Origin of the sequence: Oharaeibacter diazotrophicus (assembly GCF_004362745.1) — a bacterium.
GTDB classification, from domain to species: Bacteria; Pseudomonadota; Alphaproteobacteria; order Rhizobiales; family Pleomorphomonadaceae; genus Oharaeibacter; species Oharaeibacter diazotrophicus.
Genome location: NZ_SNXY01000009.1, coordinates 505,365 through 559,828, shown reverse-complemented (window position 1 = coordinate 559,828; position 54,464 = coordinate 505,365). Strand labels below are relative to the sequence as shown.

The 54,464-nt window shown below is 72.1% G+C and carries 58 protein-coding genes (2 of these 58 cut by a window edge); 40 read left to right on the top strand and 18 right to left on the bottom strand.

What is annotated here, in order from left to right:
* On the bottom strand, positions 1-678 hold the 5' portion of the coding sequence (locus tag EDD54_RS17650) for an N-formylglutamate amidohydrolase (RefSeq protein WP_126538658.1). It extends 75 nt beyond the left edge of the window; the window shows 678 of its 753 coding nt (coding positions 1-678); its start codon is at positions 676-678; its stop codon lies beyond the left edge, outside the window.
* A gap of 179 nt (positions 679-857) precedes the next feature.
* On the opposite strand from EDD54_RS17650, the gene EDD54_RS17645 reads away from it, so the two are divergent.
* The 9 genes from EDD54_RS17645 to EDD54_RS17605 all read left to right on the top strand — a co-directional run bounded on the left by EDD54_RS17645 (position 858) and on the right by EDD54_RS17605 (position 6,491).
* Positions 858-1,730 carry a MurR/RpiR family transcriptional regulator gene (locus EDD54_RS17645; RefSeq protein ID WP_126538656.1) on the top strand — a complete coding sequence of 291 codons (873 nt, stop codon included), beginning with the start codon at positions 858-860 and terminating at the stop codon, positions 1,728-1,730.
* Positions 1,727-2,251, top strand: coding sequence for a bifunctional adenosylcobinamide kinase/adenosylcobinamide-phosphate guanylyltransferase (gene cobU, locus EDD54_RS17640; RefSeq protein ID WP_126538654.1), 525 nt, complete (start codon positions 1,727-1,729; stop codon positions 2,249-2,251). Before EDD54_RS17645 ends, cobU begins: the two co-directional genes overlap by 4 nt.
* Positions 2,252-2,411: 160 nt before the next feature.
* Positions 2,412-3,548 carry an amine dehydrogenase large subunit gene (locus EDD54_RS17635; RefSeq protein ID WP_245515814.1) on the top strand — a complete coding sequence of 379 codons (1,137 nt, stop codon included), beginning with the start codon at positions 2,412-2,414 and terminating at the stop codon, positions 3,546-3,548.
* Positions 3,545-4,078 carry a MauE/DoxX family redox-associated membrane protein gene (locus tag EDD54_RS17630; RefSeq protein WP_126538650.1) on the top strand — a complete coding sequence of 178 codons (534 nt, stop codon included), beginning with the start codon at positions 3,545-3,547 and terminating at the stop codon, positions 4,076-4,078. The genes EDD54_RS17635 and EDD54_RS17630 overlap by 4 nt, the downstream gene beginning before the upstream one ends.
* Before the next feature lie 66 nt (positions 4,079-4,144).
* Positions 4,145-4,762, top strand: a complete 618-nt coding sequence (gene mauD / locus EDD54_RS17625; protein WP_126538648.1) for a methylamine dehydrogenase accessory protein MauD — start codon at positions 4,145-4,147, stop codon at positions 4,760-4,762.
* Between the two features lie 5 nt (positions 4,763-4,767).
* On the top strand, positions 4,768-5,301 hold the full coding sequence (locus EDD54_RS17620) for a methylamine dehydrogenase light chain (protein ID WP_208112226.1): 534 nt from the start codon (positions 4,768-4,770) through the stop codon (positions 5,299-5,301).
* The gene (locus tag EDD54_RS17615; protein ID WP_126538647.1) at positions 5,298-5,735 is read left to right on the top strand and encodes a c-type cytochrome; all 438 of its coding nucleotides are present in this window, start codon (positions 5,298-5,300) and stop codon (positions 5,733-5,735) included. Before EDD54_RS17620 ends, EDD54_RS17615 begins: the two co-directional genes overlap by 4 nt.
* Entirely contained in the window at positions 5,732-6,181 is a 450-nt protein-coding gene (locus tag EDD54_RS17610; RefSeq protein WP_126538645.1) for a c-type cytochrome, read from the top strand. The genes EDD54_RS17615 and EDD54_RS17610 overlap by 4 nt, the downstream gene beginning before the upstream one ends.
* Positions 6,182-6,311: 130 nt before the next feature.
* On the top strand, positions 6,312-6,491 hold the full coding sequence (locus EDD54_RS17605; protein ID WP_126538643.1) for a DUF1328 domain-containing protein: 180 nt from the start codon (positions 6,312-6,314) through the stop codon (positions 6,489-6,491).
* A gap of 102 nt (positions 6,492-6,593) precedes the next feature.
* On the opposite strand, the gene EDD54_RS17600 is transcribed toward EDD54_RS17605, so the two are convergent.
* Genes EDD54_RS17600 through EDD54_RS17590 form a run of 3 tightly spaced genes read right to left on the bottom strand, consistent with a single transcriptional unit; the run spans position 6,594 to position 9,193 of the window.
* A complete protein-coding gene (locus tag EDD54_RS17600; RefSeq protein WP_126538641.1) occupies positions 6,594-8,246 on the bottom strand; it encodes a sensor histidine kinase in 1,653 nt (550 codons plus the stop codon).
* A gap of 45 nt (positions 8,247-8,291) precedes the next feature.
* Entirely contained in the window at positions 8,292-8,879 is a 588-nt protein-coding gene (locus EDD54_RS17595) for a sigma-70 family RNA polymerase sigma factor (protein ID WP_126538639.1), read from the bottom strand.
* Entirely contained in the window at positions 8,876-9,193 is a 318-nt protein-coding gene (locus EDD54_RS17590; protein WP_126538637.1) for a NepR family anti-sigma factor, read from the bottom strand. The genes EDD54_RS17595 and EDD54_RS17590 overlap by 4 nt, the downstream gene beginning before the upstream one ends.
* A 414-nt stretch (positions 9,194-9,607) precedes the next feature.
* Here EDD54_RS17590 and EDD54_RS17585 point away from each other — a divergent pair, with 414 nt between their 5' ends.
* From EDD54_RS17585 to EDD54_RS17570, 4 genes are all read left to right on the top strand, one after another.
* Positions 9,608-10,408 carry a response regulator gene (locus EDD54_RS17585; RefSeq protein ID WP_126538635.1) on the top strand — a complete coding sequence of 267 codons (801 nt, stop codon included), beginning with the start codon at positions 9,608-9,610 and terminating at the stop codon, positions 10,406-10,408.
* Between the two features lie 69 nt (positions 10,409-10,477).
* Positions 10,478-11,461, top strand: a complete 984-nt coding sequence (locus tag EDD54_RS17580) for a diacylglycerol/lipid kinase family protein (protein WP_126538633.1) — start codon at positions 10,478-10,480, stop codon at positions 11,459-11,461.
* 181 nt (positions 11,462-11,642) lie between these two features.
* Positions 11,643-12,539, top strand: a complete 897-nt coding sequence (locus EDD54_RS17575) for an ROK family protein (RefSeq protein WP_126538631.1) — start codon at positions 11,643-11,645, stop codon at positions 12,537-12,539.
* Complete coding sequence (locus tag EDD54_RS17570; protein WP_245515804.1) at positions 12,527-12,841, top strand: Ada metal-binding domain-containing protein; 315 nt, start codon at positions 12,527-12,529, stop codon at positions 12,839-12,841. Before EDD54_RS17575 ends, EDD54_RS17570 begins: the two co-directional genes overlap by 13 nt.
* Here EDD54_RS17570 and EDD54_RS17565 read toward each other — a convergent pair.
* Both EDD54_RS17565 and EDD54_RS17560 read right to left on the bottom strand, forming a co-directional pair.
* Positions 12,828-13,256 (bottom strand): RbsD/FucU family protein, encoded by a 429-nt coding sequence (locus EDD54_RS17565; RefSeq protein WP_126538629.1) that lies wholly within the window; start codon positions 13,254-13,256, stop codon positions 12,828-12,830. The genes EDD54_RS17570 and EDD54_RS17565 overlap by 14 nt on opposite strands.
* Positions 13,256-14,479, bottom strand: a complete 1,224-nt coding sequence (locus EDD54_RS17560; RefSeq protein ID WP_126538628.1) for an ROK family transcriptional regulator — start codon at positions 14,477-14,479, stop codon at positions 13,256-13,258. The genes EDD54_RS17565 and EDD54_RS17560 overlap by 1 nt, the downstream gene beginning before the upstream one ends.
* Before the next feature lie 294 nt (positions 14,480-14,773).
* Between EDD54_RS17560 and EDD54_RS17555 the strand changes: the two genes are divergently transcribed.
* From EDD54_RS17555 to EDD54_RS17530, 6 genes are all read left to right on the top strand, one after another.
* Complete coding sequence (locus tag EDD54_RS17555; RefSeq protein WP_126538626.1) at positions 14,774-15,802, top strand: sugar ABC transporter substrate-binding protein; 1,029 nt, start codon at positions 14,774-14,776, stop codon at positions 15,800-15,802.
* Positions 15,803-15,958: 156 nt separating this feature from the next.
* A complete protein-coding gene (locus EDD54_RS17550) occupies positions 15,959-17,017 on the top strand; it encodes an ABC transporter permease (RefSeq protein WP_126538624.1) in 1,059 nt (352 codons plus the stop codon).
* Positions 17,017-17,799: an ATP-binding cassette domain-containing protein gene (locus EDD54_RS17545; protein WP_126538622.1), complete on the top strand. Its 783-nt coding sequence runs from the start codon at positions 17,017-17,019 to the stop codon at positions 17,797-17,799. Before EDD54_RS17550 ends, EDD54_RS17545 begins: the two co-directional genes overlap by 1 nt.
* 165 nt (positions 17,800-17,964) lie before the next feature.
* Positions 17,965-18,984: a Gfo/Idh/MocA family protein gene (locus tag EDD54_RS17540; RefSeq protein WP_126538620.1), complete on the top strand. Its 1,020-nt coding sequence runs from the start codon at positions 17,965-17,967 to the stop codon at positions 18,982-18,984.
* A 243-nt stretch (positions 18,985-19,227) separates the two neighbouring features.
* Positions 19,228-19,995 (top strand): FadR/GntR family transcriptional regulator, encoded by a 768-nt coding sequence (locus EDD54_RS17535; protein ID WP_165645090.1) that lies wholly within the window; start codon positions 19,228-19,230, stop codon positions 19,993-19,995.
* Positions 19,996-20,164: 169 nt separating this feature from the next.
* The gene (locus tag EDD54_RS17530) at positions 20,165-20,815 is read left to right on the top strand and encodes a hypothetical protein (protein WP_126538616.1); all 651 of its coding nucleotides are present in this window, start codon (positions 20,165-20,167) and stop codon (positions 20,813-20,815) included.
* Here EDD54_RS17530 and EDD54_RS17525 read toward each other — a convergent pair.
* Positions 20,785-21,729 (bottom strand): metallophosphoesterase family protein, encoded by a 945-nt coding sequence (locus tag EDD54_RS17525; protein WP_126538614.1) that lies wholly within the window; start codon positions 21,727-21,729, stop codon positions 20,785-20,787. The genes EDD54_RS17530 and EDD54_RS17525 overlap by 31 nt on opposite strands.
* A 419-nt stretch (positions 21,730-22,148) precedes the next feature.
* Here EDD54_RS17525 and EDD54_RS17520 point away from each other — a divergent pair, with 419 nt between their 5' ends.
* From EDD54_RS17520 to EDD54_RS17510, 3 genes are all read left to right on the top strand, one after another.
* On the top strand, positions 22,149-22,622 hold the full coding sequence (locus tag EDD54_RS17520) for an NUDIX domain-containing protein (protein ID WP_126538612.1): 474 nt from the start codon (positions 22,149-22,151) through the stop codon (positions 22,620-22,622).
* Between the two features lie 220 nt (positions 22,623-22,842).
* On the top strand, positions 22,843-23,409 hold the full coding sequence (locus tag EDD54_RS17515; protein WP_245515803.1) for a GNAT family N-acetyltransferase: 567 nt from the start codon (positions 22,843-22,845) through the stop codon (positions 23,407-23,409).
* Position 23,410: 1 nt separating this feature from the next.
* On the top strand, positions 23,411-23,848 hold the full coding sequence (locus EDD54_RS17510; RefSeq protein ID WP_126538610.1) for a hypothetical protein: 438 nt from the start codon (positions 23,411-23,413) through the stop codon (positions 23,846-23,848).
* A gap of 17 nt (positions 23,849-23,865) precedes the next feature.
* Here EDD54_RS17510 and EDD54_RS17505 read toward each other — a convergent pair whose 3' ends face one another.
* Genes EDD54_RS17505 through EDD54_RS17490 form a run of 4 tightly spaced genes read right to left on the bottom strand, consistent with a single transcriptional unit; the run spans position 23,866 to position 30,728 of the window.
* Positions 23,866-25,941, bottom strand: a complete 2,076-nt coding sequence (locus EDD54_RS17505) for a hypothetical protein (protein WP_126538608.1) — start codon at positions 25,939-25,941, stop codon at positions 23,866-23,868.
* 10 nt (positions 25,942-25,951) lie between these two features.
* Positions 25,952-28,795 carry a DUF4159 domain-containing protein gene (locus EDD54_RS17500; protein WP_126538606.1) on the bottom strand — a complete coding sequence of 948 codons (2,844 nt, stop codon included), beginning with the start codon at positions 28,793-28,795 and terminating at the stop codon, positions 25,952-25,954.
* Positions 28,792-29,718: a DUF58 domain-containing protein gene (locus tag EDD54_RS17495; RefSeq protein WP_126538604.1), complete on the bottom strand. Its 927-nt coding sequence runs from the start codon at positions 29,716-29,718 to the stop codon at positions 28,792-28,794. The genes EDD54_RS17500 and EDD54_RS17495 overlap by 4 nt, the downstream gene beginning before the upstream one ends.
* 2 nt (positions 29,719-29,720) lie before the next feature.
* A complete protein-coding gene (locus tag EDD54_RS17490) occupies positions 29,721-30,728 on the bottom strand; it encodes an AAA family ATPase (RefSeq protein ID WP_126538602.1) in 1,008 nt (335 codons plus the stop codon).
* A 194-nt stretch (positions 30,729-30,922) separates the two neighbouring features.
* Here EDD54_RS17490 and EDD54_RS17485 point away from each other — a divergent pair, with 194 nt between their 5' ends.
* Genes EDD54_RS17485 through EDD54_RS17475 form a run of 3 tightly spaced genes read left to right on the top strand, consistent with a single transcriptional unit; the run spans position 30,923 to position 33,338 of the window.
* Positions 30,923-31,501 (top strand): DUF1285 domain-containing protein, encoded by a 579-nt coding sequence (locus EDD54_RS17485; RefSeq protein WP_126538600.1) that lies wholly within the window; start codon positions 30,923-30,925, stop codon positions 31,499-31,501.
* Complete coding sequence (locus EDD54_RS17480; RefSeq protein WP_245515802.1) at positions 31,498-32,142, top strand: CoA pyrophosphatase; 645 nt, start codon at positions 31,498-31,500, stop codon at positions 32,140-32,142. Before EDD54_RS17485 ends, EDD54_RS17480 begins: the two co-directional genes overlap by 4 nt.
* Positions 32,139-33,338: a CCA tRNA nucleotidyltransferase gene (locus EDD54_RS17475; protein WP_126538598.1), complete on the top strand. Its 1,200-nt coding sequence runs from the start codon at positions 32,139-32,141 to the stop codon at positions 33,336-33,338. The genes EDD54_RS17480 and EDD54_RS17475 overlap by 4 nt, the downstream gene beginning before the upstream one ends.
* A gap of 18 nt (positions 33,339-33,356) precedes the next feature.
* On the opposite strand, the gene EDD54_RS17470 is transcribed toward EDD54_RS17475, so the two are convergent.
* The 5 genes from EDD54_RS17470 to EDD54_RS17450 all read right to left on the bottom strand — a co-directional run bounded on the left by EDD54_RS17470 (position 33,357) and on the right by EDD54_RS17450 (position 37,060).
* The gene (locus EDD54_RS17470; RefSeq protein ID WP_126538596.1) at positions 33,357-33,734 is read right to left on the bottom strand and encodes a hypothetical protein; all 378 of its coding nucleotides are present in this window, start codon (positions 33,732-33,734) and stop codon (positions 33,357-33,359) included.
* 80 nt (positions 33,735-33,814) lie between these two features.
* Positions 33,815-34,726 (bottom strand): oxygen-dependent coproporphyrinogen oxidase, encoded by a 912-nt coding sequence (gene hemF, locus EDD54_RS17465; protein ID WP_126538594.1) that lies wholly within the window; start codon positions 34,724-34,726, stop codon positions 33,815-33,817.
* A 26-nt stretch (positions 34,727-34,752) separates the two neighbouring features.
* Complete coding sequence (locus EDD54_RS17460) at positions 34,753-35,241, bottom strand: tRNA (cytidine(34)-2'-O)-methyltransferase (protein ID WP_126538592.1); 489 nt, start codon at positions 35,239-35,241, stop codon at positions 34,753-34,755.
* A gap of 11 nt (positions 35,242-35,252) precedes the next feature.
* Positions 35,253-36,119 carry a DUF4760 domain-containing protein gene (locus tag EDD54_RS17455; protein ID WP_126538590.1) on the bottom strand — a complete coding sequence of 289 codons (867 nt, stop codon included), beginning with the start codon at positions 36,117-36,119 and terminating at the stop codon, positions 35,253-35,255.
* A 92-nt stretch (positions 36,120-36,211) separates the two neighbouring features.
* Entirely contained in the window at positions 36,212-37,060 is an 849-nt protein-coding gene (locus EDD54_RS17450; protein ID WP_165644626.1) for an FkbM family methyltransferase, read from the bottom strand.
* Between the two features lie 381 nt (positions 37,061-37,441).
* Between EDD54_RS17450 and EDD54_RS17445 the strand changes: the two genes are divergently transcribed.
* The 10 genes from EDD54_RS17445 to EDD54_RS17400 all read left to right on the top strand — a co-directional run bounded on the left by EDD54_RS17445 (position 37,442) and on the right by EDD54_RS17400 (position 48,330).
* Entirely contained in the window at positions 37,442-39,334 is a 1,893-nt protein-coding gene (locus EDD54_RS17445) for an ABC transporter ATP-binding protein (RefSeq protein ID WP_126538586.1), read from the top strand.
* 103 nt (positions 39,335-39,437) lie between these two features.
* Complete coding sequence (locus tag EDD54_RS17440; protein ID WP_126538584.1) at positions 39,438-39,857, top strand: OsmC family protein; 420 nt, start codon at positions 39,438-39,440, stop codon at positions 39,855-39,857.
* Positions 39,858-39,870: 13 nt separating this feature from the next.
* Positions 39,871-40,377, top strand: coding sequence for a GNAT family N-acetyltransferase (locus EDD54_RS17435; RefSeq protein WP_126538582.1), 507 nt, complete (start codon positions 39,871-39,873; stop codon positions 40,375-40,377).
* Positions 40,378-40,495: 118 nt separating this feature from the next.
* Entirely contained in the window at positions 40,496-40,945 is a 450-nt protein-coding gene (locus EDD54_RS23090; protein ID WP_165644625.1) for a hypothetical protein, read from the top strand.
* A gap of 303 nt (positions 40,946-41,248) precedes the next feature.
* Positions 41,249-42,247, top strand: a complete 999-nt coding sequence (locus tag EDD54_RS17425) for an HlyD family secretion protein (RefSeq protein ID WP_126538580.1) — start codon at positions 41,249-41,251, stop codon at positions 42,245-42,247.
* Positions 42,234-44,978 carry a ribosome-associated ATPase/putative transporter RbbA gene (gene rbbA, locus EDD54_RS17420; protein WP_126538578.1) on the top strand — a complete coding sequence of 915 codons (2,745 nt, stop codon included), beginning with the start codon at positions 42,234-42,236 and terminating at the stop codon, positions 44,976-44,978. Before EDD54_RS17425 ends, rbbA begins: the two co-directional genes overlap by 14 nt.
* A gap of 5 nt (positions 44,979-44,983) precedes the next feature.
* Positions 44,984-46,108, top strand: a complete 1,125-nt coding sequence (locus EDD54_RS17415; protein WP_126538576.1) for an ABC transporter permease — start codon at positions 44,984-44,986, stop codon at positions 46,106-46,108.
* Positions 46,109-46,168: 60 nt separating this feature from the next.
* Entirely contained in the window at positions 46,169-46,966 is a 798-nt protein-coding gene (locus EDD54_RS17410; RefSeq protein ID WP_126538574.1) for an ABC transporter permease, read from the top strand.
* 171 nt (positions 46,967-47,137) lie between these two features.
* On the top strand, positions 47,138-47,581 hold the full coding sequence (locus EDD54_RS17405; protein ID WP_126538572.1) for an NUDIX hydrolase: 444 nt from the start codon (positions 47,138-47,140) through the stop codon (positions 47,579-47,581).
* A 77-nt stretch (positions 47,582-47,658) separates the two neighbouring features.
* Entirely contained in the window at positions 47,659-48,330 is a 672-nt protein-coding gene (locus EDD54_RS17400; RefSeq protein WP_245515813.1) for a DUF2161 domain-containing phosphodiesterase, read from the top strand.
* Here the strand turns inward: EDD54_RS17400 and EDD54_RS17395 are convergent.
* Positions 48,327-48,680 (bottom strand): DUF1428 domain-containing protein, encoded by a 354-nt coding sequence (locus tag EDD54_RS17395; protein WP_126538568.1) that lies wholly within the window; start codon positions 48,678-48,680, stop codon positions 48,327-48,329. The genes EDD54_RS17400 and EDD54_RS17395 overlap by 4 nt on opposite strands.
* 180 nt (positions 48,681-48,860) lie before the next feature.
* On the opposite strand from EDD54_RS17395, the gene EDD54_RS17390 reads away from it, so the two are divergent.
* Positions 48,861-50,081 carry an MFS transporter gene (locus EDD54_RS17390; protein WP_126538566.1) on the top strand — a complete coding sequence of 407 codons (1,221 nt, stop codon included), beginning with the start codon at positions 48,861-48,863 and terminating at the stop codon, positions 50,079-50,081.
* A gap of 113 nt (positions 50,082-50,194) precedes the next feature.
* Here EDD54_RS17390 and EDD54_RS17385 read toward each other — a convergent pair whose 3' ends face one another.
* Entirely contained in the window at positions 50,195-50,392 is a 198-nt protein-coding gene (locus EDD54_RS17385) for a hypothetical protein (protein WP_126538564.1), read from the bottom strand.
* A 579-nt stretch (positions 50,393-50,971) separates the two neighbouring features.
* Between EDD54_RS17385 and EDD54_RS17380 the strand changes: the two genes are divergently transcribed.
* The 4 genes from EDD54_RS17380 to EDD54_RS17365 form a co-directional block, all read left to right on the top strand.
* The gene (locus EDD54_RS17380) at positions 50,972-51,598 is read left to right on the top strand and encodes a 2-hydroxychromene-2-carboxylate isomerase (protein WP_126538562.1); all 627 of its coding nucleotides are present in this window, start codon (positions 50,972-50,974) and stop codon (positions 51,596-51,598) included.
* 198 nt (positions 51,599-51,796) lie between these two features.
* On the top strand, positions 51,797-52,759 hold the full coding sequence (gene tal / locus EDD54_RS17375) for a transaldolase (RefSeq protein WP_126538560.1): 963 nt from the start codon (positions 51,797-51,799) through the stop codon (positions 52,757-52,759).
* A gap of 77 nt (positions 52,760-52,836) precedes the next feature.
* Complete coding sequence (locus tag EDD54_RS17370) at positions 52,837-53,784, top strand: sugar-binding transcriptional regulator (RefSeq protein ID WP_126538558.1); 948 nt, start codon at positions 52,837-52,839, stop codon at positions 53,782-53,784.
* 335 nt (positions 53,785-54,119) lie between these two features.
* Positions 54,120-54,464 carry the start of a methyl-accepting chemotaxis protein gene (locus tag EDD54_RS17365; protein ID WP_133674029.1) on the top strand. 1,350 nt of this gene lie beyond the right edge of the window, so the window shows 345 of its 1,695 coding nt (coding positions 1-345); the start codon lies at positions 54,120-54,122; its stop codon lies off the right edge, out of view.

The following is a 54,464-nucleotide window of genomic DNA, read 5'->3' as shown; positions in this document are numbered from 1 at the left end:
CAACTCGTCATTGCGGATCTCGATCATCACGTTCATCAGCCCCCGCGACACCGCGTGCCGGTCGAGCGTCCAGTAGACCTCGTCGGACGGGCTGTAGGGCTGGTTGGCCTCGATCACGAGGCCGGCCTCCTTGCGCAGTTCGTCGACGACCCCGCGGCCGAGCCGCTCGTCGCGATCGAACAGGATGCCGGCGTGCAAGGCGCGCGCCACGCCCTTGTAGACGGGCGTGAAGGTGTGCACCGCGACCACCGCGAGGCGGTGACCGTGGACCGCCGCGCTGGCCTCGACGAAGGCCTCGAGCGCGGCGTGGTAGGGCCGGTAGACCTCGGCGAGACGGCGCTCGCGGTCGGCGTCGGAGAGGTTCGCGTTGCCCGGGATCGCCGTCGTCTCGCTCACCGCCGGGATCAGCGTCGACGAGCCGGTCGGGCGGTTGAGGTCGAGCACGAGGCGCGACACCGTGGCGGCGAACAGGGGCGCGTCGAGGATCCGCGCCATGGCGCGCGCCACCGGCAGCGCACCGGGATCCCAGGCGATGTGGGCCTCGCGCTCGGCCGGGCCGAGGCCGAGGTCGCCCCAGGGCGGCGGGATGTGGTTCGAGGCGTGGTCGACCACGATCACGACCGGCGCACGGCCGGTCTCGTTCTCGACCGCGAACGGTTGACAAGTTGGCTCGGACACGACGTTCCCTGACGATGCGGGATGCCCTCGGCGGCGGGGCCGTGGCAATCTCTCGGTCGCGACGGCCGGTAGCCGCCCTCCTTTTGTAACATGGTGGTCAGGTTTTGGATCGCTGTCAATTGCTGTAACGTGAGTTACAAGCCGGGCGCCGAGGCCGGCGCGGCGGACGGAGAAGGCCGATGAACGCGGCGGGGAACGGGGATCTCACCATCGGCGAGCGCATCCGCGAGGAGATGCACCGCTTCACGCCGACCGAGCGCAAGGCGGCCCACGTGCTGCTCGCCAACTACCCGGTCGCCGGCCTCGAGACGGTGGCCGAGTTCGCCCGCCGGGCGGCGGTCAGCGCGCCGACGGTGCTGCGCTTCGTCGGCCGGCTCGGCTTCTCGAGCTATCCCGACTTCCAGCGGGCCCTGCGCGACGAACTCGACAAGCAGAGCCAGTCGCCGTTGATGAAGGCCCGCTTCGCCGCGCCGGAGGCGGCGGTCGGCGGCTCCTACGAATTGTTCGCCGGGGCGTTGGCGCAGAATCTCGCCGAGACCTTCCGCCACCTGCCGGTCGCCGAGTTCGAGGCGGTGGTCGACGCGCTCGCCGACCGCAAGCGCAGCGTCACCACGGTCGGCGGCCGCTTCACCGATTCCCTCGCCCGCCACCTCGCCGTCCACCTCAAGGTGGTCCGTGCCGGCGTCACCCACCTCGACGGCCAGATCGCCAACTGGCGCGACCATCTGGTCGACCTCGGACCGAAGGACCTCCTGGTGCTGTTCGACATCCGCCGATACCAGGACGACCTGCTGGTTTTCGCCGAGGCGGCGGCACGGCGCGGCGTGACGGTGATCCTGTTCACCGACCAGTGGCTGTCGCCGGTGACGCGGCACGCCCGCCACATCGTCTCGGCGCGGGTCGCGGTGCCTTCGCGCTGGGATTCGCTCACCGCCATGCTCGGCCTCGTCGAGGCGCTGCTCGCCGCCGTCACCGAGAAGACCTGGGAGGAGGCGAGCCGGCGCATCGCCGCCATCGACGCCATCGCCGGCCGCGCCAAGGCGGCGCCGTGACGTCACCGCCCGATCGCCTCACCCTGGTCCTCGGCGGCGCCCGCTCCGGCAAGAGCCGACAGGGCGAGGCGCTGGTGCGCGCTGCCGGCCCGGCCCCGTGGACCTACGTCGCCACCGCCGAGGCCTTCGACGCGGAGATGGCCGAGCGCATCGCCCGCCACCGCGAGGACCGCGGCGCCGGCTGGGTCACGATCGAGGCGCCGCACGACCTCGTCGGCGCGCTGCGGACCGCCGATGCGGCCGGGCGGCCGGTGCTGGTCGACTGCCTCACCCTCTGGCTCACCAACCGCATGCTCGCCGACGCCGACCTCGCCGCCGAGGGCGACGCGCTGGTCGCGGCGCTCGCCGGGCTGGCGGTGCCGGTGGTGGCGGTCTCGAACGAGGTCGGCCTCGGCATCGTGCCGGACAACGCGCTCGCCCGCGCCTTCCGCGACGCCCAGGGTCGACTCAACCAGGCGGTGGCGGCGCGGGCCGACCGGGTGCTGTTCATGGCGGCCGGGCTCGCGCTGCGCATGAAGTAGGCGAGGGCGCCTCGGCGCATCCGGATCCGCCATTGCGAACGCCCATCGAACGGGCAGACGTCGAAACTTTGGACAGGCGTTGCCCGGTTCTTCGCGTTGCCGTTCGGCCGTCCCGCCCCATAGCCTCTTGGGGATCGTGAACGGAGGCGGTGCCGTGGTGATGAAGCGCGTGGCGGTCCTGGCGGCGGCGATGGCCGTCGCGGTTCCGGCTCTGGCCGAGGACGCGGAGTTCAAGCCCGAGACGGTCGGGCTGAAGGAGACGATCGACCCCGGTCCGAACGTCTTCGTCTATCAGCAGGAATGGAAGGGTGCCGGCTCGATCGCCGTCTACGGCAAGGACGATCTCGCCTTCAAGGGCCTGATGACGTCCGGCAGCATGGGCACCATGCTGCTCGCGCCGGGCGGCAAGACCGCCTACACCCAGTCCACCTACATGAAGCGCATCACCTGGGGCGACATCGAGCAGGTGCTCCAGGTCTTCGACGTGGCGACGCTGACGCCCGTCAAGGAGATCGCGCTGCCGCCGAAGGCGGCGATGACGCTCGGCTACGCGCCGATGCTGCAGCAGAGCGCCGACGGCAAGTACGTCTACGTCCAGAACGCCACGCCCGCCGCCTCGGTGACCGTGGTCGACCCGGTCGCCGGCACGGTGCTCCAGGAGATCCCGACCCCCGGCTGCTGGGGCGTCTATCCCACCGGCGAGGGCTACGCCTTCTCGATGCTGTGCGGCGACGGCTCGGTGAGCCGTTTCGCGCTCGGCGCCGACGGCAAGACCGCCGAGAAGACCGGCTCCGAGAAGGTGTTCGACCCGGATGCCGACGCGCTGTTCGTCAGCGGCGTCAAGGTGTCCGACGGCTGGCTGTTCCCGTCCTTCGGCGGCAACCTCTACCATGTCGCCGACGGCGCCGCGGTGCCGAAGCTCGTCGAGAAGTTCCCGGTCGCCGAGGGCGTCGAGGGCGGCTGGGCCCCCGGCAGCTACGGCCTCGCGGCGCTCGACGCCAAGAACGGCGTGCTGTTCCTGTCGATGCACCCGGAGGCGAAGGAGGGCAGCCACAAGGACCTCGCCAAGGAGGTCTGGGCGATCGACCTCGCGACCAGGAAGGTGCTGAGCCGCTCGCCGGTCGAGGAACTCGCCACCATCGCGGTCGACGGCGCCGACGCCTCGGTGCTGGTCGGCCTCACCGAGGACTACCGGGTGATCCGCTACACCGTCGATCCCAAGGCCGGCTACGCGCTGACCAAGACGGTCGAGAACAAGACCACCGGCTTCTCCATGCTCGCCACGGTGACGCCGTGACGACCGAGCCCTGGTTCGCCCTGGTCGCGGCCACCGCGGTGGCCATGACCGCGCTGGTGTTCGCGCGGGCGGCCCTGCACAAGCTGTGGGACTTCACGTCCTTCACCGGCTTCGTCGCCGACTACGGCCTCTTGGCCGAACCGCTGGTGAAGCCGGTGTCGGCGGCGCTCGTCGCCGCCGAGCTGGCGGTGGTCGCCTCGACGCTGGTGCCGTCGGCGCACGGGGTCGCGGCCGGTCTCGCCTTGGTCCTGTTCGCGGTCTACGCCGGTGCCATGGCGGCGGCGATGCGGGCGGGGCGCGACCGGGTCGAGTGCGGCTGCGGCGGCGCTCCGCAGCCGCTGTCGTGGACGCTGGTCGCCCGCAACGGCGCGCTCGCCGCGGTGGCGGCGCTCGGGCTGTTCTCGGCGCCGGCGGCCCTCGACGCGGCCGAGGCCGCGGCGGTGCTCGCCTGCGGCTTCGCGCTCTGGGTCGCCTTCCTGCTCGCCGACCAGATCCTCGCCAACGCGGCCTTCATCCGCCTCAGGCCCTGACACCGGCCGCGGACCGGCTCCACCGGCCCGTGGCGCGTCCCCGAGTTTTCCCGAGGGTTCCTCGACATGACCGTGTTGGTGTTCGTGATCGCCGTTCTCTGGCTGGTGGTGATCGGCCTGATCGTGGCGCTGTTCGCCCTGGCCCGCCAGGTCGGCGTGCTGTTCGAGCGCATCTCGCCGATGGGCGCGCTCGTCAACGACTCCGGTCCGCGCGTCGGCGAGGCGACCCCGCTGTTCCAGCTGAAGAGCCTGACCGGCGGCGAGGTCTCGATCGGGCCGCGCGCCGGACGCTCGACGCTGGTGTTCTTCCTGTCGCCCACCTGCCCGGTCTGCAAGAAGCTGCTGCCGGTGCTGCGCTCGGTGCGCGAGGCCGAGAAGGGTTGGCTCGACGTCGTGCTCGCCAGCGACGGCGAGGCCGACAAGCACCGCCGCTTCGTCGAGACCGCGGACCTCTCGTCCTTCCCCTACGTGCTCTCGACCGAGCTCGGCCTCGCCTACCGCGTCGCCCGGCTGCCCTTCGCCGTGGTCATCGACCACACCGGCGTCGTGCGCGCCAAGGGCCTCGTCAACAGCCGCGAGCAACTCGACAGCCTGTTCAACGCCATCGATATGGGCGTCGATTCCATCCAGACCTACATCGACGGCCGCGCCGCCGTCCGTCCCGCGACCCTCGAAGGAGTGTGAAGCCCGTGTTCAATCTCTTCGAAAGCATCGTCGAACGGATCGACCGCCTCGCCGAACGCTCGATGCGCCGCGTCGCCCAGAACGCCGGCCGCCGCAGCTTCCTCGCCAAGGCCGGTGCCGTGATGCTCGGTGGCGCGCTCGCCCCGATGCTGCCGTTCGACCGCACCTTCGGTCAGGCCGCCGCGGCCGTGACCGACGGCGACGCGACGTCCTGCGAATACTGGCGCTACTGCGCCCTCGACGGCAACCTCTGCAGCGCCTGCGGCGGCACGCTGACCCAGTGCCCGCCGGGCTCGTCGGTGTCGAAGGTGTCGTGGGTCGGCACCTGCCGCAACCCGTCCGACGGCAAGGACTACCTCGTCTCCTACAACGACTGCTGCGGCAAGGCCGAGTGCGACACCGCGCCGTTCTGCCTGAAGTCGGAGGGCGAGCGCCCGGGCTACCGCATGGGCCTGCACAACGACATCAACTGGTGCATGGCCAACGCCTCCAAGGGCTACCACTGCACCGTCGCGGTGCTCGTGGGCCTCGCCGAATGACGGGCGCGGTCCGTTCGGTCCTGGCGGGTGCCGCGCTGGCGGCGCTCGTCGCGCCGGCCCTCGCCGCCGACGGCAAGGCGGTGTTCGAGACGGTCTGCGTTGCCTGCCACCAGGAGGGCGGCGTCGGCGCCCCGGGCCTCGCGCCGCCGCTGGTCGACCCGGAGCTGTGGTCGCGGCTCGGCGACAAGGCCGGCGCCTATGTCACGGGCGTGCTGGTCGCGGGTCTCTCCGGCAAGATCGAGGCGGTCGGCCAGACCTACGTCGGCGTCGCCATGCCCTCGCAGGAGGCGCTCTCCGACGAGGAACTGGTCGCGGTGGCGACCTACGTCCTCCACGACCTCAACCACCTCGACGTCGCGATCCCGGCGCCGCCGCGCGCCGACCCGCCGTCGCACAAGGCGCTGAGGGCCATGCGCAAGGGAGACGCGCCGTGAGGGCGGGCGGGCTCCTGGTCGCCGCGGCGCTCGCCGCGGTCGCGGTTCCGGCCGTGGCCGGGGAGCGGCTGCCGCGTACCAACTACATCCTGCGCTGCAGCGGCTGCCACGGCATGGACGGCGCCGGCAGCGACATCGGCGGCATCCCGGACTTCCGCGGCTACGTCGGCGGCTTCGCCCGCCATGACGAGGGCCGCACCTACGTCATGCACGTGCCCGGCGTCGTCAACGCCAGCCTGACCGACAGCGAGATCGCCGGCGTCGTCAACTACGTCATGACCACCTACGGTGCCGACAGCCTGCCGGCCGCGTTCGTGCCCTTCACCGCCGAGGAGGTGACGCGGCGCCGGGCGCTGACGGTGATGGACGTGGTCGGTCTGCGCCGCGGCGTCGCCGCCCGCCTCTATGCCGAGGGCGTGCCAACCGCCGGCTATCCCTGGCCCTGACACCGGACGTCCGCCGCATCCGCCGCGCGAAGGGCTGGAACCCGCGCGGCGGTCCGCTCGTTGTTCCCGCATCCCGATCGACGCCGAGATGGCTCTCGGTCGGCCCCGCAGCCAACGGAGGGACAACGTCATGCTCGGCTGGGCTCTCACCTTTCTCGTCATCGCGCTCATCGCGGCCGCTCTCGGCTTCGGCGGCATCGCCGGCACGGCGATCGGCATCGCCAAGCTGATCTTCTTCGTCGCCATCATCCTGTTCGTGGTGTCGCTGATCTACGGCCTCGTGGCCGGTCGCCGCCCGCCCGCGCTCTGATCCCCCTCGGGGGATCCGAAGTCGCAACGCCATCTTCGCGCCGGCGCCCGGGTCTCCGGGCGCCGGCGTCGTCGTGTCGGGGGAGATGCCGTGGAGGTCGCGTCAGGGATCGGGCGGCAGCAGGATCTCGATCAGCCCCGGCGTGCGCCGGACCGTCGTGGCGAGCTGACCGGCGTAGGCACGGGCGAGCCGCTCGGACAGCGGCCGCGCCGACGGCTCCACCGGGAGCGTGGTGCGGATCTCGACCAGGATGGGATTCGCCGGTCCACCGGCCGCCGCGTCGGCGCGGGCGAGCCGGATCACGATGCTCTCGTCCTCGACGCCGGGACGGTCGAACAGCGGCACCAGGATCTCGGTCATCAGCAGCGCGAAGGGGATGGCGCGGTCGAGATGGGCGGTCAGCCGGGTGTCGAGGCCGTCGAGCAGCACCGCCCGCGAGGACAGCCGCGCGCTCTCACGCAGCCGTTCGACGAGGTCGGACAGGAGATCGGACAGCGGCACCGAGCCGGTCTCGCCGTCGGCATAGGAGGCGCGGTAGGCGCTCGCCAGCGCCTGGACCCGATCGTGCGCCTCGCGGATGGCCGCCTCGACCGACGGATCGGCCTCGCGCCTTTGCAGCGTCAACAGGCTGGCGATCATCTGGAAATTGTTCTTCACCCGGTGGTGCAGTTCGCGGACGAAGTGGTTCTTCTCGGCGAGCGCCTTCTCGAGCTCGCCCGAGCGCGCCTCGACGCGCGCGGCCATTTCGTCGAAGCTGCGGCCGACCGCGCGGATCTCCTCCGGCGCGGTCGGCACCGGACCGACGCGGGCGGCGAGGTCGCCGTCGCCGTAGCGGCGCGCCACGCGTCCGAAGCGGCGCAGCCAGCGCGCGACGAGGCGGTCGACGCCGAGCCAGGCGATGCCGACCGCGGCCACCAGGAACAGCAGCGGCATCCCGGCGGCGAGCGCGATCCGGGCGACGGTGCCGATCTCGACCCCGCCGGCCCGGCTGGTCACCGCGACGTGGAGCGAGGTCGCGCCGACCCGGGCGACCGCGACGTAGCTGCCGCCGGTGACGTCGGTGCGCACCACGGGCACGCCGTCCTGCCGCGCGGTCGCGACGGCGGCCACTACCGCCGAGATCGCCGCGGTGTCGACGGCGCCGGAGGGATCGGCGATGACACCGCCCGAACGGGTCAGGATGAAGACGTGGGCGTCGTCGAGCCCGGCGACCGAGGCGGCGGCCCGCTGCCAGATCGGCCCAAGGCCGACGTGCGCGACGGCGAGGCTGCCGGCCTCGCCGGACGGCGCCCGGGCGAGGCGGATCGCGGGCCGGCCGCCGGCACCCCCGAGGTCGAGCACGGCGTCGGTGCGCGCCTCGACCACCGGGGTGCCGCCCCCCATGGCGGCGACGATGCCCTCGGGACCGTGTGCGAGCGCGCAGACGCGGCGCCCGCCGGCGACGACGTCGACGTCGGTCACGGTCTCGACGAGGCGGAGCAGGCGGCGGCCGGCGGCGTCGCAGCGCACGGGATCGCCGGCGAGGCCGGGGTCCGTGAGCAGGAGGTCGATGGCGCGGCCGGGTCCCTCGACCATGGTCTCGACCACGCCGGCTACGACCCGCGCCGTCTCGAAGCGCGCGCGCATCTCCGCCCGGCGGGCGGAGTCGCCGGCGCTCCAGGCGTAGACCGCGGTCAGGATCGCCAGCGGCGCCACCGCCGCCACCAGCATCAACCCGATGCGTCCACCCAAGGGAAGGCTGAACTCACGGAACACGCGCGCCCTCTGTCCCCGGCCGATGGCCTGCCTCGCGCGGCCCGGTCACGTCCCCGACCGGGTCGACACCACGTCCCCGACGATGGCCTGGGTCGCATCGTCCGGCCCGAAGGCCTCGGCCGAGCTGATCGACATCAGCTCGGCGAGGCGGTTGCGGGCGCGGTTGACACGGCTCTTCACCGTACCGACGGCGCATCCGCAGATCTCGGCGGCCTCCTCGTAGGAGAAGCCCGATGCGCCGATCAGGATCAGCGCCTCGCGCTGGTCCGGCGGCAGCTTGCCGAGCGCCTCGCGGAAGTCCGCGAGGTCCATGTGGCCGTTCTGGGCGGGGTGCGTGGCGAGGCGGGCGGCGTGCTCGCCCTCGACGTCCTGCACCTCGCGGCGGCGTTTGCGATGGTTGGAATAGAAGGTGTTGCGCAGGATGGTGAAGAGCCACGCCCGCATGTTGGTGCCGGGCGTGAAGCTGCCGAGGTTCGACCACGCCTTGACCAGCGTCTCCTGGACGAGGTCGTCGGCGCGGTCGGAATCCGCGGTCAGCGACACCGCGAAGGCGCGCAAGGGGGGAATCGCCGCGAGCAGCTCGTCGCGCAGCGCCGGCCGCTCCTCCGTCCGGTCCGTCCTGCGTTCCGTCATCGCGGAGCGTCCGTGTCGGCGCCGTCGGAGGCGCGGGCGGCATTCGCGTCCGGCTCCGAATCCGGGCGGCCACCGTCGGTTGGCACCGCCGATCCGTTGCCGTTGCGGGCAACGGGGGCCTCCGCGGGGCCGTCGAGGCGCTGCAGCAGTTCGGCGAACCGGTCCGGGATCGGCTCCGACAGGACGCTGTCGTAGAGGGCCTTGAGGCGGACGCCGATGTGGGCCTGCAGATCCGAGGACAGGCGGGCGTCGGTCTCGCCCCTCGAAGTGCCGTCGGCGGGCGAGCGGTTCGGCTCTTTCTTCGATCTCGACAAAATGGATGGTCCTTCGGCCCTGATCCGGCGCGTCGCGGCCCGTGTCGCGACGATCCCGCGCCCGGCGCCGTCCGCCCGCCGCCGCGGTCATCGTCGTGCGTTCGAGGGCATCAACGTGCTTCGACGTCTTCGGTTCCATGGTCTCGCACCCGCGCGGACGATTTCGCGCGCCCGCGCCGCACCTGCGGTAGCGGCTCAGTTTATCCGCCGATCTGTCGATGGAAAGCGGATCCTGCGGCCCCTATCCTCTCTTTCGGATGAACCGGATCGTCCGAACGGCGTATCGGGCATGGAACGATGTCGATGCTGCCGCGTTGATGATCCGGCACCGCGCCCGCGGAGCGGGGTGCAGGCACGCGGCGGGACCGTCGGGCCGAGAGAGTTCGAACACCGTGCCGAGGAGCCGACGAGGGAATGCCTCTTTCCGAGACGATCGCGCCGCACCTGCCCTATCTGCGCCGATACGCGCGGGCGCTCAACGGCAACCAGGGTAGCGGCGACGCCTACGTGATCGCCGTGCTGGAGGCGCTGGTCGCGGCGCCCGACAGCTTCGACCGGTCGCTGCCGCCCCGCGTCGCGCTCTACCGGGTGTTCTCGGACATCTGGAATTCGCTGAGCGTCAACGGCGAGCACCCGCACGCCCAGCCGGGCACCGGGATCGGCGCCGTCGAGGCGCTGACGCCTCGCCCGCGGCAGGCCTTCCTGCTGACCACCGTCGAGGGTTTCACCACCACCGACGCGGCGACCGTGCTCGGGGTCGGCGAGGGCGAGATCGCCCGGCTGATCGACGAGGCCGGACGCGAGATCGCCAGCCAGGTCGCCACCGACGTCCTGATCATCGAGGACGAGCCGATCATCGCGATGGACCTCGAGATGCTCGTGGAGAGCCTCGGCCACACCGTGATCGGCAACGCCCGCACCCACGGCGAGGCGGTCAAGATGGCCGGCTCGAAGCGGCCGGGCCTGATTCTCGCCGACATCCAGCTCGCCGACGGCTCCTCCGGCCTCGACGCGGTCAACGAGATCCTGCCGAACCTCTCGGTGCCAGTGATCTTCATCACCGCCTATCCGGAGCGCCTGCTCACGGGCGAGCGGCCGGAGCCGGCCTTCCTGATCACCAAGCCGTTCCGTCAGGACATGGTGAAGGCTGTGGTCAGTCAGGCGCTGTTCTTCCGCGACGCCGCCATCGATCTCCGCCGCGCGTCGGTGGGCTGAGGTCCAGCGGCCGACGCTTTCGTTCCCGCGCGGCTGGAATCCGGCCGCGGACACACCATCTCGTGTGCCATGCCGGATCCCGTCCTCCTCGCAGAAGCCGCCTCGCCGTCGCCCCGCGACGGTGCCGGGCGAGTCGCCGTGGTGATCAACGCCAAGGCCGGCACGGCCCGCACCGCGGACCGTGCCGGCCTGTCCGCCCGCATCGCCGAGCGGGTCGGGGCGATCGGCACCGCCGCCTCCGTCGAGTTCGTCGAGCCGCGGGCGTGGCGGCGGCGGATCGAGGCGCTCGCGCGCGATCCCGCGGTCGACACGGTGGTGGTCGGCGGCGGCGACGGGTCGGTGTCGACGGCCGGCACCGTGCTCGCCGGCAGCGGCAAGGCGATGGGCGTGATCCCGCTCGGCACCTTCAACCTGTTCGCACGCTCGCTGCGGATCCCCGTCGGCATGGACGCCGCGGTCGATTCGATCCCCGGCTGGCGCGCCGCCGCGGTCGACGTCGGCGAGATGACCGACGGGCAGGGCCGCTCCCACCTCTTCCTCCACCACGTCAGCTTCGGCTTCCACCCGCGCTTCATCGAGACGCGCGACGCCGTCCCCTACGCCTCGCGGCTCGGCAAGATGCTGGCGTCGCTGCGGGTCTGGGGCCGGACGATGAAGTCGCTGCACCGGATGTCGATGACCGTGCGCGGCGACGTCGAGCGCCCGCGCCGGCGCTACTATCAGGCCGCCGTCACGGTCGGCTCGTTCCGGGAGGGCTTCGGCGACTTCCCCCACGCCGAGGACCTCACCAAGGGCGACCTCGACCTCGTGCTCTTGCCGGCGCGCGGGCGGGCGGACTTCGTCGTCGCCCTGTTCCTGGCGGCGATCGGGCGCTGGCGCTCGAACTCCCGGCTCGAGGTCGCGGCGATCCGCGACGTCGAGCTCGCAACCCGGCGGCCGACGGTGAAGGCCTCGATCGACGGCGAGCTCGAGCGCTGCGCCTCGCCGTTCCGCTTCAAGGTGCGCCCGAAGGCGCTGATCGTGCTCATGCCGCCGCGCCCGCCGGCGGACTGATCGGGTTGCGCCGGGCCGTCGCGTCGCGCTAGAGCGCTTTCCGACCTGATGGAATCGTCAGGTCGATGGGAAATCGCTCCACGTTCAGAAGCTGGAGCATTCTCTCGTCGGCCAAGTCGTGCAACTTGGTCGGAGAATGCTCCGGTCGTCGGGCGGACGGAGAGCGCTTCGAGGGGCGGCGATGCTGATCGGGATCGACTGGGGCGGCACCAAGATGGAGGTGATCGCCATCGCCGAGGACGGCCGCGAGCTGGTCCGCCACCGGGTGCCGACCCCGCGCGAGGACTACGACGGCTCGATCCGCGCGGTGCAGGGCCTCGTCGCCCACGCCGAGGCCGCGACCGGCCGCACCGGTACCGTCGGCATCGGCCTGCCCGGCAGCCCCAACCCGCGCACCGGCATCATCCGCAACGCCAATTCCTGGTGGCTGAACGGCCGCGCCCTCGGCGCCGACCTGGAAGCCGCGCTCGGCCGGCCGATTCGGCTCGCCAACGACGGCAACTGCCTCGCCGTCTCCGAGGCCGTCGACGGTGCCGGCGCCGGGCGGCACGTGGTGCACGCGATCATCCTCGGCACCGGCCACGGCTCCGGCATCGCCATCGACGGCCGTCCGCACGACGGCTTCCAGGGCCTCGGCGGCGAGATCGGGCATTACACGCTGCCCTGGCCGAAGGAGGGCGAGGTGCCCGGCCCGAAATGCTGGTGCGGCCGGCACGGCTGCCTCGACATGATGTGCTCGGGCACCGGCTTCGAACTCGACTACGAGCGCGCCACCGGCACTCGGCTCTCCGGCCGCGAGATCGTGGCGCTGAAGCGGGCCGGCGATCCGGCGGCGGTCGCGAGCTACGGACGCTACGTCGACCGGGTCGCGCGCTCGCTGGCGCTCCTGATCGACATCCTCGACCCCGACATCCTGGTGCTCGGCGGCGGCATGTCCAACGTCGACGAACTCTACGTCGACCTGCCGCCGGCGGTGGCGCCCTACGTCTTCGCCGACGAGGTGGCGACCCCGATCGTCAAGGCGGTCCACGGCGACAGCTCGGGCGTGCGCGGCGCCGCCTGGCTGTGGAAGAGCTGAGCGGCGCGGGCCGCTTCCGCCTCCTCGGCGCCGACGGCCGGCCGGTGCGCTCCGCCGTGCCGGGCACCCTCGGCGGCCACCGCGGCAGCCGGATCTACGGCCGGCTCGACTGCCCGTCGGCGCTGCGCGCGATCGCGTCGGGCCGCGGCACCTACGAGGCGAAACGGGTGTTCTTCGCCGACGCGGACACGGCCGCGGCGGCGGGCTTCCGCCCCTGCGCGCGCTGCCTGACGGACGCCTACCGCGCCTGGAGGGCCGCGCGCGGCGCGGCCTCCGGCGGGGCGGGCGTCACGGCCGGATGACGCCCTTGCGCAGGATCAGGTTGCCGTAGAGCCGCCGCTCGGTGGTGGCGACGATGGCGTAGGCGGCGCGGACGCGCTCGTAGAAGGCGTCGCCGTGCAGAGGGTGGACGCCTTGGCCGGGCTCGTGGCGCTCGACCACCGCCTCGAAGTCGTCGAACACCGGTTCGCGGCGGTCGGGGGCGCCGCGGATGCCGGGCCGGAACGCGGCCTCCGGGACGAAGTCGTCGAGCGGCATCACCGAGAGGATGGCGTCGGCGACGGCGACGGCGTCGTGGCCGTCCATGCGCACCAGCCGGCGGGCGTGGGCGTCGGCGGGATAGTTGCCGTCGACGATGGCGATCTCGTCGCCGTGGCCCATGGCGCGCAGCGTCATCAGAAGGTCCGGGCCGAGGCGCGGATCGATGCCCTTCAGCATCAGGCGGTCTCCTTGAAGAGGACTTCGCGGTCCATCGCGAAGTTGGCGAAGAAGGGGAGGGAGGCGCCGCCGATCTCGCGGGCGGCGGCGCCGATGGTGCCGGGCAGCACGTCGACCGGCGACAGGCCCTGGCGGTCGTGCAGGCCGATCGCCGCGATCACGCCCTCGACGAGGCGGGCGCGGACGGCGGCCGGGAAGGCGCCGTCGATCACCGCGGCGGGGAAGTCGATCACCGCGGTCGCCGCCGTGATGGCGTAGGCGAGGGCGTCGGCGGCCTGGAGGATCCAGTCGTCGACCTCGGCGGAGGCCTCGTCCCAGGCGTCCGGGGCGGTCCACAGCCAGCCGGCCTCCTTGCCGGCCGTGATCAGCCGCTCCTCGAGGCGGTAGAGCGAGGCGGCGCGGATCAACTGCTGGACGCCGTAGGGTGTCGGCACCGGCATCGAGCCGATCGCGCCGGCGTTGCCGCGGCTGCCCGGATGGAGCGCGCCGTTCAGCACCACGCCGCCGCCGACGAAGGAGCCGACGAAGAAGTAGAGCCAGTCGCGCCGGTCCGGGTGGCCGCCGAACACCAGTTCGGCGGCGCAGGCCGCGGTGGCGTCGTTGCAGAAGTGGACCGGCCACGGCACCACCGCGGCGATCTCGGCGCGGATGTCGGTGGTGCGCCAGACGTCGAGCGCACCCGCCGGCGCGCCGACCTCGTAGGTCCAGTTCCACAGCTGGTAGGGCGAGGCGATGCCGAGGCCGACGATGCGGGCGCGCTCGGCCTCGCCGAGGTCGGCGGTGAAGGCGGCGACACCCTCCTCGACGAAGGCGAGCAGGCGCGCCGGCTCGTGATAGGCGTAGGTGGTGCGGCGGTGCCGGCGCGCCTTGCCGAGGAAGTCGATCAGCACCAGGTCGGCGCTGCGCCGGCCGATCTTGAGGCCGAAGGAATAGGCGCCGTCCGGGTTGAGCGCGAAGGGGACGGAGGGTTGGCCGACCCGGCCGCGCTGCGGCTGGCCCTTGGCGACGAGCCCGTCGGCCTCGAGCTGCTTGACGATCACCGAGACGGTCTGCGCCGACAGGCCGGTGAGCCGCGCGAGGTCGGCTTTCGGCAGCGCGCCCTCGCGCCGGATCAGCGACAGCACGAGGCGCTCGTTGTAGAGGCGCACGCCGGTCTGATTGGTGCCGCGGTCGAGATCGACGGCGCGCAGACGGCCGTCGCTCGGCTCTCCGCTCATCGACATCCGCTTGTCCTCCCGTCGCCCGCCGGATCTCGCGCATGCGGTCCATCCGGTCCGCGACCCGTGACTTGCACGGGCCGTGCCGTCGCCGCAACCGCCGCCGACGCGACGCCTCCTCCGAACCGACGATGAGCGCGCCGGACGGCCCTGTCAATTAATAAATCATGTGGACTTATTTATTGACAGGGCGCGATGGTTGTGGAAACCATGGCGTCGAACCGGTCGTCCAGGAGGTGGGCGGTCGGCATCGGTCGGCGCCGCCGGGGACGGCGGGCCAGACGTCAGTGGGAGGACTTCATGGCTGTTTCCAACCGTCTCAAGACGGCTCTCTTCGCGTGCGCCGCTTTCGCCGCCCTCGGCGCCGCGCCCGCCTTCGCCAACGTCGGCGCCTGCCTGATCACCAAGACCGACACCAACCCCTTCTTCGTCAAGATGAAGGAAGGCGCCACCGCCAAGGCCGCCGAGATCGGCGTCGACCTCAAGACCTACGCCGGCAAGATCGACGGCGACAGCGAGAGCCAGGTCGCGGCGATCGAGTCGTGCATCGCCGACGGCGCCAAGGGCATCCTGATCACCGCCTCGGACACCAAGGGCATCGTGCCGGCCGTCAAGAAGGCCCGCGACGCCGGCCTGCTGGTGATCGCCCTCGACACCCCGCTCGAGCCGATCGATTCCGCCGACGCCACCTTCGCCACCGACAACCTGCTCGCCGGCGAGCTGATCGGCCAGTGGGCCAAGGCCACCCTCGGCGACGCCGCCAAGGACGCCAAGGTCGCCTTCCTCGACCTGACCCCGTCGCAGCCGACGGTCGACGTGCTGCGCGACCAGGGCTTCATGAAGGGCTTCGGCATCGACGTGAAGAACCCGGACGTGATCGGCGACGAGGACGATGCGCGCATCGTCGGCCACGACGTCACCAACGGCAACGAGGAGGGCGGCCGCAAGGCCATGGAGAACCTCCTCCAGAAGGACCCGGGCATCAACGTCGTCCACACCATCAACGAGCCGGCCGCCGCCGGTGCCTACGAGGCCCTCAAGGCCGTGGGCATGGAAAGCAACGTCCTGATCGTCTCGGTCGACGGCGGCTGCCCCGGCGTCAAGAACGTCAAGGAAGGCGTGATCGGCGCGACCTCGCAGCAGTATCCGCTGCTGATGGCCTCGCTCGGCATCGAGGCGATCAAGAAGTTCGCCGACACCGGCGAGAAGCCGCAGCCGACCGCCGGCAAGACCTTCTTCGACACCGGCGTCTCGCTGGTCACCGACAAGCCGGCCGCCGGCGTGCCGTCGATCTCGGTCGACGAGGGCATGGCGAAGTGCTGGGGCTGATCGCCCGCGGCACCCGTCTTCCCTGAACGGGTCCATCCGAACGTGAAGGGACGCGGCCGACCGGCCGCGTCCACCGCCGCGACGGTCCGCCGTCCGCCACCCGCGCGGGCCGGCGTGCCGCCGTCGCATCCATCGGCCGACGAGGAGGGTGCCGACGTGAGTGGCGTCCAGGACTTCGAGAAATCGCTCGCCCGGAGCGACAACACCGTCGCCAGCTTCGAGCCCCCGCGCTCGCCGCTGAAGGCGTTCCAGCACAAGCTGCACGGCAGCCCCGCGGCGGTGCCGCTGATCGTGCTCGTGCTCTCGCTCGGCCTGTTCGCCGTGCTCGTCGGCGGCAAGTTCTTCACCGCCTTCTCCCTGACGCTGATCCTGCAGCAGGTCGCGATCGTCGGCATCGTCGGCGTCGCCCAGACCCTGGTGATCCTGACCGCGGGCATCGACCTGTCGGTCGGCGCGATCATGGTGCTGTCGTCGGTGGTGATGGGCGCCGGCGTGTTCCGGCTCGGCTTGCCTCCCGAACTCGCGGTGGCCCTCGGGCTCGTGGTCGGCCTCGCCTGCGGCGTGCTCAACGGTCTCCTGATCGCCAAGATGAAGCTGCCGCCCTTCATCGTCACGCTCGGCACCTGGCAGATCATCCTCGCCACCAACTTCCTCTATTCGGCCAACGAAACCGTCCGCGCCCAGGACATCGAGCAGACGGCACCGCTGCTGCAGTTCTTCGGCCAGAGCTTCCGCATCGGCGGCGCGGTGTTCACCTTCGGCGTGGTCGCCATGGTGCTGCTGGTGCTGGTGATGTGGTACGTCCTCAACCACACGGCCTGGGGCCGCCACCTCTACGCCGTCGGCGACGATCCGGACGCGGCCGAACTCTCCGGCGTCCAGGTCGACAAGCTGCTCGTCACGGTCTACGGCCTGTCCGGCCTGATCTGCGCCTTCGCCGGCTGGGCCCTGATCGGCCGCCTCGGCTCGGTGTCGCCGACCGCCGGCCAGTTCGCCAACATCGAATCCATCACCGCCGTGGTGATCGGCGGCATCTCCCTCTTCGGCGGCCGCGGCTCGATCCTCGGCATGATGTTCGGCGCGCTGATCGTCGGCGTGTTCTCGCTCGGTCTGCGTCTGGTCGGCACCGACCCGCAGTGGACCTATCTCCTGATCGGCGTCCTGATCATCGGTGCGGTCGCCATCGACCAGTGGATCAGAAAGGTGAGCACCTGATGTCCGTCCAGCCCATCCTCGCCGCCCGCGGACTGGTGAAGCGCTACGGCCGCGTCACCGCCCTCGACCACGCCGACTTCGACCTGATGCCGAACGAGATCCTCGCGGTGATCGGCGACAACGGCGCCGGCAAGTCGAGCCTGATCAAGGCGCTGTCCGGCGCCGTCACCCCCGACGAGGGCACCATCACCCTCGCCGGCAAGGAGGTCCGGTTCGGCTCGCCGCTCGAGGCGCGCGGCGCCGGCATCGAGACCGTCTACCAGAACCTCGCGCTGTCGCCGGCGCTCTCGATCGCCGACAACATGTTCCTCGGCCGCGAGATCCGCAAACCCGGCCTTGTCGGCACGCTGTTCCGCACGCTCGACCGCACGGCGATGCGCAAGATCGCCCGCGACAAGCTCACCGAACTCGGCCTGATGACGATCCAGAACATCGACCAGGCGGTCGAGACGCTGTCCGGCGGCCAGCGCCAGGGCGTGGCGGTGGCGCGCGCGGCGGCCTTCGGCTCACGCGTCGTCATCCTCGACGAGCCGACCGCCGCGCTCGGCGTCAAGGAATCCCGGCGCGTGCTCGAGCTGATGCTAGACGTCAAGCGCCGCGGTCTTCCGATCGTGCTGATCAGCCACAACATGCCGCACGTCTTCGAGGTCGCCGACCGGATCCACATCCACCGGCTCGGCAAGCGCATCGCCGTCGTGAACCCGAAGGACATCTCGATGAACGACGCGGTCGCCATCATGACCGGCGCGATGCAGCCGCCGCAGGCGGCGCGCGCGGCCTGAGCCGGCCCCGTCGCGTCCCGGTTCGCCGGGCCGCGCCGCGGGACCGGCTCCCGACGCCGGCCGGCGCGCTGCGGGGCGCGTCCGGCTGGCGTCGGCGGGGCCCACCGTGCGAGACTCCGGGGCGACGCGGCCCTCGCGCCGCCCCGACAACCGGTGAGTCCCCCGATGTCCTCGATCGAACCCGTCCGCCTCGGCGTCGTCTCCACCGCCAAGATCGCCCGCGACAAGGTGATCCCGGGCCTCAGGACCACGCCCTGGGTCGAGGTCGCGGCGATCGCCTCGCGCGACGCCGACCGCGCCGCCGCGACAGCCGCCGCGCTCGGCATCCCCACCGCCTACGGCTCCTACGAGGCGCTGTTCGCCGATCCCACGATCGAGGCGGTCTACATCCCGACGCCGAACGACAGCCACGTCGACCTCTCGCTCGCCGCCGCGCGCGCTGGCAAGCACGTGCTCTGCGAAAAGCCCGCCGGTATGAACGCCGCCGACGCCGCACGGCTGCGCGCGATCCCGGAGGGCATCGTCTGGACCGAGGCCTTCATGGTGCGCCAGCACCCGCAGTGGCTCGCGGTGCGCGACATGGTCCGCGCCGGCCGGATCGGCCGCCCGATCGGCGTCCAGGTCTGGTTCTCCTACGACCTCCACGATCCCGACAACATCCGCAACCGGCCCGAGAACGGCGGCGGCGCGCTGCTCGACATCGGCTGCTATCCGATCGTGGTGTCGCGTTTCGTGCTCGACGCCGAGCCGCTCCGGGTCGCCGCCGCCATCGATCGCGACGCGACTTTCGGCACCGACAGGCTGACAAGTGCGCTGATCGACTTCGGTGCCGGCCGCCACCTGACCTTCCAGGTCGCGACCCAGAGCGTGCCGCACCAGCGCGTCGACGTCGTCGGCACGGCTGGACGGCTGCAGGTGATGATTCCCTTCAACGCGCCTCAGGGCGAGGCGACGGTGATCCGCTTCGACGACGGTGTCGCCCTCGGCGACGCCGGCATCGAGACGATCATCCTGCCGCCGTCCGACCAGTACGGCCTCGAGGGCGAGGCCTTCGCCAAGGTGATCCGCGGCGTCGAGCCCGCCGTATACGGCGTCGACGACGCGATCGTCATGATGACCATCCTCGAGGCGACCGAGCGCGCGGCCCGCGAAGGCCGTTGGGTCGAAATCGACCGTCCCGTTTAGACCAAAGTGGACTCGACACCGCAAAGGTCATGCAAAAACCGGGCTGTCGCGACTTTCCTATTAGAGCCGATTTCGTTGTGTAGCAGTGGCGAACATGTCAGTATCCGAACGGGGGGGTAGGAGGTATTTCGGCTGAGTTCTTATCCGGGCTGATACGCATGTCCGGATGACGTCGCGCCGAGGTCTGCCTGCCGTTGTGTCGCTCGACGCGAGTGGGTGGGAATGTATATTTCGCAAGACCATATGTCCGGCAAAGTCCGGCGCAATCTGCACGAACAGATCGCACACGACATCGGGACCCAGATCGTCCAGGGCACCTATGGCGAGACCGATCTGCTCCCGACCGAACTGACCCTCGCCGAGCGCTACCGGGTGTCGCGCACGGCGGTACGCGAGGCGTTCCGGATCCTCGCGGCGAAGGGCATGACGGTGTCCCGTCCCAAGATCGGCACCCGCGTGCGCATGCGCGTCGACTGGAACATGCTCGATCCCGACGTGCTGACCTGGCACCTGCGCCAGGGTGCGACAGCCGACTTCGTCGAGGCGGTGTTCGAGGTGCGCTTCTGCATGGAGCCCGAGGTGGCGGGGATCGCGGCCGAGCGGCGCACCGACCGTCACCTGCGCGCCATGGCAGCGGCCCTGCAGACCATGCAGAAGGCGAGCGCGACGCGCGACACCCTGGTTTCGGCCGACATCGCGTTCCTGCAGGCGATGCTCGACGCCTCCGGCAACCCGATCTATCGCAGCATCGGCACCGTCACCGAGAGCCTGATCCGCTTCCTCGAGGGTGCCTGCCTGCCGGCCGACCGCCGCAACGCCGGCGACGCGGCCGTCACCGGCGTCAATCCGGCGACCCGGCGCCACGCCGCCGTCTATGCCGCGATCCGCGATCGCGACGGCTTGCGGGCCCGCGAGGAGGTGCGCGGCATGGTGGCGGCGGCACGCGAAGCCTGCCTCGCCGCCGCGACCGGCGCGGCGGCGGTGACGGAGCGGCCGGCCCTGTCCGCCTGAAGCCCGATCGCGGCGCCCGCCGGCGCCGCGTTATCCCCAGACGATCGGTGCAGCGTCCCGTGTTTTGCCACGGCGCGTCGGTTAATCTAAGGTAAACGGCAGTGGATGGTTCGCGCGCGGTGTTCCGCGCCGCGCCGTCCTGCTCGTGGACCCAGGGAGACCACCGATCATGACCGGCACGCGGGGCGAACAATCCGGCGAAGGCCAGAAGGTCCGCCGCCTGTCCGACGCGGTGCGCCGGGTGCGGGTGGCCGAGGCCGAGCGTACCGACGCCTTCGCCGACCTGCACGAGGCGGAGCGGGCGCGGCTCGAGATGCTGGCCGAGGAACTCGCCGGCGTGTTCGGCGAACTGCCGGCCGACGACGACTACTTCATCTGCCAGGTCAACGGCGGGCATCCGCCGCGGCTGTGGATCGACCCGACCTCGCACGTCACCATCGGCCGCGACCGCCGCACCTACCGCTTCCTCAAGGACACCCGGCTCGGCCGCGTGGTGCTGACCGAGCACGCCGACATCGGCGTCGTCGCCGACGCGGTCACCGACTATGTCGCCGAGCGGGTGGTGGAGCGCGACCGCGCCAAGGACACCGACCAGTTCCTCGCCCGGCTGAAACTCGCCTTCCTGCCGCAGCAGCCGGGACGTACCGCCACCGCCGGCCGGGCGACGGCGGTCGCCGCGGCGGCCTCGTCCGGCGCGCCGGATCGCGGCGCGACGCGGCGCGGCACCGCGCTCTGGGCGCTGATCGCCTTCCTGTTCGGCATCGCCGCCGGCGCGCTCGGGCTGGTCGCCTACGCCTGGTTCAGGATCGGGCCGGTCTGAGTCGCGGCCGAGGCGCCGCGCGTCAGCCGGTAGCCGTGCTCGCCGACCACCACGAAGTCGCCGCCGGGCCGCAGGATCCGGTGCTCGACCATGCCGACGCGCCAGCCGTCGTTGCGGCGCTCGATCTCGAACAGGTTGAAGCCGGCGCCCGGCTTGTGGCCGCCGGGCTCCTGGCTCGCCGAGGGCACGCCGATCACCGGCACCGGCCCGTCCGGACCGGCGAGTTCCATGCGGGTCGCGAGATGGGTGTGGCCGTGCAGGACCAGCTCGGCGCCGTGGGCGCGGATGGCGGCGCGGACGCGGCTGCCGCCGACGAGGCGCTTGTGCCAGTCGGTCGAGCCGCGGATCGGCGGGTGGTGGATCATCACGACGCGGAACAGGCCCTCGCGGCCGAGCTGCTCCAGGCGGTCGCAGAGCCGCGTCGCCTGCTGCACCGAGACGTGGCCGGTGGCCATGAACGGGCTCGACGCCCGTGCCGTCGACACACCGATCAGCGCGACGTCGCCGCGCCGGCGCACGGTCGGCCAGGACGGTGAGCCGTGGTCGGCGTCGCCGACGATCCAGGGACACCAGGCGGCGGTGGCCTTGACCAGCGCGCCGGGCACGTAGGCGTCGTGGTTCCCGGGCACGACGGTGACGTCGCCGCCCGGACCGATGGTCTCGAGGAAGGCGCGTGCGGGTTCGAGCTCGGCGGCGAGGGCGATGTTGACGAGATCGCCGGTGACGGCGACGTGGTCCGGCGCGGTGGCGTGGACGGCGGCGACCAACCGCGCCAGGAGGTCGCCCTTCATGGCGACGGCGCGGTTGCGATGCCAGTTGATGTAGCCGAGCACACGCTTCGACGCGAGTTCGCGGACCGAAGCGGCGGGCAGGGGGCCGATGTGGGGATCGGACAGGTGGGCGAGACGGAACATCGGTTCCTGGGTAGACCACCCCGCGCACGGGGTAAACCCTCCGGGTCGTCCGGCCACGACGTCCCGTCGTGGCCGCGGGGACCGGAACCCGTCTCCGCCCTCCGGCGCGTCAGCGGTTGTAGAAGGTCAGCAGCGACGCGATCAGGTAGGGATTGTAGGCGTCGACGGCCGGCTTCCAGGTGAACTTGCGCTCGGCCTGGGGGCGACGACGGAACACGGAGAACATGATGACCTTCTATGGTTGATTTCGGGTACGGTCGCTTCGTGAGCAATTCCGTGCCCACGATGTAGTCATTTGGCGCGATATCAGCCAGAGGGGCCGTGATCGGGCTGCCATGCACGCCCCGCATGGCATCTTCACGTGAAATTCACGGCTGTCGGAGTCCGATGTGGGGATCGTCACCACGGGAGCTGCCTCGATGGACCGCGTGCTCGGGATCCTGAAGCCGGCGGTGCTCGCCACCCAGTCCCTGGTGCTGAGGGTGACGCGCGGCGTCACCTTCGGCGTCCGCGGCCTCGTCTGCGACGGCGAACGCGTGCTCCTGGTGCGCCACAGCTACGTGCCCGGTTGGTACCTGCCCGGCGGCGCCGTCGAGCCCGGCGAAACCGCGCTGGTGTCGCTCGGCCGCGAGCTCGACGAGGAGGCTGCCGTCGCCATCGACGGCGAGGCACGTCTGCACGGCCTGTTCTTCAACGAGCGCATGGCGCGGCGCGACCACGTCGCGGTCTACCACGTGCCGTCCTGGCGGGCGCTCAGGCCCTTCGTGCCGAACCGCGAGATCCGCGAGGCGCGCGTGTTCCCCGTCGACGCCCTGCCGGCCGATTCGACCGACGCCACCCGCCGCCGCGTCGCCGAACTCGTCGCCGGCGCACCGATTTCGCCGCTGTGGTGAACCCGCTTGTGAACGCCGGCGGCTTCGTGATATGCGGGACGCCTTCCTGCCTTCCGGGATGGGCGATGTCGATCTCTCCGGCCGATCTGCGACGACGAACCGAGCCGCGCGATGCCTCGCGCCGCTGCCGTTCGTCCGCGTCCCGGCCGCCCGCCTCCGTCTGAGAGCGAGGCTGCGGCGGGTGCCGCGGAACCAGACCGTCTTCTTCCCAGGTTCCGCCATGTCCGCCATGCCGAAGCTCTTCGCCGACGCCGCCACGCCCGCGCCGCTCGCCGCCACGTCCGCCACGCCTGCCGAGGGAATCCTCTACCGTCCCGAGACCGCCGCCGACGAAGCGGCGATCGAGGCGATCCACGAGGTCGCCTTCGGCCCCGGCCGTTTCGCCCGCACCGCCTTCCGGCTGCGCGAGGGCGTGGCGCAGGACCCGCACCTCAGTCTGGTCGCCGAACTCGACGGCGCGGTGGTCGGTTCGGTCCGGCTCACCCCGATCCGGATCGGCGAGACGCCGGCGTTGCTGCTCGGTCCGCTCGCCGTCCGGCCCGACCTCAAGAGTCGGGGTATCGGCACCGCGCTGATGCGGCGGTCGATGGAGGAGGCCCGGGTCCGCGGCCATCGGCTGGTGCTGCTGGTCGGCGATCTGCCCTACTACTGGCCGTTCGGCTTCCGGGTGGTGAAGCCCGGCAGCGTCGAGATGCCCGGTCCGGTCGATCCCGGCCGGCTGCTGGTTGCGGAGCTGATTGCGGGGGCGGCCGACGGCGTCCACGGCCCGGCCCGCGGCGGTGCCTGACGTGACGGCCGCGACGTCCCGCGGCCTCGTCGCCGGTGTCTCGATGGTGCTCGCCACCGCCGACCCGGCGGAGGGCGCCGCGATCGTCCGCGCCCTCGTCGCCGACTGGGGCGCCGGCCTCGGCCGCCTCGACGTCGCGCCCTACAGCAAGCTCGGGAATCACGTCCGCGCCGCGGCGCTGGTGCGGCTGCCGGCCGGCACCGACCCGGTCGAGGCCCTCGACGCCGTCGCCGCGCGCCTCGGCGGTCCCGACTTCGCCGCGACCGCCCACACCGCCGGGGACGACGACGGCGCACCGGCCCGCGAAATCGTGATGGACGGCCGCACCACGGCGCTGACGCCGGCGGTGCTGCTGTGGATAGACCTCGAACTCTGGACCGTTCCCGAGGCACAGGCCGACCTCGAGGCGGCGATCATCCGCGCGAACACGGCCGGCTGAGCTCCGGCCCGCACCCGTCAGCGTCCCTCGCGCCACCACGTGCCGCCGATCGCCATCAGCAGCACGGCGAGGCCGAGGAAGCCGCCGAGCAGGCGGGTGCGGTCGATGCCGGTGACCTCGTAGGCGTCCGACATGTCGAGGCCGATCCAGCCGGAGCCGCCGAAGGTGGTGCCGCCGCGCTCGGGCACGATGCGCGGCAGGGCGAGCGAGGCGTCGGCGGCGTCGCGCAGGCGCTGCACCGTGCCGCCGGTGGCCTCCGCGATCGGGCGGACCACGTCGGTGGTCGAGAGCAGCGAGCGGTATTCGGCGAGGTCCGTCGGCCCGACGTGGGCGAGCGCGGAGAGCTCGCCCTCGCGGGCCTTGTAGAGGCCGAGCGGGGCCTTGGCGAGACGGGCGCGGAACAGCCCGGGCTCGACCGGGTCGAGCGCGATGTCACGGCCGGTGCCGTCCGGCATGGTCAGCGTCACCGCGCCGACGCTCTCGCCGAGGGTCTGGCGCTCGATCACGAGGTCGCCCTTGTCGGCGGAAAGGCGCAGCGCCTCCTCCTCGAGGTCCGGCTCCTTCATCAGCCAGTGCGCGAGGTTGCGCAGCAGCGGCACGTGCGGGCCGCCGCCCTCGAAACCGCGCGCCCACAGCCAGACGTGGTCGGACAGCAGCATGGCGACGCGGCCCTTGCCCTCGTGGGAGAGCACCAGCAGCGGCCGTCCGTCCGGCCCGTCCATCACGGTCTGACCGCGGTCGGCGGTGGCCTCGACGAGGCGGAACCAGCGCGCCCACGCCGGCGGGTTCGCCGTCGACCCGGGCAGGTCGCGCGTCACCGGATGGCGCTTGCCGAGGTCGCTGACCACGGCCTTGTAGGGCAGTTCCAGCACGCCGCCGGTCGGGCGGGCCGGCAGCGTCGGGGCGAGCGGCGTGTCGTAGACGCTCTCCTCGTTGTTCGGATCGGGTCCGGCCGCGATCAGCACCGCGCCGCCGTCGGCGACGTAGCGGGCGATGTTGTCGAAGTAGATCAGCGGCAGCACACCTCGGCGCTGGTAGCGGTCGAAGATGATGAGGTCGAACTCGTCGATCTTGGTGGCGAACAGCTCGCGGGTCGGGAAGGCGATCAGCGACAATTCGTTGATCGGCGTGCCGTCCTGCTTCTCCGGCGGGCGCAGGATGGTGAAGTGCACGAGGTCGACCGAGGCGTCGGACTTCAGGAGGTTGCGCCACGTCCGCTCGCCGGCGTGCGGTTCGCCGGAGACCAGCAGCACCCGGAGGTTCTCGCGGATGCCCTCGACCACGGCGACGGCGCGGTTGTTGATCGGCGACAATTCGCCGTCGATCGCCGCCGTCTCGATCTCGAAGATGTTCGGTCCGCCGTGCGGGATCTCGACCTCGAGGCTCGCCTCGGCGCCGGGCACGACCACCTCGCGGGCGATCTCCTCGCCGTCGCGGCGGATCACCACCTCGGCGGCCGGGCGCGGGCCCTCGGCGCCCTGGTCCTCGACGCGGTAGCGGATCACCTGACGCGACTGCACCAGCCCGAATTTCGGCGCCGACGCGATCGCGACACGGCGGTCGATCTCGCCGGGCACGCCCGTGATCAGCGCGTGCACCGGCGCGTCGAAGCCGAGCGCCGCCTTGGCGGCGGGCACGTCGTGGATCTCGCCGTCGGTGACGGCGATCACGCCGGCGATGCGGTCCGGTGGCACGTCGGAGAGCGCGCGCGAGACGTCGCCAAACAGGCGGGTGCCGTCGCCGGTCGGCTCGCGACCGCTCTCGATCGTGCGGACCTCGACATCCGGCAGGCGCTTCAGCCGTTCGACGAGGTCGGTCACGGCGGCGGTGGTGTCGTCGGTGCGGGTGCCGACCGACTGCGAGGCGCTGCGGTCGGCGACCACGGCGACGACGCTCTTCAGCGGGGCGCGCTGCTCCTCGACCAGGGACGGGTCGGTCAGCGCGGCGAGCAATAGGGCGAGGGCGAGACCGCGGGTGAACGCACCCTTGATGCGCCGATGGACGCCGAAGGCCACCACCACGAGCGCGAGCACACCGGCGGCGGCGAGCGCCCACCAGGGCAGGAACGGGTCGAAGGAGAGCGTCCAGGTCAAGGGGCGGTCCTCACTGGCCCAGCCGCTCGAGCAGGGCGGGCACGTGGACCTGGTCGGCCTTGTAGTTGCCGGTCAGGGTGTACATCACGATGTTGACGCCGGCGCGCAGGGCGAATTCGCGCTGGCGCGGCTCGCCGGGCACCACGGGATAGAGGAAGCTGCCGTTGTCGTCGGCGGCCCAGGCGCCCGCGAAGTCGTTGCCGGTGATCAGGATCGGCGAGACGCCGTCGCCGGCGCGCACCGGGCGGACGTCGCCGCCTTCGTCGGCGGCCTCCTCGTCGGCCGGGCGGGTCGCCTCGACCCAGAGCGGCGAGCCGACGTAGCGGCCGGGGAAGTCGTTCATCAGGTAGAACGCCTTGGTCAGCACGTGGTCGGCCGGCACCGGCTCCAGCGGCGGCACGTCGACGCCGGCGAGCATCTCGCGCAGCCGCACCTGCGCCGGGCTGGAATCCGAGCCGGGCACGACGTCGAACTGGTCGCGGGTGTCGAACAGCACCGTGCCGCCGGACTTCATGAAGGCCTCGACGCGCTGCATCGCGGCCCGGCTCGGCGCCGGCACGGCCGGGTCGACCGGCCAGTATATCAGCGGATAGACCGACAGCTCGTCCTTCTCCGGATCGAGCGCCATCGGCCGGCCCGCCTCGAGGGCGGTGCGGGCGGAGAGATAGCGCGTCAGCGCCCAGAGGCCCGCGCGGCTCGCCTCGTCCACGGTGGCGTCGCCGGTCTCGACATAGGCGAGCCGGGTCACCGAGACGGCGTCGAGCAGCTTCTGGTCCTCCGGCGACAGCGTGCCCTGCGCCCGCGCCCCGTCCGCGGGCAGGCCGGCGGCGAGCGCGGCGGCCAGCGCGACGACGGCGACCGTCGCGGTGGCCGGGCGGCGGCCGGCGAACAGGCGGACGCCGCCGACCAGCACCAGCACGGCGAGGGCGTCGACCACCAGCAGCAGGAAGCCGAGCACGAACAGCCACGGCCCGAGCCGCGTGCCGGCCTCGGCGGCGAGCGGCGCGCGGGCGGCGCCGGCGAGGGCCGAGGCGTCGAGGCGGACGTAGGGCGTGTCGGGGCGCATCAGGTTCACCGCACGGAAGGCGTCCTCGCCGCCGTAGAGGCCGGGCGGCGTGTCGCGGGAGGCGAGCACCGTGGCGGCGGCGCGGGCGGGCAGGCCGCGGACGTCGGCGCGCGGCGTGGTGAAGCGGCCGAAGCCGTCGAGCACGGTCATCGGCGGCAGCGTCACCTCGGTGCCCTGGACGGCCGCCGCGGAGGTCGCGGAGCCGCCGGCATGGCCGAGCGCGACGGTGCGGCGGAGCATCTCCACGAACGCGCCGGACAGTGGCAGGTTCGACCACGTCGTGTCGGCGGTGACGTGGAACAGCACCAGCCAGCCGCCGCCGACCGGGCGAGCGGTGACCAGCGGCGTGCCGTCGGCGAGGCTCGCCCAGGTGAAGCGGTCGAGGTCCGGCGACGGCTCGGCCAGCACCTGCCGCTCGACGGTGACGTCGGACGGCACCACCGAGCCGGCGAAGGGGCCGGCCTCGGAGAAGCCGGCGAGGGCCTGCGGCTTCTCCCACGACAGGCTGCCGCCGAGGGTGCGGCCGCCGCGGCGCAGCGGCACCGGCACGAAGTCGTCCTCGCCGGCGGCGAGATGGGGACCGGCGAAGCGGATCAGCACGCCGCCGCGCTCGACGAAGCTGCGCACCGCGGCCGCGGTGTCGCCGGAGAGCGTGCCGACGTCGGCCATCACGATCGCGGCGACCCTCTCGTCGAGATAGCCCTTGACGGCGGCGTCGACCGCCGGCGAGCGCGGCTCGCGGATGTCGGCGAAGGGTAGCAGCGCCTTGGTGAGATAGTAGGTCGGCGACAACAGCGGCTGCGCCCGGTCGCCACCGACGCCGGAGATCAGTCCGACGGTGCGGCGGCGCCAGCGGTCGTCGAGCAACTGCACCGCGGACGCCGACTCGGCGCCTGCGAGTTCGACGCGGGCGATCTCGTTGCGGAGCTCGAGCGGCAGCTCGAAGCGGACAGAGGTCTCGGTCGCCGCGCCGTCGAAGGCGTAGGGGCGCTCGTCGAGCAGGCGGCCGCGGCGGTCGACGGCGCGGGCGGTGCCGGTCGCCGGCGTCGCGCCGTCGATGCGGCGGACGGTGGCGGCGATGCCGGTGCCGTCGTGGGCGACGGCGACGACCGCCGGCGGCGGCGTCGAATCGGCGCCGGCGAGCACGATCTCGGCGCCGGCGGCGAGCGCGGAGAGGCTGGCGGCGAAGGCCTTGGCCGAGCCGTCGTCGGCGGGTTCGGCGATCCAGATCACGTCGCCCGGCCGGGCCGCCTCGGCGGTGCGCTGGAGGGCGGCGACGATGGCGCCGTGGTCCGGCGACCACGCCCGCGGGCCGACGGCGGCGAGGCGGCGGGCGGCGTCGTCGGCGGTCCGGGCGACCACGTCGGCGTCGGTGCCATCGGCGGTGGCGACCAGCACGACGGTGCGGCCGGCCTCGCGGGCGCCGTCGATCACCGTCTCGGCGGTGCGCAGCCGCGCCGCCCAGTCGGGCGCGGCGGAAAAGCCGTTGTCGACGATCAGCCAGACCGGCCCGGTGCCGGTCAGCCGGTCGGCGGCGGGGCGGAACACCGGCCCGGCGAGGGCGAAGATCACCGCGGCGGCGGCGAGGAGGCGGATCGCCGTCAGCCACCACGGCGTGCGCGCCGGGGTCTCCTCCTCGACGCGGACCTCGGCGAGCAGGCGCAGCGGCGGGAAGGTCACCGTCTCCGGCCGCGGCGGCGTCACGCGCAGCAGCCACCACAGCACCGGCAGGGCGGCGAGGCCGACCAGCACCCAGGGCGTCGCGAAGGCGAGGGGCAGTCCGGTCACGTCGGGATCTCCCGGGGGCCGGCCGCGAGCGCGCCGCCGGCGGCGAGCCGGCCGTGCAGGGCGAGCAGCGCCTCCGTCGGCGGCCGGTCGGTGTGGTGGACCGCGAAGCTCCAGCCCGGCAGCCGCATGGCGGCGCGCAGGCGGTCGCGGTGGCGGACGAGGGCGGCGACGTAGCCGGCGCGCCAAGCCTCGGCGCGCCCGGCGGTCACGCGGCCGCCGGTCTCGGGGTCGCGGAACTCGGTGCGGCCGACGAAGGGGAAGGTCTCCTCGACCGGGTCCATCACCTGGACGAGGTGGACGCGCGCGCCCGTGGCGGCGAGCCGGCCGAGATCGGCGGCGACGTCGTCGGCGGGATCGAGGAAGTCGCCGACCATGACGACCTCGTGCAGCCGCCGCACCGCGGAGAGATCCGGCCGCGCCGCCTCGCCCTCGACGTGGGCGAGCGTCGAGGCGAGCCGTTCGGCGGCGCTGCGCGAGGCGAGCGGCCGGCCGTGGCCGAGGAGGCCGATGCGCTCGCCGGAGCGGGCGAGCAACTCGGCGAGGGCGATCGTGACCAGAACGGCACGGTCGCGCTTGACCACCGGCGCGAGGCCCGAGCGGAAGTTCATCGACGGCGACAGGTCGACGTGGAGCCAGACCGTGTGGGCGTTCTCCATCTCGCGCTCGCGCACGAACAGGTGGCCGTCCTCGCGGGCGGAGCGGCGCCAGTCGATCGAGCGGGCGGGCTCGCCGAACTGGAACGGGCGGAACTGCCAGAAATCCTCGCCGCCGCCGGCGCGGCGCCGGCCGTGCCAGCCGGCCGCGACGGTGTTGGCGACCTGCTTCGCCTCGACCAGCAGATCGGGGAGCGCGGCGGCGAGCGAGCGGGCCGACGCGGTGAGCGCCGGCGTGACGCGTGGCTCGATCCGCGTCGGGTCGGCCATGGTCAGGCGATCCTCCCGACGAGGTCGGCGACGACGTCGCGCACCCGCACGCCCTCGGCGCGGGCGGCGAAGGTCAGCGCCATGCGGTGCTGCAGCACCGGCTCGGCGAGCGCGCGGACGTCGTCGATCGAGGGCGCGAGCCGGCCCTGCATCAGCGCGCGGGCGCGCACCGTCAGCATGAGGGCCTGACTGGCGCGCGGGCCGGGGCCCCAGGCGATGCGGTCGGCGTGGCGGCCGACGCCGCTCTCGGGACGGGCGGAGCGAACGAGGTCGAGGATCGCCTCGACCACCTTCTCGCCGACCGGCACCCGGCGGACCAATTGCTGCAGGCGCATCAGTTCCGGACCGGTCAGCACCGCTTCGGCCCGCGCCTCGGCCGCACCGGTGGTCTCGAGCAGGATGCGGCGCTCGCTGTCGCGGTCGGGATAGTCGACGTCGATCTGGAGCAGGAAGCGGTCGAGCTGGGCCTCGGGCAGCGGATAAGTGCCCTCCTGCTCGAGCGGGTTCTGGGTCGCGAGCACGTGGAAGGGCTCGGGCAGGTCGTGGCGCTGGCCGGCGATGGTGACGTGGCGTTCCTGCATCGCCTGCAGCAGCGCCGACTGGGTGCGCGGGCTGGCGCGGTTGATCTCGTCGGCCATCAGCAGTTGCGCGAAGATCGGGCCGCGCAGGAAGCGGAAGGCGCGGCTGCCGTCTGCGGCCTGTTCGAGCACCTCCGAGCCGAGGATGTCCGAGGGCATCAAGTCGGGCGTGAACTGGATTCGGCGCTCGGAGAGGCCGAGCACGGTGCCCATGGTCTCGACCAGCTTGGTCTTGGCGAGGCCGGGCACGCCGACCAGCAGGCCGTGGCCGCCGGCGAGCACCGTGACCAGCGCGCGGTCGACCACGCTCTCCTGGCCGAAGATGACCCGGGCGATCGCGGCGCGCGCCGCGGCGATCCGGCCGACCGCCACCTCGGCCTCGGCCACGATCGCGTCCATCTCCGCCGTCCCGAGGGTTGCCGCTGCACTCATCGTCGACCGGTCCTCTCCTTGGCATCGCCCGCGAGTTTGACATCTTCGGCGGCGCGGCGCATCCCATCCCCTCGCGACCCTACATGGACCGGAGACGTCTTTCGACCAGGAGGGCCGCGAATTCGGACCTCGGCGTGGCCACGTCGTCACGGGGTCGTGAACGCCGGAGGCGGCGGAACGAAGGCGGATCGGCGATGGACGAGGCGGACGACCGGGCGGGACGGGGCGACGTCGGCGGGTTGGCGGCGCTGGTCGCGCGGGCCGCGCCCGATGGCCGCAGGCCGCCGGTCGAGCGCTGGAACCCGCCGTTCTGCGGCGACATCGACATGGCGATCGACCGCGAGGGGCGCTGGCACTACATGGGCTCGCCGATCGGCCGCGAGGCGCTGGTGCGCCTGTTCGCCGGTGTGCTCAGGCTGGAGGACGGCCGCTATGTCCTCGTGACGCCGGTGGAGAAGGTCGGCATCCGCGTCGCCGACGTGCCGTTCCTGGCGGTGGAAATGCACGCCGAGGGCGACGGCGCGGCGCGCCGGATCACCTTCCGCACCAACGTCGGCGACCTCGTCGAGGCCGGGCCGGACCACGCGATCCGCTTCGCCCTCGACGAGCGCGGCGGCCTCGTGCCCTACGTCCACGTCCGCGCCGGCCTCGAGGCGCGGCTGACCCGGCCGCTGCTGCACGAGATCGCCGACCTGGTCGAGACCCGGGGCGACGACCTCGGCGTCTTCGCCGGCGGCGTGTTCCACCGGCTGCCCGCGGAGGCGTCGGCGTGAGCGGCGACCTCGACGCCTTCACCGCCGCCGGCGTCCGCGCCCGCCGCGACCGGCTGCACGGGCTCGCCGCGCGCGACCTCGCGCCGCGCTTCCACGCCGGCGACGCCGCCATCGACCCGTCGCTCTCGGAATTCATGGCGGGGCTGACGCTGCGCGACGCCGCCGTGCTGATCGGTCTGTTCGAGCGCGCCGAGGGCGTGTCGCTGCTGCTCACGCGGCGCACCGACCAGTTGCGTTCGCACGCCGGCCAGATCGCGCTGCCCGGCGGCAAGATCGATCCGACCGACGACGGCCCGGTCGCCGCGGCGCTGCGCGAGGCGGAGGAGGAGGTCGGGCTCGACCGCCGCCTCGTCCACCCGCTCGGCCTGCTCGACCCCTACGTCTCCAACTCCGGCTACCGCATCTTCCCGGTCGTCGCCTTCGTCGAAGCCGACGCGCCGCTGGAGCCCAACCCGGACGAGGTCGCCGACGTCTTCGAGGTGCCGCTCGCCTTCCTGATGACGCCGACCAACCATCTGATCGAGAGCCGGCCCTGGCGCGGCGCCGAGCGGCGCTACTACGCCATGCCCTTCGAGGGGCGGCGGATCTGGGGCGTCACCGCCGGCATCCTGCGCCTCTTCTACGAGCAGGTCTTCGCATGACCGCAGCGCCGACGCGGATCGACGCCGCCTTCCTGCAAGATCCCGCCTTCCGCGCCGTCGCTGCCGCCCTCTGTGTCGAGGGCGACCGGATCCGCGTCGTCGGCGGCGCCGTGCGCAACACGCTGATGGGCGAGCCGGTCGCCGACGTCGACGTCGCCACCACCGCCCGGCCGGAGGTGGTGTCCGCGCGCGCCGTCGCCGCCGGCCTGAAGGCGATCCCGACCGGGATCGAGCACGGCACCGTCACGGTGGTCGCGGACGGCACCCCCTTCGAGGTGACGACGCTGCGCGCCGACGTCGAGACCGACGGCCGCCGTGCCGTCGTCGCCTTCACCGGCGACTGGGCCGCGGACGCCGGCCGCCGTGACTTCACGATGAACGCGATCTACGTCGATCCCGACGGTACGCTCCACGATCCGACCGGCGGCATCGCCGACGCCCTCGCCGGCCGCGTACGCTTCATCGGCCGGGCCGAGGACCGCATCCGCGAGGACTATCTCCGGATCCTCCGCTTCTTCCGCTTCCACGCCCGCTACGGCCGCGGCGCGCCGGACGCCGCGGCGCTCGCCGCCTGCGTCGACCTCCGCGCCGGACTGGATCGGCTGTCGCGCGAGCGGATCGGCGCCGAATGGCGCAAGCTGGTGGTGGCGCCGCGGGCGGCGGAGACGATCGCGCTGATGGCGGAGACGGGCGTGCTCGCCCACGTGCTCGGCCGGCCCGGCCGTCCGGAGCGCCTCGCCCGCGCCCTCGCACTCGCCGCCGCGGCGGGTCTCCCGGCCGATCCGATGCTGCCGACCGCTGCCGTCGCGCTCGACGCGCCCGCCGATGCCGAGGCCGTCGCCGACCGCCTCCGCCTCGCCAACGCCGAGCGCGACCGTCTCGCCGCGCTCGCCGCCTGGGCCGAGCGGCTCGGACCGGATCCGGATCCGGACGCCGTGCGCCTCGCCGTCTACCGTGCCGGCAACGCGGTCGTCGCCGGTGCGATCGTCCTCGCCGCCGCCCGCGCCGGCACCCCGGCACCCGCGACGCTGGCGATCGCGCGCGACTGGCCAGCCCCCGTCTTCCCGCTCGGCGGCCGCGACCTCGTCGCGGCGGGCATGGCGCCGGGCCCGGCGCTCGGTGCGCGGCTGAAGGCGCTCGAGGACGCCTGGATCGCGAGCGATTTCACTCGTGTGCCGCCGATCGACGGCGGCTGAACCTGCCGTTCCAGTCCCTCACTGCAGCTCGACGTTCACGAAGTCCTCGTAGATGTCGACGCAGATCACGGGAGTCGAGTTGACGATCTCGGCGCGCACCGCCTTGCTGGCGCGGCCGTTGCGCAGCATCGCTTCCAGCAGCGCGCGGTTGGCCTTGGAACGGAAGAATACGTCGTCCTCGTCCTCGTCGTCGCGCACGCCGAAGGCGTGGTAGTTGGCGCGGTCCTGCCGGATGATCGCGGCGGGATTGTCGAGCCGCTGGCCGTTGGAGTTGAAGTGGTCGTCCCGGCCGAGCCGGGCGCAATAGTGGTCGAGCCGGTCGTCGCCGGCGAAGGCCGGCACCGTCGCCGAGAGCGCGGTCACCGCGAAGAGTACCGCCAGAACAGCCGTCCGCATCGTCGTCCTCCCACCCGTCCGGGCCATCCCATCACGGCGCCGCGGCACCGTCCATCCGTGTTCGGGGGGAGGGGAGGGCGTCACGGCCACTTCACCAGCGGCGGCATCGAGGAGAGGATGCTGTCGACGTTGCCGCCGGTCCGCAGGCCGAAGATGGTGCCGCGGTCGTAGAGCAGGTTGAACTCGACGTAGCGGCCGCGGCGGATCAGTTGTTCGTCGCGGTCGGCCTCGGTCCAGGGCGTCGCCATGTTGGCGCGTACGAGCCGGGGGTAGACGTCGAGGAAGGCGAGGCCGACGTCGCGGGTGAAGGCGAAGTCGCCGTCCCAGCCGCCGGAATGCAGGTAGTCGTAGAAGATGCCGCCGACGCCGCGCATCTCCTGGCGGTGCTTCAGGTAGAAATACTCGTCGCACCAGGCCTTGTAGCGGCCGTAGTCGACGTGCGGGTGGGCCGCGCAGGCCGCGCGCATGGCGGCGTGGAAGGCGACGGTGTCATGATCCTCCTGGGTGCGCCGACGGTCGAGCACGGGCGTCAGGTCGGCGCCGCCGCCGAACCACTGGCGGGTGGTGACGACCATGCGCGTGTTCATGTGCACGGCGGGCACGTTGGGGTTCTGCAGGTGGGCGATCAGCGAGATGCCGCTCGCCCAGAAGCGCGGGTCCTCCGAGGCGCCGGGGATCTGGCCGCGGAACTCGGGCGCGAACTCGCCGTGGACGGTGGAGACGTGGACGCCGACCTTCTCGAACACCCGGCCGTGCAGGATCGACATCTCGCCGCCGCCGCCCTTGGCACCGGAATGGTCGGTGCGCTCCCAGGTCCGGCGGACGAAGCGGCCGGCCGGACGGTCGTCGAGCGGGCCGACGAGGTCATCCTCGATCGCCTCGAAGGCGGCGCAGATGCGGTCGCGCAGCTGGGCGAACCACGCTGCGGCGGCGGCCTTCTTGTCCTCGAGGCCCTCGGGCAGGCTCGTGGCGGCGAGCGCGGACTGTGGCATGGGCGTTCCTCCGGTTTCCCGTCGCTTTAGGACGGATCGGCCCCGCTTGTCGACGGTGCCGGTCCGGTGCCCGTCCGTCTGAGGGCCTCGCCGAGGATCATCGCCCCCGCAAGGGCGAGGTTGATCGAGCGCAGGCCCGGCCGCATCGGGATGGTGACGCGGGCGTCGACGGCCGCGTGCACCGCGTCGGGCACGCCGGCGCTCTCGCGTCCGAGCAGGATGACGTCGTCGGCGGCGAACGGGAAGGCGGTGTAGGGAAGGTCGGCGCGGGTGGTCGCCAGCACGAGGCGGCGGCCGGCGGCGGTCGTCGCGGCGCGAAACGCGTCCCAGCCGACGTGGCGGACGAGGGCGGCGGATTCGAGATAGTCCATGCCGGCGCGGCGCAGCGCCCGGTCGGACAGGTCGAAGCCGGTCGGCCCGATCACGTGGACCTCGACGCCGAGGCAGGCGCCGAGACGCAGCAGCGTGCCGGTGTTCTGCGGGATGTCGGGCTGGTAGAGCGCCAGGATCGGCATCGGCGCGGACCTCAGGTCGGGCTGCCGTCGCCGGCCGGACCGATCGGGCGGACCGGCCCGGTCACCGGCACGGTGCGCGTGGTCCGGCGCGGCGGCCGGCTCGCCATCCGGGCGGAGCGCTTCTCCATCCGGCGGTACATCCGGTCCTTGTCGCGGTAGACGAGCTGGTCCTGGTAGGGCGGCGCGATCCACTCGCGCGCGGCCTTGGCGAGGAAGTAGAACCCGGAGGAATAGGGGCTGCGGAAGGCGGCGAGGCCCTGCTCCTCGAAGGCGCGATCTTGGCGGCGGCGGTAGAGGTCCATGGCGTAGACCAGAGGCACGATGTTGTCCCAGCAGGTGACGATGTCCTTGCCGATGAACATGAACAGGACGTCGGTGTCGAGGATGCCGGCGGCGGCGAGGATACCGACGCGATCGTAGAAGGAACAGACGGCGGAGATCGCCGAGGCGAGCTTGGTCTCGATGCGGATCGGGTCGAGGCTGTCGCCCTCGAGCACGACCTTGCGCTGCAGGATCGTCTGCGCCGCCTCGAAATTGTAGATGTCGGTCTGCTCGGGCAGGCGGGCGATCTCGTCGTGGTAGGAAAAGCGGTGCATGACGAAGCGTTCCGCGGCGCGGAACTGCGGGTTCATGTAGGCGTCCATGAACTTCATCGTCTCGGCGACCCGGTTGGCCGAGATGGCGCGGTGGGCGCCGTAGGAGGCGTAGGCGATGCCGATCACGGTGAAGACCGTGATCATCGCCTGGGTCGCCATGTAGACGGTCTCGAGGCTGTCCTTCGAGGGCGTCGCCGCGTAGAGCGCGGCGGAGGCGACGACGAAGACGAACGCCTGGGCGGAGATGACGAGGGTCAGCCGGGAGCGGTAGCTGAGCTTCATCGGTCCGCCGGCCCCCGGTCCATCGTCGACGCGGCGGAGTGTTCCCCGTGCTTTGAGGCCGAAAGAGGGCCGGGCGGTGGCGGGCGCCGCGGTCAGGCGTAGGTGTTGGAGACGTCGAAGCGGCCGTGGCGGGCGTCGAACCAGCCGAGGGCGCGCTCGTGCACCAGGACGTAGTTGGCCTCGAAGTAGCGCTCGAGCTCGAAGTGCCAGGCCTCGAACACCTCGAGATGGTCCGGCATGACGCGGGCGACGCTGTAAGGCAGACCCTCGACGAGGGCGAAGACGTCGCGCAGGACGGCGTGCGAGGGGATCCAGCGGAAATTGTACTCGAACTGCACGACGTCGACCGCGCCCTGCGCCAGCAGCGGCCGTGCGCCGCGCAGGACCGCGAGGTCGTGGCCCTCGACGTCGACCTTGACGAGGTGGACGTGCTCGAGCCCGGCCGCCGCGACGGCGTCGGCGAGCGTGACCATCTCGACAGCCATGACCGCGCGGGCCTCCCGACGAACGCCGTCGTCGAGGGCGAGGGTGTTGGTACCGCCGGTGTCGCTCATGATGGCGAACTCGGCGGTGCCGGCGGTGTCCGACACCGCGGCGGCGTGCAGCGTGACGAGATCGGCGATCCCGGCGGCCGCGAGCCGGGCCGCCAGTTCGGCGCGCACCGTCGGCGTCGGCTCGAACAGGTGCAGGGCGAGGCGGTCGCGACGGCGGCGCTCGGCCGGCAGCGCGGCGACGAAGGGCACCGTCCAGTCGCCGACGTTGGCGCCGACGTCGAGGACCGCGAGCACCGGCACCGCCGCGTTGGCGGCGACGACGCGGGCGGCGAGGTGGAGTTCGCCGTTCTCGGCGGGGTCGTTGCGGCTCGGCTCGCCGCGTGCGGCGACGTAGAGACGTCGACCGAGGCGCCAGACCAACCGGCGCAGCCACGCGTTCGCGATCATCTCTCTCCGCCCAGACCCCGAATCCGCCGGCATCGACGCCGAGGGATGCCCATCGGCGCGATCCTATCGGTCCCGGGCCGGCCTCGGCAATGCGGGGCCGTCGGAGAAAGGGAGTTGAACGGAACGCCGCGGCTGGCTAGCTTGCCGAACTGCGCCGGCCACCCGTGCCGGCCGACCGTTTCGAGGGGGCGCGATGGCCCACGGACGCATTTTCTTCCGACGTCGTATCGTCTGACGTCGCCGCGACCGCCCGCGAGAGGCCCGATGGCCGCTCGGGCGGTGCGCAGGTCCCGCCCTTCGTCCCTTTCATCCCCCGAACCGCCCTGGCCGGAGCGCGCACGTCGCGACCCGCCGGGTGGCCCGCGTTTCCGGATTCTCCCGATGTTCCGCTTCTTCGAGCAACTGGTCGACCCGTTCCGTCCCCATCCGCCCGGCGCGCCGCCGGCGACGCTCGGCGGCTTCTACTGGCACCACCTGCGCCAGGTCTGGCCGCTGTTCGCGGCGCTGATGGTGGTGGGCCTGTTCGTGGCGCTGATCGAGGTGTCGATCTTCCGCTACATCGGCGCCATCGTCGACATTCTCGACACGACGACGCCCGACCGGCTGTGGGCCGAGCACGGCACCGACTTCCTGTGGATGGCGGCCGTGATCCTGATCGGCCGGCCGTTCTTCACCATGCTGCACGACCTCCTGACCCATCAGGCGATCGCGCCGTCCTTCACCAACCTGATCCGCTGGCAGAACCACCGCCACGTGCTCCGGCAGTCGATCGCCTTCTTCAACAACGACTTCGCCGGCCGCGTCGCGACCAAGGTGATCCAGACCGGCCCGTCGCTGCGCGAGTCGGTGGTCCAGGTCACTGACGCGGTGTGGTTCGTGGTGCTCTACACCGTGTCGGCGCTGGTGCTGTTCGCCGAGGCGGATCTGCGCCTCGCCCTGCCGCTGATCGTCTGGGTGGTGCTCTACGTCGTGGTGCTGCGCCACTTCGTGCCGCGCACCAAGAAGGCGTCGGAGGAGATCTCCGAGGCGCGCTCGCTGCTGACCGGCCGCGTCGTCGACAGCTACACCAACATCCACACCGTCAAGCTGTTCGCCCACGCCGAGCGCGAGGACAACTTCGCCCGCACCGCCCTCGAGGACCACACCGCGGTGTTCTTCGCCCAGCAGCGCCTGATCACCCAGATGACCACCACCATCTCGGTGATCAACAGCGTGCTGGTCACGGTGGTCGGCGCGCTGGCGATCTGGCTGTGGCAGACGGGCTCGATCACCACCGGCGCGATCGCCCTGGTCGGCGGCCTCGTGGTGCGCATCATCAACATGTCCGGCTGGATCATGTGGGAGGTGCAGGGCGTGTTCGAGAACGTCGGCATCGTCCAGGACGGCATCACCACCATCGCCCGGCCGCACACCGTGGTCGACGCGCCGCGGGCGAAGCCGCTCGCGGTGACCGGCGGCGAGATCCGCTTCGAGGACGTCCACTTCCACTACGGCCGGTCCAAGGGCGCGCTCGACGGCGTGACGCTGACGATCCGGCCGGGCGAGAAGATCGGCGTGGTCGGTCCGTCCGGCGCCGGCAAGTCGACGCTGGTCAACGTGTTCCTGCGCCTCTACGACCTCGAGGGCGGGTGCATCCTGATCGACGGCCAGGACGTCTCGGCGGTGACGCAGGAGAGCCTGCGCGCCGCCGTCGGCGTCGTCACCCAGGACACCTCGCTGCTGCACCGCTCGATCCGCGAGAACGTCAAGTACGGCCGGCCGGACGCCACCGACGGCGAGATGGTCGAGGCGACCGAACTCGCCCATGCCGCGGACTTCGTCGTCGACCTCGCCGACGCCCGCGGCCGCACCGCCTATGACGCCCACGTCGGCGAACGCGGCGTCAAGCTGTCCGGCGGCCAGCGCCAGCGCGTCGCGATCGCGCGCGTCCTCCTCAAGAACGCGCCGATCCTGGTGCTCGACGAGGCGACCAGCGCCCTCGACAGCGACGTCGAGGCCGCGATCCAGGAGAGCCTCGAGACGCTGATGGCCGGCAAGACGGTGATCGCCATCGCCCACCGCCTCTCCACCATCGCGCGGATGGACCGGCTGGTGGTGATGGACAAGGGCCGCATCGTCGAGACCGGCACCCACGCCGAACTCGTCGCCCGCGGCGGTCTCTACGCCGGCCTGTGGGCCCGCCAGACCGGTGGTTTCCTCGACCTCGGCGACGAGGCCGGGGCGGAGGGCACCGTCGGCGGACGTCCGGCGAAGGAGGAAGCCGCCGCTGAGTGACGCCGATCCGGCGCCGTCCCGGCCCTCCGCCTGGACGGCGCTGGACAGCGGGACCGCTCTCCGCGAAGGATGGCGGCCCCGCGTCCGCCGAGGAGCATCCGCCGTGGCCACCGTCCGCCAGCGCCCGATGGGCGTCGCCGCCGTCGTCGAACCGTCGGGCCGCGGCTCGCTCGCGGCCGTCTCCGGCGCCACCGCCGTGCTCGCCGGCTCGCCGTCGATGCCGGGGCTCAACCCGTTGGAACTGTTCGACGCCGCGCTCGCCGGCTGCCTCGCGCTCAGCGTCCGCATCGCCGCCCGCCACCTCGGCCTCGCAGACCGGATCGGCGAGGTCCGGGTCGAGGTCACCGGCGAGAAGGCGGCGGACGCGCCGTCCAGGATCGCGCGCCAGGTCTGCCGCTTCGGCATCGCCGGCGACCTCGCCGAATCCGAGCGGGCGGCGCTGATCGCCGAGGCGCACCGCATCTGCACCATCGGCAACAGCACCGCCGCCGCCGTCGAGATCGTCGACGGCGACCCGCTCTGAGGAGGGGCCGGTGATGGAGATCCGCGACGAGCGGCCTGAGGACGCGGCGGCGATGTCCCGCCTGATCGCCGACGCCTTCTCGGACATGCCCTACGCCTGCGGCTACGAGGCCGAGATCGTGGAGCGGCTGCGCGCCGCCGGCGCGCTCGACGTTTCGCTTGTCGCGTCGGACGAGGCCGGCCTCGCGGGGCAGGTCGCCGTGTCGGCGGTGGCGATCGACGGCGCCGATCGCGGCTGGTCCGGGCTCGGCCCGCTCGCGGTGCGGCGCGACCTCCGGCGTCGCGGCGTCGGCTCCGCCCTGGTCCGGGCCGCTCTCGATCGGTTGCTTGCGGCCGGAGCCGCCGGTTGCGTGCTGGTCGGCGATCCCGCCTACTACGGCCGCTTCGGTTTCTCGGCCGGTTCCGGTCTCGTCGTCGCCGGCGTACCCGACGGCCATGTTCTGGCATTGCCGCTGTCCGGACCGCCGTTCGCGGGACGCGTGACGTTTCATCCGGCTTTCGATCCGCCGCCTCAAACCTGAAACAAACGAAACGGAACGGCGCCGATCCGCGTCCGCGGACCGAAACACGGGCGCCGTAGAACTCTCCTCACCGACGGGCCGGCGCAGAACGGTCCCGGAGCCAGAGGAGAACCCGACCATGAAGTCCTTCGCCGCCCTCGCCGCCGCCGCCCTCGTCGCCTCCGCCACCGCCGCCACGGCCGCCCCCACCATCGCCGGCGCCTACTGGTCCGAGCGGGTCCTGAAGGTGTGCGACAACACCTCCTTCTGCGAGCTGAACTTCACGGCGGTTCCCGCCGGCAAGACGCTGATCGCCACCGACGCCGGCTGCGTCGTGACCATGCCGACCAACCAGGCGATCTCCGCGATCTCCGTCAGCGGTCGCAAGGCCGACAACACCTCGATCGGCCTCACCAACTACGTCCAGATCTCCTCCTTCTCGTCGGACGCCTCGTCCCGCCGCTACCAGGGCCAGACCAAGATGACCCACCTGGTGCTGGCGACCCAGCGCGCCACCGTGACCGCCTCGAAGTCGGCGGCCGTCGGCGAGTTCATCGTCAGCTGCACCCTGACCGGCACCTTGCAGTAACATCGCCCATGGCGGACGGTGCGACGGGGCCCCCCGCGGTCTTCCGGGCCTTCGACCGCACCGCCCGTTCCGGGGCCGGCGACCTGAGCAATCGCCGGCCCCGCTTCCCTCTCCCCCCGAGCGCGGCGCCCCGCCCATCCGGAGCAATCCGGAGGGCGGGGTTTTCGCGCTTCCGTCCCGTCTGCCGCAGTGCGAAAAGGAAGGCGGACGGACGTCGGCTCCGCCGCGGCCCCGCGGCGCGGGCGGAGCGGTCGTCGTTGTCCGCACCGCTCGCCGCCCCGCCACTCGCCCACGGATCGCCGCATGAAGTCGAAGCTCCCCGTCGTCCTCGCGGTGGTCGCCGTGGCCGCGGCGCTCGGCTATGCCGGCTGGCGCCACGCCGGCGCGCTCCGCGCCGAGGCACTGCCCGAGAACGTCACGGTCGCCAACGGCCGCATCGAGGTCGAGCGCGTCGACGTCTCCGCCAAGCTCGCCGGCCGCGTCGCGACGATCGCGGTGCGCGAGGGCGACTACCTCGACAAGGGCGCGCCCGTCGCCGAACTCGACCAAGTCCAGACCCGCGCCGAACTCGCCGCCGCCGAGGCCGAGGTCGAGCGCGCGTTCCAGGGCGTTGCGCAGGCCCGCGCCGCGGTCGCCAGCCGGGAGGCCGAACTGGCACTCGCCGAGGTGCAGCTGAAGCGCTCGGAGGAACTGCGCGACCGCGATTTCGCCACGCAGGCCGAGGCCGACCAGCGCCTCGCCGCCCGCAACGTCGCCGCCGCCGCCGTCGACGCCGCCAAGGCCGCCGTCGGCGGCGCCGACGCCGCCCGCAAGGTCGCCGAGGCCGACGTCGCGCGCATCCGCGCCGTGCTCGCCGACCTCGTGCTGACGGCGCCGATCGCCGGCCGCGTTGAGTACAAGCTGGTCCAGCCGGGCGAGGTGGTCGCCGCCGGCGGCCGCGTCGTCACGCTGCTCGACCTCACGGACGTCTCGATGACCGTGTTCCTGCCGACCTCGTCGGTCGGCCGCGTCCGCCTCGGCGGCGAGGCGCGCATCGTGCTCGACGCCGGCCCGGACTACGTGATCCCGGCGACGGTGACTTTCGTCGCGGCCGAGGCGCAGTTCACGCCGAAGACGGTGGAGACGTCCGCCGAACGCGAGAAGCTGATGTACCGCGTCAAGGTCGGCATCGCCCCCGAGCTGCTCGCGCGCTATCGCGACTACGTCAAGGCCGGCCTCACCGGCGTCGCCTACGTCGGGCTCGGTCCCGACGTCGCCTGGCCGGAGCGGCTGGCGCCGAGGCTGCCCGATGCCGGCTCCTGATCCGGCGGTCCGCGTCGCGGGCCTCGTCCACCGCTACGGCCGCACCGTCGCGGTCGAGGGCATGACGCTCGAACTTCCGGCCGGCAGCGCCACCGCGGTGATCGGGCCGGACGGCGTCGGCAAGTCGACCCTGCTCGGCCTGGTCGCCGGCGTGCGCCGGATCCAGGCCGGCTCGGTGGAGGTGCTCGGCGGCGACATGGCCTCGGCGGCGCATCGGAGCGCGGTGGCGGCGCGGATCGCCTACATGCCGCAGGGCCTCGGACGCAACCTCTACCCGACGCTGACGGTGGTCGAGAACATCGACTTCCACGCCCGCCTGTTCGGCCTCTCCGCCGCCGAGCGCACGGCCCGGATCGGCCGCCTGCTCAGCGCCACCGGTCTCGACCCGTTCCCGGACCGACCCGCCGGCAAGCTCTCCGGCGGCATGAAGCAGAAGCTGTCGCTGTGCTGCGCCCTGGTCCACAACCCCGACCTGCTGGTACTCGACGAGCCGACCACCGGCGTCGACCCGCTGTCGCGCCGGCAGTTCTGGGCGCTGGTCGCCGCCATCCGCGCCGACCGGCCGGGCATGACGGTCGTCGTCGCCACCGCCTACATGGAGGAGGCCGCGAGCTTCGGCCGGGTGGTCGCGATCGACGCCGGCCGGGTGATCGCCTCCGGCGACACCGCCGAGGTGCTCGCCCGCGCCGGCGCCCGCGACCTCGAGACCGCCTACCGCAAGCTCCGCGCCGGCGGCGACGGCACCGCCGAGCCCTTCGTGGTGCCGCCGCGGCCCGTTCGGGACGGCGCACCGGCGATCGTCGCCGAGGACCTGACCCGCCGCTTCGGCGACTTCACCGCGGTCGACCACGTCAGCTTCCGCATCGACACCGGCGAGATCTTCGGCTTCCTCGGCTCCAACGGCTGCGGCAAGACCACGACGATGAAGATGCTGACCGGCCTGCTCGAAGCCACCGAGGGGCGGGCCGAGCTGTTCGGCCGGCCGGTCGCCGGCGCCGACCTCGAGAGCCGCCTCGATGTCGGCTACATGTCGCAGGGCTTCTCGCTCTACGAGGAACTGACGGTCGCGGCCAATCTCGCGCTCGCCGCCCGGCTCTACCGGGTGCCGGCCGCCGAGATCGACGCCCGCGTCCGCGACGGCCTCGAGCGTTTCGACCTTTCCGAGGTCGCCGGCGAGCTGCCGGCGCGGCTGCCGCTCGGTCTGCGCCAGCGCCTGCAACTCGCCGCCGCCTGCCTGCACCGGCCGCGCATGTTGATCCTCGACGAGCCGACCTCGGGCGTCGACCCGGCGGCGCGCGACATGTTCTGGCGCCAGCTGGTCCGGCTGTCGCGCGAGGACGGCGTCACCATCTTCGTCTCGACCCACTTCATGAACGAGGCCGAGCGCTGCGACCGCATCTCGCTGATGCACCGCGGCCGGGTTCTGGCGGTCGGAACGCCCGACGAGCTGACGGCCTCGCGGGCGGCGCCCTCGCTCGAGGAGGCCTTCGTCGCCTATCTCGCCGAGGCCGCGGCGGGCACCGACGAGGCGGCCGGGGCGACCGCGCCGACGGTCGAGACCACCGCGACCGGAGAGGCAACGGCCTCGGCGGGCGCGGCCGCCGGACCGGCCGGGCGCGTCTGGGCCTTCGCCCGCCGCGAGGGCCTCGAACTGCTGCGCGACCGCGTCCGCCTCGTCTTCGCGCTGGCGATCCCCGTGTTCCTGCTGGTGATCTTCTCCTTCGGCATCTCCTTCGACGTCGAGCACCTGACCTACGCCGCCTTCGACCGCGACCGCTCGCCGGAGAGCCAGGCGATGCTGCGCAGTTTCGAGGGCTCGCGCTATTTCGAGACCCGTCCGCCGATCGCGTCCGACGCCGAGGTCGACCGCCGGCTCGCCGACGGCGAACTCCGGCTGGTGGTGGCGATCCCGCCCGGCTTCGGCCGCGATCTCGTCGCCGGCGAGAAGCCCGAGGTCGGTCTCTGGATCGACGGCGCCAACACCTTCCGCGCCGAGACCGTGCGCGCCTACGTCCAGGGTCTCGTCGCCGCCTGGGCCGTCGACGAGGCGCGCGCCGCATCCGGGGGCGCGGCCGGGGCGGCCGTGCCGATCGAGGTCCGGCCGCGCTACCTCTACAACCAGGCCTTCCTGTCGGTGAACGCCATCACCCCCGGCGTGGTCATGCTGGTGCTGGTGCTGATCCCGGCGATGATGACGGCGCTCGGCGTGGTGCGCGAGCGCGAGATCGGCTCGATCGCCAACCTCGAGGCCTCGCCGGCCTCGGTGGCCGAGTTCCTGTTCGGCAAGCAGCTCGCCTATGTCGCGGTCGGCGTCGTCGAGATCGTCGCGGTCTTCCTGACCGCGGTGCTCGTCTTCGGCGTGCCCTTCACCGGTTCGCTCGCCGCCTTCGCCGCCGGGGCGGTCGCCTGTGTCTTCGCCACCACCGCCTTCGGGCTGCTGGTCTCGACGGTGGTGTCGACGCAGGTCGCGGCGACCTTCGCGGTGGCGATCTTGTCGGTGCTGCCGGCGGTGAACTTCTCCGGCTTCATGTACCCGGTCGCCTCGATCGAGGGCGCCGGCCGGCTGATCGGCTACGGCTTCCCGGCCGGCTGGTTCCAGGCGATCTCGCTCGGCACCTTCGCCAAGGGCCTCGGCTTCGCCGACCTCTGGCCGAACCACCTCGCCCTGGTCGGTTTCGGCATCGGTTTCCTCGGCCTCGCCTGCCTGCGCCTGAAGAAGCAGGAGCCCTGACCGCCATGCGCTTCCTCAAGGACGTGTTCTTCCTCGGCCTCAAGGAATTCCAGAGCCTGCGCTACGACTACGTCATGCTTGCGCTGGTGGTCTACGCGCTGTCGGTGGCGGTGGTGACGGTGGCGCGCGGCGTCAAGCTCGAGGTCTCCAACGCCGCGGTCGCGGTGGTCGACGGCGACCGCTCCCAGTTGACCGCCCGGCTCGTCGACGCCATCCCGCACCGCTTCTTCCAGGCGCCGGAACTGGTCGAGGCCCCGGACGTCGACCGCGACGTCGCCGCCGGACGGCACACATTCGTGGTCGAGTTCCCGCCCGACTTCGAGCGCGACGTGCTGGCCGGCCGTGCGCCGGCGGTCGCGATCCGCGTCGACGCCACCGCGATCGCCCAGGCCGGCAACGGCGTCGCCTATCTCCAGGAGATCCTGACCGACGAGGTCGCTGCCTTCCTCGCCCCCGGCGAGGCGACGACCGCGCTGCCGGTGCGCGCCGCGGTGCGCTTCCGCTTCAACCCCAACCTCGACGGCGTCCGCTTCAACGGCGTGATGCAGGTGATCAACTCGATCACCATCCTGTCGATCCTGCTGGTCGGCTCGGCGGTGATGCGCGAGCGCGAGCACGGGACGCTCGAGCACCTCCTGGTGATGCCGGTGTCGCCGACCGCGATCGCGCTCGCCAAGATCTGGGCCAACGGCCTCGTCATCCTGGTGGCGGTGGCGCTGTCGATCGAGGTCGTGTTGAAGCTCGGCCTCGGCGTCGAGGTGTCCGGTTCGCTGGCGCTGTTCCTGACGGGCACCACGATCTACCTGTTCGCCACCACCGCGCTCGGGATTCTCCTGGCGACGCTCGCCTCGTCGATGCCGCAGTTCGCGCTCTTGGCGATCCCCGTGTTCGTGACGATGATGCTGTTGTCGGGCACCATGACGCCGCTGGAGAGCATGCCGCAGCTGCTCCAGGACGCCATGCACGCCTCGCCGTCGATCTATTTCGTGCAGTTCGCCCAGGCGATCCTCTACCGCGGCGCCGGGCTCGACATCGTCTGGCCGCAGATGGTCGTCATGGCGGGGCTCGGCGGGTTGTTCCTGGCGGTGGCGATCGCCCGGTTCCGCCGCATGCTCGCCAAGGCGGGGTGAACGGGCGGGGGCGCCGTGCTAGGCTGCGCACCGTCGCCGCCGTGTGCACGGGGTCGCGGGATGTCGGTGCTGGACGAGGTCAAGGTCGGAGCGGCGGGGCAGGCGAAGGTGATCGCCGCCCTGATGATGCGCGACATGCGCATCCGCAACAGCCGCTTCGCCTTCGCCTATTTCTTCGACGCCCTGGAGATGGTGGGACTGATCGCCTTCATGTCGGCGATCCACAGCATCATCAGCCACCAGCCGCCAATCGGCGACAGCACCTTCCTGTTCATCACCACCGGCATCGTGCCGGTGATGCTGTTCCGCGCCATCAGCGCCAAGAGCGCGACGGGCGTGAAGCAGAACCGCGGCGCCCGGGCGCTGCCGCGTGTCACCATCCTCGACAACGTCATCGCCAAGACGCTCGGGGAGGTGTTCACCTTCTCCGTGGTCAGCCTGACGTTGCTGGCGGCGCTCGGCGTGTTCGGCATCTCCAAGTACACCATCCCGTTCCGGATGGAGGTGGCGCTCGAGTGCATGGCGATGGTGATCGCCCTCGGCGCCGGTGTCGGGATGGTCAATTCGGTGATCCAGCCGTTCTTCCCGCTGTGGCAGACCATCTGGGGCTTCGTCAGCCGCGGCCAGATCCTGTTCGCCGCCGTGTTCGCCATCCCCGAGTACATGCCGATCTACATCCGCGACCTGCTCGAGTGGAATCCGATGGCGCACATCGTCGCCAAGCTCCGCCTCGGCTTCTTCCCGATGTACCCGCGCCACTTCATCGACAACGCATACGTCTGGCTCTGGGTCGCCGGCGCACTGGTCTGCGGGATGATGGCGCAGCGCGCCCTGCGCACTCGCCTCGCCGCCGGCTGATCCCGCCCCCGACCACGGGTCCGCTTCGCACCGAGCGTGGATCGGTGCGGATTGCTTTCGTTGGCGAACGAAATATATATTCGTGGGTTTCGGGCGAGCCGGGCGACGACGGGAACAACGTCGTGTGCCGGACCGCGTGGGGAGCGACGTCCGAAGCCCCCGGGGGAACGCATGGGAAAGAAGAAGCACCGCAAGCGTCGCGTACGGCAGGTCGGCGCTCTGGTCTACCGCAGCGGCGCCGAGACGGGGCCGGAGATCCTGCTGATGTCCTCGCGCGAGACCGGCCGCGCCGTCATCCCGAAGGGCTGGCCGATGCGCGGCAAGTCCGACGCCAAGGCCGCCGCGGTCGAGGCGTGGGAGGAGGCGGGCGTGCGTGGCCGGGTCGGCCGTAGGCCCGTCGGCACCTACCGCTACTGGAAGCGGCTCGACGACCATTTCCGCCTCTTGCGCGTCGACGTGTTCCCGCTGCGCGCCGCCGGCGCCGACACCGACTTCCCCGAACGCGGCGAGCGCCGCTTCGCCTGGCTGCCGCAGGGCGAGGCCGCGCTTGTCGTCGACGATCCCGAACTCGGCGCCCTGATCCGCGACGCCGACCTCGGCGCGCTCGCCAAGTAGCGTTCCGCCCCCGCTTGCCCGCCGCGGCGGGCCGGTGGACCATCGCCGCGACGAATCGAACCCGTGGGCGGCGCCCGATCTTGGAAACCGAACTCTACCTGCCGGTGAAGCGCTTCCTCGAGGGCCTCGGCTTCGAGGTCAAGGGCGAGATCGGCGGCTGCGACGTGGTCGCCGTCGCCGCCGGCGAGCCGCCGGTGGTGGTGATCGGCGAGCTCAAGCTCGCTTTCAATCTCGAACTCGTGCTGCAGGGCGTCCACCGCGCCGGCGCCGCCGACGAGGTCTGGCTCGCTGCCCCGCTGTCGCGCCGGGGCCGCGGCCGCGAGGCCGACCCGCGCTTCCGCAACCTCTGCCGCCGGCTCGGCTTCGGCCTGCTCGGGATCGCCACGACCGGCGACGTCGAGATCCTGGTCTCGCCGGCCGCCCCGACCCCGCGGCGCGACCCGAAGCGCCGCTCGCGCCTCGTCGACGAGCACCGCCGCCGCCGCGGCGACCCGGTCGCCGGGGGGAGCACGCGGACGCCGCAGATGACCGCCTACCGTCAGGAGGCGCTCGCCTGCGCCGCCGCGCTCGCCGCCGGCCCGCGCCGCCCGCGCGACCTCAGGCCGATCGCCCCGCGTGCCGCGACGATCCTCGCCGACGACGTCTACGGCTGGTTCGAACGGATCGAGCGCGGCGTCTACGGACTGCGGGAGGCCGGCCGCGAGGCGCTGGCGCGCTGGCCGCAGCCGGCCCCGCCGTCGGGAGACTAGACCTCCAGCAGCACGTCGAAGCCGCCGTAGATCATTCGCTTGGCGTCGAAGGGCAGGGCCGCGAAGTCCCTGGAGATGCGTTCGTCGGCCATCACCGCGGCGTTGATGCGGTCGCGCTCGGCGCGCGAGGGATGGACGATCCAGGAGAACACCACCACCTCGCCCTCGGCGAGCTGCACCGCCCGCGGGAACGAGGTCAGCTCGCCGACCGGCACGTCGTCGCCGACGCACTCGACCACGGCGAGCGCGCCGTGCTCCTTCCAGACCGCCGCGGCGGTCGCGGCGAGCGCACGATAGTCCTCGATGCGGTCCCGCGGCACCGCCAGCACGAATCCGTCGACATAGGCCATCTCGTCCTCCTCCTCGCCCCTTCCGACGAGGACGTTCGGCCAAGGGCGGATCCGACGACCGTGCACGAGAATTTGCTTGGGGAGCGCGCCCGGCCTTTGATACGTAAAACGTCGGTGCGCGCCGGGCGGGGCGGTCGGCGACCACCGATCCCCTGCCTTCTTCCGAGGACCTCGACCATCATGAGTGACAGCGCCGCGGCGCCGCCCGTCGACCAGGGCCGGCCGTCCGCCGACGGAACCGCCCTGAGCATCCTGATCGCCATCAGCGTCGCCCACATGCTGAACGACGTGATGCAGTCGGTGATTCCGGCGATCTACCCGATCCTTAAGACCGAGTTCGCCCTCGACTTCGGCCAGATCGGCCTGATCCAGCTCGCCTTCCAGCTCACCGCCTCGATCCTGCAGCCCTTCGTCGGCATCGTCACCGATCGCCGGCCGCAGCCGTTCTCGCTGCCGGTCGGCATGGCCTTCACGCTGGTCGGCCTCGTGATGCTGTCGACCGCGGCGAGCTATTCGTTCCTGCTGCTGGCGGTGTCCTGCGTCGGCATCGGCTCGTCGATCTTCCACCCGGAAGCCTCGCGCGTCGCCCGCATGGCGTCCGGCGGACGGCACGGCTTCGCGCAGTCGCTGTTCCAGCTCGGCGGCAACTTCGGCTCGGCGATCGGCCCGCTCGCGGCCGCGGCGATCATCCTCGGCCGCGGCCAGGGCAACGTCGCGTGGTTCGCGGTGCTGGCGCTGTTCGGCATCGTGCTCCTGACCCGCGTCGGCTTCTGGTACCGCGACCACCCGACCCGCCGGCGCGGCGGCGCGGCGGTCGTCGGCCACGGCCTGTCGAAGGCGGTGGTGGTCCGCTCGATCGTCATCCTCGCCGCGCTGATCTTCTCGAAGTTCTTCTACATGGCGGCGCTGACCAGCTACTACACCTTCTATCTGATGGAGGTGTTCCAGCTCTCGGTGAAGGACGCGCAGATCTACCTGTTCGTCTTCCTCGCCGCCGTCGCCGCGGGCACCATCGCCGGCGGTCCGATCGGCGACCGCTTCGGCCGCAAGTTCGTGATCTGGTTCTCGATCCTCGGCGCGCTGCCGCTGACGCTGGCGCTGCCGCACGCCGGCCTCTACGGCACCGTGGCGCTGTCGGTGGCGATCGGCCTCGTGCTGTCGTCGGCCTTCTCGGCGATCATCGTCTATGCCCAGGAGCTGGTGCCGGGCAAGGTCGGCCTGATCTCGGGCCTGTTCTTCGGCCTCTCCTTCGGCATGGGCGGCATCGGCGCGGCGGCGCTCGGCGAACTCGCCGACCTCACCTCGGTGCCCTTCATGTTCCAGGTGGTCGCCTTCCTGCCGGCGATCGGCCTGCTCACCGCCTTCCTCCCCGACGTCGGGCCGTCGCGCAAGCGGGCCTGATCGGGCGGACGCGAAACGGAAAACGAAGAGGGGCGGTCCGCCGGGACCGCCCCTCTTTCGTGTCGTGCCCAGTCCCCGACCGGACGCCCGCGGGCGGCCGGTTCCTCCCGTGGTCAGACGTGCTGCGGCGCGGCGGCGCTGCGCGCCATCAGCGCCTGGGCGGCCTCGCGGGCGAGCTCCGCCGACGGGAACGTGGTCCCGTCCAGCTGCCAGACGGGATACTTGACGGCCACGAAGCGGTAGCGGCTCTCCTCGGGAACGAGGATGCCGACCGCCTGGCCGGCGGCTTCGACGACGGTCGAACGGGTCATGTCCTGAAAGTCCCTCTTCGCACGCGCTGCCTAGCGGAGCGGCGTGTCGTTACGGTGTCGGTTTCGATCGGTGGTTCGACGGATGAGCCCCGCGGGGCTTCACATTCGGATCGATTTTCGACACCCGAGGCCCGACGTCGTCGGGCGATCCGTGTGGAGCGAGGGAATCGCTACGGTCGCAAAGCGCGTCTGCATGGCTGCCTCCGGCAAAGGCACACCACCACGGAACGCAGTGGCGCTTCGTTGATCATCGCGGCCCGCCGTCGTGGTCGGGTCGCGGCCGGAACCCTCCGGCAGCGTGGAAGCTATGCGGTCCGGACCTCGGCGTCAACGCGGTCGCGAGCGGTGCGGAGAACACGATTTCGCGATTCCAGGTTCACGAGCCTGTCATGGAGAACCATGTTCCTGCCGCAGCGCAACATGGGGTATTGCGTTTCCAGTTCCGCCATCGTTTCGCCATGGCGAAATCCGACGTCCGAACCGCCGCCGGATCGATCGGGTGTCGCCTTTTCACGCCGCGCCTGCGAAGATTCCGCCCTGTGCCCCGAACCTGTCCCCGGGCGAATCGTGGAGCGGCCGATGCCGGTTCTGGACTTCTGGTACGAGTTCGCCTCGCCCTATTCCCGCCTCGCCGCCGCCCGTGTCGACGAGGTGGCGGCCGGCGCCGGCGTGGCGGTGCGCTGGCGCCCGTTCCTGCTCGGTCCGATCTTCGCCGACCAGGGCTGGAACACCTCGCCCTTCAACCTCTACCCGGCCAAGGGCCGCTATCTCTGGCGCGACGTCGGACGGATCGCGCGCGGCCGCGGCCTACCCTCGGTGACGCCGACGCCGTTCCCGCAGAACGGCCTCGTCGCGGCCCGCCTCGCCACCATCGGGGTCGCCGACGGCTGGGTCGCGCCCTTCTCGAAGGCTGTGTTCGAGGCCGAGTTCGGCGCCGGCCGCGACATCTCCGATCACCGCGTGCTCGGCGGTCTCCTCGCCGACCTCGGGCTCGAACCGGACTCGCTGATCTCGCGTGCCCGCACCGACCAGGTGGTCAAGGAGCGCCTGCGCGCGGAGACCGAGGAGGCGCGCAGCCTCGGCATCTTCGGCGCGCCGAGCTTCGTCACCGAGGACGGCGAGATGTTCTGGGGCGACGACCGGCTCGCCGACGCGCTCGCCTGGGCCGCGGCGGGCGGCGACCCCGCCTGGCGCGGCGGGCGCTGACGCGCGGGCGGCGACGGACCGGTCTCCGCGGGCGGGGCAGTGCGGGATCGGCGAAACCCCGAGCCGGGGTGATTCATCGCAATTTAACGAAAGAAATTGCAAAAACGATAGTTCTTGCGTTTTGTCGCCGGCGTGCCTAGGTGTTGCCCGGGTAAACGATGGACGGCGGCGCGGGCCGCGATCGGGAGGACGTTCGGGATGGGTGTTTCCAAGCTGGACCAGCTCAGGGCGATGACGGTGGTGGTCGCCGACACCGGCGACATCGACGCCATCCGCCGGCTGAAGCCGGTGGACTGCACGACCAATCCGACCCTGGTGCTGAAGGCCGTCGCGCTGCCGGCCTACGAGGCCGTGCTCGCCGACGCGATCGCCTGGGGCCGCGGCCGGGGCGGCTCGCGCGAGGCCGTGGTGGCCGCGATCGGCGATCGCCTCGCCGTCGCCGTCGGCGCCGAGCTCGCCCGCCTCGTGCCGGGCCGCGTCTCGACCGAGGTCGACGCCGACCTCTCCTTCGACACCGCCGCCACGGTGGAGAAGGCGCGCGCCGTGATCGCCGCCTACGAGGCGCACGGCATCCCGCGCGACAAGATCCTCGTCAAGATCGCCGGCACCTGGGAAGGCATCCAGGCCTCCCGCGTGCTGCAGGCCGAGGGCATCGACACCAACGTCACGCTGATCTTCGACATCGCCCAGGCGATCGCCTGCGCGGACGCGAAGAGCTTCCTGATCTCGCCCTTCGTCGGCCGCATCCTCGACTGGTACGTCAAGGCCGAGGGCCGCAGCTTCGGTCCGGAAGAGGATCCGGGCGTCGTCTCGGTGCGCGCGATCTACCGCTACTACAAGGCCCACGGCATCGGCACCGTGGTGATGGGCGCCTCGTTCCGCTCGCCGGGCGAGGTCGAGGCGCTCGCCGGCTGCGACCGGCTGACCATCTCGCCGCAGATCCTCGACCAGCTCGCCGCCGACGAGGGCACGCTGACGCGCGTGCTCTCGCCCGACGCGATCGGCGAGGCGCCGGCCGCGGTCGCCATGGACGAGCGCGCCTTCCGCTGGGCCATGAACGAGAACCCGATGGCGACCGAGAAGCTCGCCGAGGGCATCCGCCTGTTCGCCAAGGACCTCGGCGCGCTGCGCAAGCTCGTCGCCGCCCGGCTCGACGCCTGAAGCTCCCCCGGGCGCCCCGTTCCCGGGGCGCCCGGTTCCCATCCCGCCCACACTTCCTCTCGCCCGTCGGAGCGACGATGCCGAGGCCGCGCCGCAGCGAAGACATGATCGTCCGCGTCGCGCGGATGCGCTACGAGCAGCGGTTGCCGCAGACCGAGATCGCGCGGCTGCTCGAGGTCTCCGAGGCGACGGTGAGCCGCTGCCTCAAGACCGCGCTCGACCTCGGCTTCGTCGAGATCCAGGTGGCGCCAAAGGCGTTCCGCGACGCCGCGCTGGAGCGCCGGGTCAAGCTGCACCTCGGCCTGCGCTTCGCCGTGGTGGTCGAGGAGCGCTCGAACCCCACCCAGGCGATCGACACCGTCGGCAAGGCGGTGGCGCGCGTGATCGAGGACATGCTGAAGCCCGGCGACGTGCTCGGCGTCTCCGACGGCGCCACCGTGGCGGCGATCGCCGGCGCCGCGCGCAAGGTGCCGACGACCGATCTCGACGTCGTCGCCCTCGTCGGCGGCATCGGTGCGCCGGAGCAACTGACCCATTCGAGCGAGGTGTGTCGGCGCATGGCCGCCGGTCTCGGCGCCCGGGCGTGGCAGATGCCGGTGCCCGCCCTGGTCGACGACCGGCGCACCGCCAAGATCCTGCACGACACCGCCGGCGTGCGCGGGGTGTTCCAGATGATGCGCAAGGTGACCTTCGCCGTGGTCGGCGTCGGCTCGATCTCGCCCGACGCCACCATCTTCCGCGAAGGCTTCATCGACCAGGCCTTCATGGACGACATCCGCGCCCGCGGCGCCGTCGGCACCATCTGCGCCCGCTTCTTCGGCCGCGACGGCCACCCGGTCGGCACCGGCTTCGACGACCGCACCATGTCGATCTCGCTCGAGGATCTCGCCGCCGTGCCGGTGCGCCTCGCCGCCGCGATCTCGCCCGACAAGGCTCCCGCGATCCGCGCCGCCGTCGAGGGCGGCCTCGTCAACGCCGTCGCCACCGACGCGCCGACCGCCCGCGCCCTGCTCGCCGGCCGTTGAGGCCGGCCGCCGGGGGCGGCCCGTCCGTATGCGCACGTGCATCGCTTTGCGATTCGGGATCGTCGGGCTGCCGCGTCCGTTCGATGGCGGAGTGGAATTTATGCGACATATGGCGACCAGCGTGAGAGTCCGCGATCGGTTTCATAAAATGTTGCCGCAACAATTATGATTAATGCAGTGCATCCTACTGTCGAAGTGCGTATTCGATTTGCTGGTATGCATTCGATTTGGGCAGATTAATACCTTGTTGTGAATAGGTGCCGATGATCGTCCCATCGAAGATTTCGACCTGTGCCGGAGGTGTCCGCGGCACGGTCGGTATATCCGGAGGGGCCATGCGGTTCTCCAATTTGTCCTTGATGATGAAGGTCGTCGTCCTGCTGCTCACCCTCGGCACGACGGCATTGCTCGGCGGTGGCTTCGGCTCCTGGACGATGATGTCGATCAGCGACGGCTACACCGCCCTCCTGAAGGGACCCGCCGACGCCACGATGCAGATCGCGCGGGCCAACCGTGCCCTGTCCGACGTCCTCGCCGCGATGTACCGCAACGCCGCGTCGACGACCGCCGAGGCCAATGCCGCCGCCGTGGAGGCCCGCAAGAAGGCCGAGGCGAACTTCGCCAAGTTGATCGGTCTCGCCTCCAAGGACGTACCCGACATCGCCGACGAGCTCGCCGCC

What these genes read in the sequence shown, in the direction of transcription:
- EDD54_RS17370 (WP_126538558.1), top strand. Translation starts at nt 52,837, where the DNA reads ATGCCGAGGCCGCGCCGCAGCGAAGACATGATCGTCCGCGTCGCGCGG.
- EDD54_RS17495 (WP_126538604.1), bottom strand. Translation starts at nt 29,718, where the DNA reads ATGGCCGACCCGACGCGGATCGAGCCACGCGTCACGCCGGCGCTCACC.
- tal (WP_126538560.1), top strand. Translation starts at nt 51,797, where the DNA reads ATGGGTGTTTCCAAGCTGGACCAGCTCAGGGCGATGACGGTGGTGGTC.
- rbbA (WP_126538578.1), top strand. Translation starts at nt 42,234, where the DNA reads ATGCCGGCTCCTGATCCGGCGGTCCGCGTCGCGGGCCTCGTCCACCGC.
- EDD54_RS17490 (WP_126538602.1), bottom strand. Translation starts at nt 30,728, where the DNA reads ATGAGTGCAGCGGCAACCCTCGGGACGGCGGAGATGGACGCGATCGTG.
- EDD54_RS17410 (WP_126538574.1), top strand. Translation starts at nt 46,169, where the DNA reads ATGTCGGTGCTGGACGAGGTCAAGGTCGGAGCGGCGGGGCAGGCGAAG.
- hemF (WP_126538594.1), bottom strand. Translation starts at nt 34,726, where the DNA reads ATGCCACAGTCCGCGCTCGCCGCCACGAGCCTGCCCGAGGGCCTCGAG.
- EDD54_RS17615 (WP_126538647.1), top strand. Translation starts at nt 5,298, where the DNA reads ATGACGGGCGCGGTCCGTTCGGTCCTGGCGGGTGCCGCGCTGGCGGCG.
- EDD54_RS17555 (WP_126538626.1), top strand. Translation starts at nt 14,774, where the DNA reads ATGGCTGTTTCCAACCGTCTCAAGACGGCTCTCTTCGCGTGCGCCGCT.
- EDD54_RS17515 (WP_245515803.1), top strand. Translation starts at nt 22,843, where the DNA reads ATGTCCGCCATGCCGAAGCTCTTCGCCGACGCCGCCACGCCCGCGCCG.
- EDD54_RS17545 (WP_126538622.1), top strand. Translation starts at nt 17,017, where the DNA reads ATGTCCGTCCAGCCCATCCTCGCCGCCCGCGGACTGGTGAAGCGCTAC.
- EDD54_RS17455 (WP_126538590.1), bottom strand. Translation starts at nt 36,119, where the DNA reads ATGAAGCTCAGCTACCGCTCCCGGCTGACCCTCGTCATCTCCGCCCAG.
- EDD54_RS17565 (WP_126538629.1), bottom strand. Translation starts at nt 13,256, where the DNA reads ATGCTGAAGGGCATCGATCCGCGCCTCGGCCCGGACCTTCTGATGACG.
- EDD54_RS17390 (WP_126538566.1), top strand. Translation starts at nt 48,861, where the DNA reads ATGAGTGACAGCGCCGCGGCGCCGCCCGTCGACCAGGGCCGGCCGTCC.
- EDD54_RS17525 (WP_126538614.1), bottom strand. Translation starts at nt 21,729, where the DNA reads ATGTTCCGTCTCGCCCACCTGTCCGATCCCCACATCGGCCCCCTGCCC.
- EDD54_RS17405 (WP_126538572.1), top strand. Translation starts at nt 47,138, where the DNA reads ATGGGAAAGAAGAAGCACCGCAAGCGTCGCGTACGGCAGGTCGGCGCT.
- EDD54_RS17530 (WP_126538616.1), top strand. Translation starts at nt 20,165, where the DNA reads ATGACCGGCACGCGGGGCGAACAATCCGGCGAAGGCCAGAAGGTCCGC.
- EDD54_RS17535 (WP_165645090.1), top strand. Translation starts at nt 19,228, where the DNA reads ATGTCCGGCAAAGTCCGGCGCAATCTGCACGAACAGATCGCACACGAC.
- EDD54_RS17540 (WP_126538620.1), top strand. Translation starts at nt 17,965, where the DNA reads ATGTCCTCGATCGAACCCGTCCGCCTCGGCGTCGTCTCCACCGCCAAG.
- EDD54_RS17605 (WP_126538643.1), top strand. Translation starts at nt 6,312, where the DNA reads ATGCTCGGCTGGGCTCTCACCTTTCTCGTCATCGCGCTCATCGCGGCC.
- EDD54_RS17425 (WP_126538580.1), top strand. Translation starts at nt 41,249, where the DNA reads ATGAAGTCGAAGCTCCCCGTCGTCCTCGCGGTGGTCGCCGTGGCCGCG.
- EDD54_RS17485 (WP_126538600.1), top strand. Translation starts at nt 30,923, where the DNA reads ATGGACGAGGCGGACGACCGGGCGGGACGGGGCGACGTCGGCGGGTTG.
- EDD54_RS17520 (WP_126538612.1), top strand. Translation starts at nt 22,149, where the DNA reads ATGGACCGCGTGCTCGGGATCCTGAAGCCGGCGGTGCTCGCCACCCAG.
- EDD54_RS17435 (WP_126538582.1), top strand. Translation starts at nt 39,871, where the DNA reads ATGGAGATCCGCGACGAGCGGCCTGAGGACGCGGCGGCGATGTCCCGC.
- EDD54_RS17560 (WP_126538628.1), bottom strand. Translation starts at nt 14,479, where the DNA reads ATGTCGATGAGCGGAGAGCCGAGCGACGGCCGTCTGCGCGCCGTCGAT.
- EDD54_RS17380 (WP_126538562.1), top strand. Translation starts at nt 50,972, where the DNA reads ATGCCGGTTCTGGACTTCTGGTACGAGTTCGCCTCGCCCTATTCCCGC.
- EDD54_RS17585 (WP_126538635.1), top strand. Translation starts at nt 9,608, where the DNA reads ATGCCTCTTTCCGAGACGATCGCGCCGCACCTGCCCTATCTGCGCCGA.
- EDD54_RS17415 (WP_126538576.1), top strand. Translation starts at nt 44,984, where the DNA reads ATGCGCTTCCTCAAGGACGTGTTCTTCCTCGGCCTCAAGGAATTCCAG.
- EDD54_RS17470 (WP_126538596.1), bottom strand. Translation starts at nt 33,734, where the DNA reads ATGCGGACGGCTGTTCTGGCGGTACTCTTCGCGGTGACCGCGCTCTCG.
- EDD54_RS17595 (WP_126538639.1), bottom strand. Translation starts at nt 8,879, where the DNA reads ATGACGGAACGCAGGACGGACCGGACGGAGGAGCGGCCGGCGCTGCGC.
- EDD54_RS17475 (WP_126538598.1), top strand. Translation starts at nt 32,139, where the DNA reads ATGACCGCAGCGCCGACGCGGATCGACGCCGCCTTCCTGCAAGATCCC.
- EDD54_RS23090 (WP_165644625.1), top strand. Translation starts at nt 40,496, where the DNA reads ATGAAGTCCTTCGCCGCCCTCGCCGCCGCCGCCCTCGTCGCCTCCGCC.
- EDD54_RS17575 (WP_126538631.1), top strand. Translation starts at nt 11,643, where the DNA reads ATGCTGATCGGGATCGACTGGGGCGGCACCAAGATGGAGGTGATCGCC.
- EDD54_RS17385 (WP_126538564.1), bottom strand. Translation starts at nt 50,392, where the DNA reads ATGACCCGTTCGACCGTCGTCGAAGCCGCCGGCCAGGCGGTCGGCATC.
- mauD (WP_126538648.1), top strand. Translation starts at nt 4,145, where the DNA reads ATGACCGTGTTGGTGTTCGTGATCGCCGTTCTCTGGCTGGTGGTGATC.
- EDD54_RS17445 (WP_126538586.1), top strand. Translation starts at nt 37,442, where the DNA reads ATGTTCCGCTTCTTCGAGCAACTGGTCGACCCGTTCCGTCCCCATCCG.
- EDD54_RS17460 (WP_126538592.1), bottom strand. Translation starts at nt 35,241, where the DNA reads ATGCCGATCCTGGCGCTCTACCAGCCCGACATCCCGCAGAACACCGGC.
- EDD54_RS17395 (WP_126538568.1), bottom strand. Translation starts at nt 48,680, where the DNA reads ATGGCCTATGTCGACGGATTCGTGCTGGCGGTGCCGCGGGACCGCATC.
- EDD54_RS17635 (WP_245515814.1), top strand. Translation starts at nt 2,412, where the DNA reads ATGAAGCGCGTGGCGGTCCTGGCGGCGGCGATGGCCGTCGCGGTTCCG.
- EDD54_RS17645 (WP_126538656.1), top strand. Translation starts at nt 858, where the DNA reads ATGAACGCGGCGGGGAACGGGGATCTCACCATCGGCGAGCGCATCCGC.
- EDD54_RS17450 (WP_165644626.1), bottom strand. Translation starts at nt 37,060, where the DNA reads ATGATCGCGAACGCGTGGCTGCGCCGGTTGGTCTGGCGCCTCGGTCGA.
- EDD54_RS17580 (WP_126538633.1), top strand. Translation starts at nt 10,478, where the DNA reads ATGCCGGATCCCGTCCTCCTCGCAGAAGCCGCCTCGCCGTCGCCCCGC.